This window comes from Salmonella sp. NW38 (assembly GCF_051807745.1).
Taxonomy (GTDB): Bacteria; Pseudomonadota; Gammaproteobacteria; order Enterobacterales; family Enterobacteriaceae; genus Salmonella; species Salmonella enterica.
Map to the genome: position 1 here is coordinate 57,672 of NZ_JAMMTO010000003.1, position 57,671 is coordinate 115,342.

Here is a 57,671-nt window from a genome sequence, read left to right on the forward strand (position 1 = left end):
GTAACCCCAGCGAGAAAATGCTGCCTTTATGGGTATTGACGCCCGCCGTTGCGCGAAACATCGCTGCTTCACAGGCCATCCCCAATGGACGCAGGCCCGCCAGAACCGACTCTGGCGGCAGGCGCGTGCAGCTGGCGCCATATTCCATAAAGCGCGGCAGCCAGTGTCGAATCGCCTCCGCGCTGCGGTGAAAATCCGCCAGCGCCATATCTTTGTGCGCGCCGCAGTTTAGTCGGTCTACCAGACCGGGTTTTGGCGATAAATTTACCTCGGTCAGCATGGCGCGCCAGGCCAAATCGGCCCAGGCGTCATACAGCGACTGAGGCTGAATGGAGGCGTTAGTCGGGTTGGCGGGAATCGGCATCATGCAGCAGCGCCTCCATATGAGTCAGTAAATCAGTCAGCGCGTGGGTTTTACCCCGCGCGCATTCAGCCGCGCTTTGCCCGCACAGCAGACAGCGGCGGGCGGGAAGCGCGAAATGGCGGCGGGAGAGTATTTCGCCTTCCGCCGTCAGGACATCGATATCCCACAGGCGCCCCAGTGGATAACGCTGTTCAAGCGCGATGGTCGCCTGTTTGAGCGCCTGAGCGGGCGCGTCAATCGCCAGCAGCCCTTCCGGCCCGCTGGCGGAAGCCAGTGCAGCCTGCTCCCGGATGGTCCAGCCATACTCTTCTGCCAGCGTGTGCAGGGCAGTCACGCCGTGATTAAAGATCCGGCGGGTTAACGCGCTGTCTTTTATCGGGCCTGGCGCCACCACGGTAAAGGAGACCAGCGGAGTGGCGTGGCGCGTTAGCCAGGCGCGCTGTCTTGCTTGTCTCTCATCCCGGCTGGCGAGCAGCTCAGGAATAGAAACGTCGTGACAGGTGGCGAGTTCAGGAAACAGGCGCATGGCTTATTCCTTCACCTGATGCACCACATCGATCACTGAACCGTCGCGATAACGCACGACAGCAATCACGCGGTCGGTGAATTCGATAGGGCGGGGCTGACCGGTAAGCAGTTGCGCGCGTTCGCGCAGCCACTCAATCGATACCACTTTCATTCCCGCGGCTTTCAGGCGTTCAGCCAGCTCCGGACGCGCTGGATTGACGGCGATACCGTGATCGGTGACCAGAATGTCAACGCTGGAGCCCGGTGTGACGCAGGTGGTGACGTTATCAACCAGCGTTGGGATGCGACCGCGCACCAGCGGCGCGACGATGATGGACAGCGCCGCCGCGACGGCGGTATCGCAGTGGCCGCCGGACGCGCCGCGTAGAACGCCGTCGGAGCCGGTCAGCACGTTAACATTGAAGTGGGTGTCTACTTCCAGCGCGCTCAGCACCACCACGTCCAGACGGTCGACGGAAGCGCCTTTAGAGCCCCAGTTGGCGTACTGGTTAGCGCTGATTTCGATATGGTTCGGGTTGCGGGCCAAAGATTGCGCAGCGTTACGATCGAAGCTCTGCACGTCAAGCAGTTTGCGGATTAAGCCCTTTTCATGCAGGTCGACCATGGTGGCGGTGATACCGCCCAGCGCGAAATTAGCCACAATGTTGCGGCTACGCATTTTGTCTTCCAGGAAGCGGGTGACCGCCAGCGATGCGCCGCCAGTGCCGGTTTGCAGGGAGAAACCTTCGTTGAAGTAGCCGGAGTGAGCAATGACTTCCGCCGCGCTGCGGGCGATCAGCAGTTCACGCGGATTAGTGGTCATGCGGGTCGCGCCAGCGCCGATTTTGTTTGCATCACCGACTTCTTCGATTTGCACGATCAGATCAACCTGATCCTGAGCGATGCTTGCCGGGTTATGCGGATACGGCAGCAGTTGCTCCGTCAGCATTACGACCTGTTTCGCGCTGTCGGCATCCACCATCGCGTAGCCCAGTGAACCGCAGCAGGCCTTGCCGGTATAACCGTTAGCATTACCGAATTCATCGCAGGAGGGCACGCCAAGAAACGCAACATCAATATTGAGTTCGCCGCTTTGTACCAGATGTACACGACCGCCGTGGGAGTGAATCTGAACCGGCTCAGCCAGCAGGCCGCGAGAAATTTCTTCCGCCAGTGGGCCGCGCAGGCCTGACGTGTAGATGCGGCTGACCACCCCGTTACGAATGTGTTCAACCAGCGGCGCGTGGCAGTCGCTCAGCGAGCTGGAGGCCAGGGTCAGGTTTTTGAAGCCCATCTTCGCGATGGTTTCCATCACCAGGTTAATCGTCAGATCGCCGCCGCGAAACGCGTGGTGAAAAGAGAGCGTCATGCCGTCGCGTAAACCGGAACGGCGGATGGCCTCTTCCAGGCTGGCGCACAGTTTGTGGTCGCGCGGTTTTTGCGCTTGTAGATCCAATTTTGCCGCACTTTGGTAAGCGCTCAGTTCGCTTTCAGCGTGGCGGCTCCAGGCGGCTACGCGATCCTGGCGTTGAGATTCATTTTTCTGCGTCATTGTTTTGCCTTATTCTTCGCGAATACCGGAAAGTTCTGCACGGGAGAGCACCAGACGGGCGCGTTCAATCACCGGACTGTCGACCATCTTGCCGTTAAGGGAAACGACGCCAAGACCTTCGCGGGCGGCGGCTTCTGCGGCTTCAACGACCAGACGCGCATGGGCGACCTCTTTACGCGTCGGCGCATAAAGGTTGTGCAGCAGCTCTATCTGGCGGGGGTTGATCAGTGACTTACCGTCAAAGCCCAACTGTTTAATGTGGGCGGCTTCTTGCAGGAAACCGGCTTCGTTGTTGGCGTCGGAATAGACGGTATCGAAGGCCTGAATGCCGGCGGAACGCGCAGCCTGTAAAATGGCGCAGCGGGCGAACAGCAGTTCGGTGCCTTCCGGAGAGCGTTCGGTGCGCAGGTTGCGAACATAGTCTTCCGCGCCCAGCGCAATCCCGATCAACCGTTCAGAGGCGTGGGCGATTTCTACCGCGCGGGTAATACCCAGCGGCGATTCCACGGCGGCTAACAGGCCGGTACTGCCCGGTTCGCGACCGCAGGCGTTTTCAATGCGCAGAATTTCGTTTTCGATATCAATGACGTCCTGCGCGGTGTCGGTTTTCGGTAAACGCACCACGTCCGCGCCGCCGCGCACGACCGCTTCCAGATCGCTGACGCCCCATTCGGAGTCCAGCGCATTCACGCGGACGATGGTTTCGACGTCACGGTAAAGCGGATGTTGCAGCGCGTGATATACCAGACGGCGCGCCGCGTCTTTTTCGCGTAATGCAACGGAGTCTTCCAGGTCAAACATCAGCGCGTCGGCCGGATAGATAAACGAATTGCTCACCATCGCCGCGTTGGCGCCCGGTACGAATAACATACTGCGGCGGGTGCGGGTTTTACGTTGTTGCAGAGAGGCGGAAATCATTGGCGATCCTCCCAGGGCAGAGCGGCAATACCGCTGGCGCGCGCCAGTAGCGTTTCCAGTCGGGCGCGCAAAATGCAGTCCAGAGCGCCTTTATCATCGACGTTCAGTTGTACGCCGCGCACGTCGTAGCGAGAAAGCACCTCCAGGATGGTGGCGCGAATGGCCTCGCCAAACTGTTTTTCAACGCTACTGCTGATTTGCAGGTCAATATCCTGCGTATCGAGCGGCGCAATGCGTATCATTACATCGCCGGACTCAAGCGTGCCTGCGACGGCTAGCTGGTTTATTTTCATTTTTCACCTGTTGCTAATACGGGGGACTTTTGACGGGCTGCCGCGCTGCCCGGATGGCGTTCGACCATGCCCTGCAAATAGCGCAGGGTGGCGTCGGGAACCAGCGGCGCGATAGCCGTGAGATCGTGTTTAACCAGCAGCTTGCGTACCCAGGAGGCGGATATCGGCGTCTCCTGGAAGCAAAGCCGCTCTATTTCCACCAGCGTAATGGGTGGGGCGGGAAGCGTTGGCGTCTCCAGCCAGAAACGCATATCAAGGTTATACTGGGCGGTAACGGTACAAAATGGTTCCGTACCGACAAAGCGGTGTGTGATGCCAAGCGCGGGCGCCAGATACTGGCGGAAAATCTTCAGGTCGATTTCGGTATAACAGTGATTAATAACGCTCTGCTCTTTAATGAAATAGCAGGGGAACGTCGCCCGAGAAATAATGTATTCGGAGCCGCGGTGAACGGTTAAGCGCGGGATATCGGTGGTCCCTTTAAGAACCAGATCGAGTCGGTCTTCATAGGGAAAGCGTGACGTATCTTCTTTGACCAGGAACAGATGCAGCCAGTCGCACTGCGCAGCCGCCTGTTGGATCAGATAGCGATGGCCGTTCGTGAAAGGATTGGCGTTCATCACAATACAGCCAATTTTCTTTCCCTCGTGACGTAATGTCGCCAGCGATTCCGCATACCGTTTCAACCGGGTCGCGCTATTTTCCATTAAGACCATCACGCCGGGGACGCTGGCTATCGTCGAAAAGCTGCACTGTTTAAACAGCGCTTCGTATTCCGTTTTGGTATAAATAAAAAGATGGGTGCAGTGCCGTTCCCAGGCGAGATTAATCAATTCCGTCGCTAGCGTTAACGCTAAGCCTTCGCCGCGTACTGATTCGCTAATGGCCACGCATTTAATGATATTTCCGGCAATACCGCCGCAGGCAATAAGACGGTCATCACGGCTGACGGTAATAAACACCTCTACAGTGGTATCGACGCTTAAATCATTCTCTTTGAGAAAGTGAGCGATCTCCGCCATTTTTTTATTTTCAGAGCGTTTTACCCGAGTGAATACATTATTGCCAAACATAGTAAGAAATATCCTGGTGATATGCTTGTTGCCACTTTTCTGTATATGTTGCGCTGTGTTGCAACTTGATAACTTTTTCTTTTCAGTCAGAGTAGGAGTATTTTTATGACGAGTTATTTATTTTTTCTCACTGACGTATACATCGTAAGGAGTATTTTGGTGGTAAATTTTGATTTATTTCACAAAGCGTTAGATGGTTTTTAAGTGTTTTATGGTTTTAAGTTTTTTAATTAATTTAATCGCCATTCCGGAGATGGGTTTTAGTTGTTTAATTGATTTAATGTGGGGAATCTGTAACGATTGGTTTTTATAGGCTTCAAGATGCTCAAAACATTTTTATTACATTTGCGATAAATCTGCAGAGAAATACCCATAAGGAACCTTAATGTCCTATCAGAAAAATAAAAAGCTGTTTCCTTTTTTTCGGCAACTCGCGTTTCCGTTACGTATTTTTCTGCTCATTCTGGTGGTTTCTGTTTTCATCGTGGCAGCGTTAGCACAATATTTGTCTGCCAGTTTCGAAGATTATCTGGCGTCCCATGTTCGTGATATGGCGATGAATCAGGCAAAAATTATTGCTTCTAACGACAGCATTATCGCCGCCGTAAAAAACCGGGACTATAAACGCCTGGCGATAATTGCGAATAAACTGCAGCGCGGGACGGATTTTGACTATGTGGTGATAGGCGATCGCCACTCGATCCGGCTTTACCATCCGAATCCGGAAAAAATCGGCTATCCCATGCAGTTTACGAAACCCGGCGCGTTGGAAAGAGGAGAAAGTTATTTCATTACCGGTAAGGGCTCAATAGGGATGGCGATGCGCGCCAAAACGCCTATCTTTGACAACGAAGGCAACGTGATCGGCGTTGTTTCAATTGGCTATCTGGTCAGTAAAATCGACTCCTGGCGGCTGGACTTCTTATTACCGATGGCGGGGGTTTTTGTCCTGTTGCTGTTGGTATTAATGCTGCTTTCCTGGTTTTTCGCCGCGCATATCCGCCGACAAATGCTGGGCATGGAGCCGAAACAGATTGCGCGCGTGGTACGCCAGCAGGAGGCGTTGTTTAGCTCGGTTTATGAAGGGCTGATCGCCGTTGATCCGGAGGGACATATCACCGCGATTAACCGCAATGCGAGAAAAATGTTGGGGCTGCCGTCGCCGGGGCGTCAGTGGCTGGGCAAGCTGATAGCGGAAGTCGTCAATCCGGCAGACTTTTTTACCTGCCAGATCGCAGAAAGACGCCAGGACGTGATGGCCAACTTCAATGGCCTGAGCGTCATCGCCAATCGTGAAGCTATCCGTTCCGGCGAGGAGTTGCTGGGCGCTATTATTAGTTTTCGCAGCAAAGATGAAATCGCGACGTTGAACGCGCAGCTAACCCAGATTAAACAGTATGTTGAGAGCCTGCGCACGCTACGCCATGAGCACCTGAACTGGATGTCGACTCTGAACGGCCTGCTGCAAATGAAGGAGTATGATCGGGTCAGAGAGATGGTGCAGGGTGAGTCGCAGGCGCAGCAGCAACTTATTGATAGTTTACGCGGCGCCTTCGCCGATCGTCAGGTGGCCGGTTTGCTGTTTGGCAAAGTTCAGCGCGCGCGTGAACTGGGGCTCAAGATGGTGATTGTTCCCGGCAGCCAGCTACATCAACTGCCGGAGGGGCTGGATAGCACGGAGTTCGCCGCCATCGTCGGGAATCTGCTGGATAACGCGTTTGAAGCGAGTTTGCGTACACAGGAAGGCGACAATACCATCGAACTTTTCCTGAGCGACGAGGGCGACGAGGTGGTGATAGAGGTCGCCGACCAGGGCTGCGGCGTTCCTGAAGCGCTGCGGGAAAAAATTTTTGAACAGGGCGTAAGTACCCGAACCGACGAACCCGGTGAGCATGGTATCGGGTTATATCTGATTGCAAGTTATGTGGGGCGCTGTGGCGGGGTCATTACGCTGGAAGACAATGATCCTTGTGGCACCTTATTTTCTTTATTCCTTCCGAAAGTGAAAAAAAACGATGACAGAACCATTAACCCTATTGATCGTTGAGGATGAAACGCTGCTGGCGGAGATGCACGCAGAATATATCCGCCATATTCCTGGCTTTAAGCAGATATGGCTGGCGGGCAATCTGGCGCAGGCGAGAATGATGATTGACCGGTTCAAACCTGGATTAATTCTGTTGGATAATTATCTGCCGGATGGGAAGGGGATTACGCTGCTGCATGAATTAATGCAGTCGCGCTATCCCGGCGGCGTCGTGTTTACGACCGCCGCCAGTGACATGGAGACGGTAGCGGAAGCGGTACGTAGCGGCGCGTTTGATTATCTGGTCAAACCTATTGCTTATGAACGTTTGGGACAGACGCTGACCCGCTATCAACAGCGCAGACGTATGCTGGCGAGCGCGGATAGCGCAAGCCAGAAGCAGATAGATGAAATGTTCAACGCCTATGCGCGCGGCGAACCGAAAGGGGATTTGCCGACCGGTATTGATGCCTTAACCCTTAATGCGGTGATGAAGCTGTTTGCCGATCCAACCGTACGCCATACGGCTGAAACGGTTGCGCAGGCCTTAACGATAAGCCGCACCACATCCCGACGTTACCTGGAATATTGCGCGAGTCAGCACCTGATTGTCGCAGAGATTATTCATGGCAAAGTGGGCAGGCCGCAGCGTATTTACCACGGCGGCTAAGCCTGGTTTAAGATGCCGGGGCGATGTTTTCCCTCGCCCCGGCTTACCGGCTATCAGCCGCCAGTAACGGCGGAAGAGGCGCCTGGCACCATAATTTCCGTGGCGATAATGACGATCAACAGACCGACGATGACCGGAACGGACGTGCGCTTCACCACTTCAAACGGTGATATTTTAGCCATCCCGGCGACAGCGACCACCACGCCGGAGACCGGCGAAATCGTGCGCCCCAGGTTTGAGGCTTGCAGCATTGGGATGGATAAATAGGCTGGGTTGATGCCGGAGGAGTGCGCCAGTTTAGGGATCATCTCAACAAAGGCGTAAAAAGGCGCATTGCCTGAACCGGTGGTCATCGCGGCCAGCATGGTTAAAATCACTAATACCAGCATCAGAATAATGCTGGCGGAGCCAAAAGAAGTGGCAATCGAGATCAGACTTTGGATAAAGCCAATGGTGCTCAGCCCCTGGGCGAAAACGCCCGCCGCGACCAGCAGCATCACGACGCCGGCAAACGCATCCGCCATGCCGCGATAAGCCACTTCCAGGCCGGAAAACACATTTTGCGTGTTGAAGCCGCGCACGAATTCCAGCACGGCGGCCAGCAGCATACAGATCACCAGGATGGTAATAATGTGCAACTGCGGCCCCCATTTACCGTCAAAAATCAGTACGCCGATAATGGGCGTGAACGGCAAAAGGGCATAAAACGCCGGGGCCGTGGTGGTAATCTCCGCAACGTCCAGCATCTCATGTGAAATGTTCTCTTTTTTATCCAGATAGCGTTGCCAGAAAAAGTGCGCAATCGCCATACCGATAATTGCGGCGATGGAAATCGGCAGCGTGGTTTTGAACGCGAAATCGATTAACGGCATCTCCGCCGCTTTTGCGGCTAAAACCACATCGCCAGACGTTGGCGAGAGGATGATGGCGGCCGGAGAGGCGCAAATAGCCGCCGCCGCGCCGCGGCTAATGCCGACGTTGACCATCACCGGGAAGAGAGTAGCCATGAGCAGTACGCCAAGCCCCGTCGCGGAAGAGACGGCCAGCGACATCAGGCAGGCGACAAAATAGGCGGCAATCATCAACAGGTAGGGCGAGTTTATGTACTGTAAAGGTTTCGACGCCAGCTTCACGACCATATCATTCGCGCCGATATGCGTCATATAAGCGGCAAAGCCGCACAGCATCATGATCATCATGCCAAGATCGCCGCCGCGACTCATGAGCAAAATTTTGATGTATTCAACAATATCTGTTGCGGTATAGCCGGTACTGGTTTCGCTGGCAGGTAATACCTTATGCCCCATCAGTGCGCTGATAATAAGCAGAACCAGACCGCCGACAAATAAAACGCCAGTGGCGGAATATCCCTTAATGATGTAGCGCGCTACACCCACAATAACGACGACTCCGATAAGGAGCTCTATAACTGTTAGCATTGTTTCCCCTGTCTTATCGACACCCAGAGTAAAAATAAGAACCACAAAAGTGGTATAAAAATGTACCGAATAAAGGATGGCGCCTTACTGATTAAAATCACGGCGCGGTTATTTTTTCATGTCATCGCTAAAGATGAAATATGCTTATACGAATTTTCTGTAGCGCTATAAGTATTAATTTATTGTTATTTTATTGTTTTGTTTGTTGTGCTTTGTTTTGTGTTTTTTGTGAAAACTTAGTAAGGAGAGCGCGACGGTTCTGAGTGCTAAATCAAACGCCGTTAACCCGATACTTTCTCAGATTATTCTCTGTTTATAGTTTGTTAAGATTTTATTCAGGTTAATGTTGTTATTATCACGGTCGAATTTTTGAACGGTATGGCTGTTGTGATGATTATCAGAAAGTATTTTCTTATTATTGCTCTCCTTGTTATGCCATGGCTGGCTATTCCTTCAGTCTCTGCGGCGGATAAAGGGTGGTTTAACACGTTTACCGATAACGTCGCAGAAACGTGGCGACAGCCTGAGCATTATGATTTGTATGTCCCCGCCATTACCTGGCATGCGCGCTTTGCCTACGATAAAGAGAAAACGGATCGCTATAACGAGCGGCCGTGGGGCGTTGGTTTTGGTCAGTCGCGCTGGGACGACAAAGGCAACTGGCATGGCCTCTATATGATGGCCTTTAAAGATTCATTTAACAAATGGGAACCCATAGGCGGTTATGGCTGGGAAAAAACCTGGCGACCGCTGGAAGACGATAATTTTCGTCTGGGACTGGGCTTTACCGCAGGCGTTACCGCGCGCGACAACTGGAATTATATTCCCATCCCTGTACTGTTGCCTTTAGCGTCGATAGGCTATGGTCCCGCTACCTTTCAGATGACCTACATTCCGGGTTCGTATAACAACGGAAACGTCTATTTCGCCTGGATGCGTTTCCAGTTTTGACGGGGAAGGGCATGCTTCAGTTGTGAATAAAAAAGCCTTAAAAAACAATAAGTAGACAGGGTTAGCTAAAAATTAACGCGATATTTATCACTTTTTCGCAAAGTTCGACTGGACAAAATGCATCACAATTGTTGTACTGGTATCCGACACAGCATTTGTGTCTATTTTTCATGTAAAGGTAATTTTGATGTCTAAGATTAAAGGTAACGTTAAGTGGTTTAATGAATCCAAAGGATTCGGTTTCATTACTCCGGAAGATGGCAGCAAAGACGTGTTCGTACACTTCTCTGCAATCCAGACCAATGGTTTTAAAACTCTGGCTGAAGGTCAGCGCGTAGAGTTCGAAATCACTAACGGTGCCAAAGGCCCTTCCGCTGCAAACGTAACTGCTCTGTAAGCATACGTCCGACAGCAAGATTTCAAAACCCGTCCTTTCGGCGGGTTTTTTTTTTGCGCTTAACGCGCCGCTGCGGCGGAAAATAGCCAGAATGCCAGCGCTGTCATGGCAAACGAACCCAACAGGTTAATCAGCACATTCAGCAGCGCCCAGCCAAAGCGCCCCTCTTGCAGCAAGAATACCACTTCAGCAGAAAAAGTAGAAAAGGTCGTCAGGCCGCCGCAAAAGCCGGTCGTAATGAGCACTTTCCACATCGGATCGATATGTGTCATGCGGTTAAACCAGGCGAACCCCATGCCGATAATAAACGCGCCAAGCAAATTTGCTGTTAGCGTACCGATGGGAATCGCCTGATGAAGCGGATTAAAACGCATACTTAGCATCCACCGGGCTACGCTCCCCGTTCCACCGCCGATAAAAACTGCTAAAAGAAGCTGTAACACTGCCGAATCCTTTATTTAATTGCTATACAGGAGGAGTGTAACGCCGAACACGCATAATTGGCGAGTCCTGACAGAGGTGTGGGAGGGGATATGTTCGTTGCAGCCGGGCAGTTTGTGGTGAGTTCTGTATGGGAAAAGAATGCGCAAGTTTGCGTTTCGTTAATGGCTCAGGCGGCGGGCCGCGGCGTATCGCTTCTGGTGCTGCCTGAGGGGATATTAGCGCGAGATGACATCGACCTTGACCTGCCGATTCGCGCCGCGCAGCCGCTGGATGGCGCGTTTATGACGCGGCTTCAGGAAGAAAGCGCTCATAATAATATGACGACGATATTCACTATCCTTGTCCCGTCAACGCCTGGACGGGCGGTTAATATGCTGGTGGCGCTACGGGCAGGTCACATTGTCGCGCGTTACGCGAAGCTGCATCTCTATGATGCGTTTTCGATGCAAGAATCCCAAAGTATTCCCAAAGTATTGATGCCGGAACCGCTATCGCGCCTGTGCTGGACGTGGAGGGGGTTAAGGTGGGGCTTATGACCTGTTATGACCTGCGCTTTCCTGACATGGCGTTAGCGCTGGCTTTACAGGGGGCTGACGTATTGGCGCTGCCGACGGGCTGGGTTCGCGGCCCGTTGAAAGAGCAGCAGTGGTCGACGCTGCTGGCGGCGAGAGCGCTGGATACCACCTGCTATATGATTGCGGCCGGGGAGTGTGGTAATCGTAATATTGGTCAAAGTCGTATTATCGATCCGTTGGGGGTAACGATAGCCGCAGCAGCCGATCGTCCGGCGCTGATCGTCGCGGAAATATTCAGAGAACGAATAGACCAGGTGCGGGAGCAACTTCCTCTTTTGCAGCAACGACGATTTGCGCCACCGCAATTATTATGATGTTTTTTTACGCAAAGCTTGATTCACCTTGTTACAGATTGCTATTGTGTGCGCGCGTCGAAAGACCGTTAATATTCTCAGGTTAATCCGGCGCGTTACGCAGCCTGTTTTTAGTGAAGAAGGTATCTATGGGTGAGATTAGTATTACCAAACTGCTGGTGGTTGCCGCACTGGTTGTTCTGCTGTTTGGTACCAAGAAGTTACGTACGCTGGGCGGAGACCTGGGCACGGCGATTAAAGGATTCAAGAAAGCAATGAACGATGAAGACGCGGGCGTTAAGAAAGACGTCGACGGTAGCGTTCAGGCTGAAAAACTCTCGCACAAAGAGTAATAGCGTGATGCGCTTGCTCCGCAGAGTAAAAAAACCGGCAAGTTGCCGGTTTTTTTTGCCTGAAATGTAAGCGTCTATTACACGATCATTTCACTTCCATGCCTTTGGCCTGGAGATCAGCATGGTACGAAGAACGTACAAAGGGGCCACAGGCGGCATGGGTAAAGCCCATCGCCAGGGCTTCCGCTTTCATCTCGTCAAACTCTTCCGGGCTGACATAACGCTGTACCGGCAGGTGATGGCGGCTTGGCTGTAGATACTGACCAAGCGTCAGCATGGTAACGCCGTGACGGCGTAAGTCGCGCATAACCTCAATGATTTCCGCATTGGTTTCGCCTAAGCCCACCATCAGACCCGATTTTGTCGGAATTTCCGGATGCGCTTCTTTGAAGCGTTCCAGTAATTTCAGCGACCAGTTGTAATCGGCGCCCGGACGAACCTGGCGGTAAATACGCGGCACGTTTTCCAGGTTGTGGTTAAACACATCCGGCGGCGTCGCGTTAAGGATATCCAGCGCGCGATCCATACGTCCACGGAAGTCTGGCACCAGGGTCTCTATTTTTATCTCCGGGCTTTTGGCACGGATAGCGGTGATGCAGTCAGCAAAATGCTGGGCGCCGCCGTCACGCAGATCGTCACGGTCGACAGAGGTGATGACCACATAGCGTAGCGCCATGTCGGCGATCGTTTGCGCCAGTTTCTGCGGCTCTTCCGCATCCGGCGCAACGGGGCGGCCATGGGCGACATCACAGAACGGACAGCGGCGAGTGCAAATGGCGCCAAGGATCATAAACGTAGCGGTACCGTGGTTGAAACATTCAGCCAGGTTTGGGCAAGACGCTTCCTCGCAGACAGAATGCAGGCCATTTTTGCGCATTGCGGCTTTGATGCCCTGGATACGGGTAGAATCCGCCGGAAGTTTTATTTTCATCCATTCCGGTTTACGTAGTAGAGCGTCGCGCTCTGTGACCACATTTTTAACCGGGATAAGAGCCATCTTATCGGCATCGCGGTATTTTACACCGCGTTCCATCACAATGGGTTTACTCATAGCGTGCGTGTTCCAGTTGCGAATAACGAAGGAAAGCGTTTCAATTCAAGGGAAAGTTGTATTTATCAACTATTTTTGAATTTGTGACACGCAGTATATCATTGATAAGGGCCATAAAGCAGCCTGACAGCCCGGCAAAATGTAAAATAGTTGTTGTTTTGTGCTGTTTGCCCATATCTTCCGTGACCTGAATGCAACATTTTTGTCAGAACGCCTCACGAATGATATCAATGACGTTCTCCAGCACCGGATCGCGCAGACTCAGTTTATTGTAATGCAGCGAGAACTCGACCTGTTCACTATTCACCGGCGCGTAGGGAAGGCGTTCAAGCGGCCAGCAACGGCTAAATAAGTCGTAGAAGCGGGCGGGCATCAGTCCCAGCAGATCGCTGCTGGCGATCAGCGAGGCAATGGTAAAAATATTGTAGCTGCTAAAACTGATTTGCTGATCGGGAAATGTCTCCTGCAGTCGCTGGCGCAGTAGGGAAAGATGTTGTCCCTCCAGCATCAGAAAGGTGTGATCCGCGCTGTTCAGTCTCTCTTCAGTAATGGCGTTCGCCAGACACGGGTGATGCTGGCGGCAGACAATCTCAAGCGTATCGCTAAACAGGACGTGATGCTGGATGCTCCGGTTGTTATAGCTATGGGTATTGATAATGAGATCGGTCTGAAACTGACTAAGCTGGCTTTCGGCATCGTCTACCGGAATGTTGCGCAGCAAAAGCTGAGGATAACGCGGCCTGATGGCCTGGTAAATAATCGGCATCACTAGCGCGCCGACCGAAGGCGTCGTGCCAATTGTAATGGTACGCTGCTTATCATAGCTGCCCGTAAGATCCAGGGCGCCAAGAATAGATTCCAGCCCCTGGCTGATGTATTCGTGCAGATGCGTAGCATACGTCGTGGGCGTTACGCCCTGGCCTTTGCGAATAAACAGCGGATCGGGAAATATAGTCCGTAATTTTTGAATGGACTGGCTGATGGCTGACGGCGTCAGGTTAAGAATTTTCGCTGCATTGACGATCCCTTTATGGACATATACGGCCTCAAAAATCGTCAACAGATTGAGGTCAATATTTCTCAGTGTTCTGAAAATTTGCGGTTTGTCTTGTAGGTGTTGATCGGCCGGTTGTCTTTCTGCCTGATTATTATCACTCACGCTCTGGCTCCGAATTCATTCGTATTATGAATAATAGATGAAATAGTATATTTTGCATTTATGAGTTGGTTTTAAAATTACTCTTATGAATGTATTTTTAGTCATTTCAATAAGATAAGTAACAGCAAGGCCGGGATTTTGCTCACGGAAAATTCCTCATCATGAGGACTGAAGAGGCCATGCCGCCTGGCGGCTACAGCAGGGATATAACGAAAATATAGAAAGCGGGGGGAGAAGTAAAGCATTCAAATCATATATGATTAATGACCCATAAATTTCTTGGGCCATTATATTTTACGCATTAAGCAGCAATATATTCATACGGTGGATTATTTAGCAGAGCTAAAATATTCGCCAGCAAGCGGGGCGCAATATTATCCGTGGTAGCGTCTTCCTTCCACTGCGTTATTTTAGCCATTTCCATGCCGGCATAACCACACGGGTTGATACGCAGGAAAGGAGAAAGATCCATGTTAACGTTTAGCGCTAAACCGTGGAATGAGCAGCCGCGACGGATACGTAAACCTAGCGAGCAGATTTTCTTTTCACCCACATAGACGCCCGGCGCATCGGCGCGCGGATGCGCCTCAATACCAATTTCAGCCAGCGTATTCACCACGGTCTGTTCAAGTAGGGTGACTAAATCACGCACGCCCAGTTTACGTCGTTTCAGGTTAAGTAAAACGTACATTACCTGTTGGCCCGGACCATGATAGGTCACCTGTCCTCCACGATCGCTCTGCACAACGGGAATATCGCCAGGCATCAATATATGTTCCGCTTTACCGGCCTGGCCCTGGGTAAACACCGGGTAATGCTCAACCAACCAGATTTCATCATGGCTGTTTTCATCGCGCATATCGGTAAAGTTATGCATGGCCTGAGAGATAGCTTCATAGGGCTGAAGGCCGAGCTGGCGGACAAGGATTTTATCCTGATACAAAACGGCATCTCCGTAGAGAATGAAAAAAGAGAGGAAAGTATATCACAGCGGGGGAGGCGGGGAGTTACCCGGATAAGACCGGGTAACCGTCTGGATGTATTACAATACCATTCGCACGATATCAATATTGCCCAGTTCTTCGTACAGCGTTTCAACCTGTTCAATATGGGTGGCATTAATGGTGATAGAGACCGAGTGGTAGTTGCCTTTGCTGCTCGGTTTTACCGTCGGAGAGTAATCACCAGGCGCATGGCGCTGTACCACTTCAACCACCTGATCAACCAGCTCAGGTAACGCCTGCCCCATTACTTTGTAAGTAAATGGCGTAGGGAATTCAAGCAGTTCGTTAAGTTTGGTTTTCATGTCAGCTCCGGCATTACGTAAAAAAATAACAACTCCCGCCACAGGGCGGGAGTTTTACTGATGCATAGTATATGGGGACGAAAATCACACTTTCAAGCGTTCAATTTTTATCCAAACCAGTGATGGAACATTAATTTAATGTAATCAATGATTTTACCGAAGAAGTTCCCTTCCGGGATCTCTTGCAGTACGACCAGCGGACGCTGCTCGATGGTTTTACCGTCCAGCTGGAAGTTGATGGTGCCGACCACCTGGTTTTTCTGCAGCGGCGCGTGCAGTTCTGCGGTATTCAGTACATAGCTCGCTTTCAAATCTTTCATGCGACCACGAGGGATCGTCAGGTAAACGTCTTTATCGACGCCCAGCGAGGCGCGATCGGTATTACCAAACCAGGCGGGTTCAGAGGCGAACTCTTTACCAGCCTTCAGCGGATTAACGGTTTCAAAGAAACGGAAGCCCCACGTCAGCAGTTTTTTGCTTTCTGTTTCACGGCCTTTATAGGTCCGTCCGCCCATCACGGCGGAAATCAATCGCATCTGGCCTTCGGTTGCGGAAGCGACCAGATTATAGCCCGCTTTGCTGGTATGGCCGGTTTTGATGCCGTCCACATTCAGGCTGTTATCCCACAGCAGACCGTTACGGTTTAACTGGCGAATGCCGTTAAAGGTGAACTCTTTTTCTTTATAAACGGCATATTCGTTAGGCACATCGCGAATTAACGCCTGACCAATCAGCGCCATATCGCGAGCTGAACTGTATTGTCCGTCGGCGTCCAGGCCGTGTACGGTCTGGAAGTGGGTATTTTTCAGCCCCAACGCGTTCACATAGCTATTCATCAGCCCGACGAAAGCATCCTGGCTACCGGCGGCGAAATCAGCCATTGCCACACAGGCGTCATTGCCGGATTGCAGATTGATGCCGCGTATCAACTGAGAGACCGGTACCTGCATTCCCGGCTTGAGGAACATCAGCGAGGAGCCTTTAAATACCGGATTGCCGGTGGCCCAGGCGTCATTACCGACGGTAACCAGGTCGGTTTCTTTAAATTTACCCGCTTTCATTGCCTGTCCGATGACGTAACTGGTCATCATCTTCGTCAGACTCGCCGGGTCGCGACGTTCGTCAGCGTTTTGTTCCGCCAGAACTTTACCGGAGTTGTAGTCGATCAGGATGTAGGATTCCGCATCGATCTGCGGAACACCCGGGATCATAGTTTTGATATTCAGGTCATCGGCATGTGCGGTTGAGATAAACGCGGCACAAAGCGCCGTGGTGAGCGCCATGCGCTGCATAAAACGAGCGGAAAAAGTGGTCTTCATGGTCTGAACTACGACGTCCGTGATGAAATTAAAAAAAGAGCCCTACTATAGCAAAAGCATAACTGGCAGGCATCTGACTTTCCGCGTGACTTTGTTAATGTCATTTACAGAAATTGACAGTACAGATACCTGCGATCGGTTACTGCGCGCTGGCGATAAAGGACTGTAATTGTGCTTCTGTTTGCAAACGTTGCTGTAACGCGCTGGCTTCGGCTTTACTGGCAAAAGGCCCCAGTTGAATACGCCAGACCGCGCCGTTTTGTATTACGCGTCCTGGTACGCTGAACTGCTGGCTTAAACGCTGTTGGTACTGCTGCGCGCGCGTTTGATCGCTGACGGCGCCGACCTGGACGACGAAACGACCGCTCGCCGCGGCGGCAGGCGCGCTCACCGGGGCAGATACCGGGGCTGCGGCGGCAGGCGCGCTCACCGGGGCAGATACCGGGGCTGCGGCGGCAGGCGCGCTCACCGGCGTCGCAGTCGCTGGAGCCGTCACTGGCGCGGAAACCGGCGCTGGCTGTGGCGCCGGCGTCGGTTCATTACTCTCCAGCACGCCAGGCGCCAGCGTGGTCGGCGCGCCGAGGAAGCCGCTGCTGCTCACTGGCGCACCGGTGGTATCGTCACTTTTCAACGTGGAATTACTGACCGGAAGAACGTCGCCTTGCGGTTGCGCAGGCGCTGAAGAGGCGCTTCCCATTCCGCCGCTTAAATCAGGGCGCGGGGGCAGAGCGTAGGTCTGTTTCGCCACCGTCGTACAGGCCATCCCCGGGCCGGAGAGCGAACCATCCGGCGCCACGATAATAGGGTCAATCCGTACTTTAGTATTATTCGAGGTATTCAGACGATCCGCCGCCGCGCGGGACAGGGAGATGACCCGATCGGTGCCATAGGGGCCGCGATCGTTAATACGCACGACGATCATGCGACCGTTGGCCAGGTTGGTGATTCGCGCATAGCTGGGGATAGGCAGTGTCGGATGGGCGGCGGTAAGCTGCATCGGATCGAACATCTCCCCGGAGGCGGTTAAATTACTGCCGGGTTCCGCATCATAAATAGCGGCCAGGCCAGCCTGGCTAAAGCGGGACGGGTCCTGAACGATTTTATAACTTTTACCGTCACGCTGATAATCCTGGTTTGCGGTCGGATTCAGAGGTTCATAACGCGGTTCCGCTCCGCTGATTTCCACAGTCGGACCATTACATACCGCAGGTTGCGGCGCGACGGTGGTTTGCTGCTGACCGCCGTCATTAGTACATGCCGCGAGTAGTACTATCCCTGCCGCGACGCAGATTACAGGCAACTGCTTACGCATTGCGCACCCCTTATACGCTTTTCGACAACATTTTTCTGTGGGTGTGGATCGACATCACAATCCCGAACCCGGCCATCAGCACAATCAGTGCGGAGCCCCCGTAGCTGACCAGGGGTAAAGGTACTCCAACCACAGGCAGAATACCGCTCACCATACCAATATTTACGAAGACATAAACGAATAATATTAACATTAATCCGCCAGCCATCACGCGACCAAATGTAGTTTGCGCTCTGGCGGCAATCCACAGACCGCGCATTATTAGCAAAATATAGAGCGCGAGCAGAATCAGGATGCCCACCAGACCGAGCTCTTCCGCCAGTACCGCGAAGATAAAGTCGGTATGGCGTTCGGGTAAAAACTCCAGCTGCGACTGGGTGCCGTGGAGCCAGCCTTTACCGCGCAGGCCGCCTGAGCCAATGGCGATTTTAGACTGAATAATATGATAGCCCGCGCCCAGCGGATCGGTCTCCGGATCAAGGAGCATCATGACGCGCTGGCGTTGGTAATCGTGCATCAGGAAAAACCACAAAATAGGAATAAATGCAGCGATCAATACAATGGCGACCCCAATTAAGCGCCAGCTCAGACCAGACAAAAATAGGACAAAGAGACCGGAAAGGGCGACCAAAATAGACGTCCCGAGGTCCGGCTGGGCGGCAACCAGCAGGGTAGGCATAAAGATTAATACCAGGGCGATGGCGGTATTTTTCAGCGAGGGCGGGCAGACGTCGCGGTTAATAAAGCGGGCGACCATCAGCGGCACGGCGATTTTGGCTATTTCCGAAGGCTGAAAGCGAACGATTCCCAGATCGAGCCAGCGCTGCGCGCCTTTGGATATTGCGCCGAAGGCATCAACGGCGACCAGCAAAATGATACAAATGATATAGAGATAGGGCGCCCAGCCTTCATATACGCGCGGCGGGATCTGCGCCATCACCACCATAACCACCAGCCCCATCGCAATCTGACCGATTTTACGCTCCATCATGCCGATGTCCTGGCCGCTGGCGCTCCAGATGACCAATGCGCTGTAAACCAGTAACGCCAGCAGAATGAGTAGCATCGTGGGATCGATATGAATTTTATCCCAGAAGGTTTTTTTGTTCGGATTATCCGTCATGATTATTGGTCCTCCGCCGCTGCAACCACCGGGTTTTCCGCAGGCAAATGGGTGTTGTTGTCGCCCAGCATGATGTGATCAAGGATTTGGCGCATGATCGTGCCTACTGCCGGGCCTGCGCCGCCGTTTTCAAGGATGATCGCGACGGCGACCTGGGGATTGTTATACGGCGCAAAGGCGGTCATTAATTTATGGTCGCGCAGGCGCTCGGCGATTTTATGCGCATTGTACGTTTCGTTGGCCTTCAGGCCAAAGACCTGCGCGGTGCCCGACTTCGCCGCGATTTTATAGGGCGCGCTGGCAAAATATTTATGCGCCGTGCCGTTAGGGCGGTTGGCGACGCCATACATGCCATCTTTCGCAATTTCCCAGTAGCCGGAGTGAATATCGCCCACCGGCGGCTCATGCGGCTGTACCCACGGCACCTGTTTACCGTTTTCCGCGGTGCTCATTAACAGGTGCGGGACTTTAACTACACCGTCGTTAATAAGGATCATCAGCGCCTTACTCATCTGAATCGGCGTTGCCGTCCAGTAACCCTGGCCGATGCCCACCGGAATCGTATCGCCCTGATACCACGGTTTTTTAAAGCGTTTCTGTTTCCACTCGCGGGTCGGCATATTACCAGAGCGCTCTTCTGCGAGATCAATTCCGGTATAGTGACCATAGCCGAACTTACCCATCCATTCTGACAGGCGATCGATCCCCATGTCATAGGCCACCTGATAGAAGAAGGTATCCGCCGACTCTTCAAGGGATTTGGTGATATTCAGATGCCCGTGGCCCCATTTTTTCCAGTCGCGATAACGTTTCTCAGACCCCGGCAACTGCCACCAGCCAGGGTCGAAAAGACTGGTGTTACGGGTGATGACGCCAGCGCTTAACGCCGATACGGCGACGTAAGGCTTAACGGTAGAAGCGGGTGGGTAGACACCCTGAGTCGCACGGTTCACTAATGGCGTGTTCGGGTCGTTAAGCAGCCCGGAGTAATCTTTGCTGGAGATGCCGTCCACGAAAAGGTTAGGGTCGTAACTTGGCATGGAGACCAGCGACAGCACGCCGCCGGTACGCGGATCGGTGACAATCACCGCCGCGCGACTGCCTGCCAGCAGCGTTTCAATATACTGCTGGAGCTTGAGATCCAGCGTCAGGTAGATATCGTGTCCGGCCTGCGGCGGCACCTCTTTGAGCTGGCGAATGACGCGGCCGCGGTTGTTGACTTCAACCTCTTCATAACCGGTTTGCCCATGCAGAATATCTTCATAGTAGCGCTCAATGCCCAGCTTGCCGATGTCATGGGTGGCGGCGTAGTTTGCCAGTTTGTTTTCTCTGTCGAGACGCTCGACGTCTTTATCATTGATTTTCGATACGTAGCCGATAACGTGGGTCAGCGCCGATCCGTATGGATAATAGCGGCGTTTATAGCCTTTGACTTCAACGCCCGGAAAACGGTACTGGTTGACGGCAAAGCGCGCGACCTGAACTTCCGTCAGGTTTGTTTTCACCGGAATAGAAGTAAAGCGATGGGATCGGGCGCGCTCTTTTTTAAAGGCGGCGATATCGTCGTCGTTTAAATCGACCACACTGCGTAGCGCATCCAGCGTTTGCTGAACGTTATCCACCTTTTCCGGCATCATTTCAATCTGATAGATAGTGCGGTTCAGCGCAAGGGGAATGCCGTTACGGTCGTAGATTATCCCGCGGCTTGGCGCAATTGGCACCAGCTTGATACGGTTTTCGTTCGAGCGGGTCTGGTAATCGGTAAAACGAAGGATTTGCAGATTATACAAATTGGCGATCAGTACGCCGGTCAGCAGCAAAATACCCAAAAAGGCGACCAGCGCCCGACGCACAAACAGTGCGGACTCAGCCGTATAGTCACGAAAAGAATTTTGTCGTTTCATCCGCTGCTTAATCTTCTCAAGACTTCACGATCACTCACGGTGATAAGGGTGGTTGGTTGTGATGCTCCACGCCCGGTACAAACTCTCCGCGACCAGAACCCGAACCAGCGGGTGAGGGAGCGTTAACGCCGAGAGCGACCAGCTCTGTTCCGCTGCCGCTTTGCAGGCGGGAGATAATCCTTCCGGGCCGCCAATCAGCAAGCTGACGTCGCGCCCGTCCTGTTTCCAGCGCTCCAGCTCATTGGCTAACTGCGGCGTATCCCACGGCTTGCCTGGAATATCCAGGGTAACAATGCGATTCTTACCGGCGGCGGCCAGCATCTGCTCGCCCTCTTTGTCGAGAATGCGTTTGATATCCGCGTTCTTGCCGCGTTTGCCCGCAGGGATTTCGATCAGCTCAAAGGGCATATCTTTCGGAAAACGACGCAGATATTCCGTAAATCCCGTTTGAACCCAGTCGGGCATCTTCGTGCCGACAGCGACAAGTTGCAGCTTCACGCATTAACTCCAGAGTTTTTCCAGTTCATACAGGCGGCGACTTTCTTCCTGCATGACATGCACAATCACATCGCCCAGATCGACGACAATCCAGTCAGCCGCATTTTCGCCTTCGACGCCCAACGGCAGCATACCGGCCGCGCGCGACGACTGCACCACGTGGTCGGCAATAGACATAACGTGACGGCTGGAGGTGCCGGTACAAATAATCATACAGTCGGTGATACTGGATTTACCCTGAACATCTAAGGCGATGATGTCCTGACCTTTCAGGTCATCAATTTTGTCGATAACAAAATCCTGGAGTGCTTTACCCTGCAAGTTTTCCCCCTGGGTGAATAATTGCGTTATAACGATAGAAAAAAGGCCAACAGGCTGGACCGGTAAGGCGTTGCGAGTTAACGCTAACCTTCCGGCGGGACGCCGTGTAGTATACCTGAATCAGCGGCGATACCGGGACTTATGTCGCCGGATCGGCGTTTAAAACCAGATTATCATCCCATCCCACGTCACAGAAAGCATCGCCATTTTTGTAAAACAATTTCTGCAAAGCTCTGCAAGGTGAAAAAAGCCTGGCTGCGGAGAATAACAGCCTGTCGGGGGCTGTCAATGGGCGAAACCACTGCGGCGAGAAAAAACGGAAAATTCATCACTCAGGCCGCCAGACGGCACGACTATTTAATACTTTCAGGGTGGCGAACCCTTCGCACAGGTCGATTGCGCTCCAGCATCCCTGTTCTACCCGGAAATGCCATAGCGAGGCGGCGGGCATCGCGAGCAGACGGGCAATCAACAGGCTGAGTACGCCCTGATGGCTGACGATCAGCAGGTTCTGGCAATCGCTAAACGCGTCGAGTCGCGAGATAAAGCGCTCTACGCGCCGGGTAAAAGCCTGAAAACCCTCGCCATTGGTCGGAACCGCATTCTGCCAGTCCGTACACCAGGCGGCATAGCTTTCGGCATCTTCATGGGTGAGGTCGCGGTGATGGCGCATTTCCCAGTCGCCGAAGTACATCTCATTAAGCTCAGGTAAGATGTGTTGCGGCACATCCCGGCCCTCCAGTACGAGCCGGGCGGTATGGCGCGCGCGCTCCAGCTCGCTGCATAACACCCGGTCAAATGGCGCGTGGCGCAATAAAGTATGTAGCGTTTTCGCCTGGCCAATCCCTTTTTCCGTTAACGGCGTGGGAGCATGTCCGCTATACAACCCGGCGACATTGGCCTCGGTTTCGCCATGACGCACCAGCCACAATCGCATGGTATTCCTCATGAGGTTAAATGCGCAAAACATGATAATGCCCCTGATTGCGCAACGTTTTTTTCACTAAAATAGCATTTTTTGGCCGGAGGCATAATGGCGTTATTCAACAGCGCGCATGGCGGTAATATTCGGGAAGCCGCGACGGTGTTGGGCATCTCGCCTGACCAGTTACTGGATTTTAGCGCAAACATTAATCCGCTGGGTATGCCTGTCAGCGTGAAACGCGCGCTTATCGACAATCTGGACTGCATTGAGCGCTACCCGGACGCCGATTATTTTCATTTGCACCAGGCGCTGGCGCGTCATCATCAGGTGCCGGCATCGTGGATACTGGCGGGAAATGGCGAGACGGAGTCAATCTTTACCGTGGCGAGCGGTCTTAAACCGCGTCGTGCAATGATTGTCACGCCAGGTTTCGCGGAGTATGGCCGGGCGCTGGCGCAAAGTGGCTGTGAAATTCGTCGTTGGTCTCTACGCGAAGCGGATGGCTGGCAGCTTACCGATGCCATTCTTGAGGCGTTGACGCCCGATCTGGACTGCCTGTTTCTGTGTACGCCCAATAATCCTACCGGCCTGCTGCCGGAGCGGCAGTTATTACAGACCATTGCCGATCGCTGCAAATCGCTGAACATTAACCTGATCCTGGATGAAGCGTTTATCGATTTTATTCCGCATGAGACGGGCTTTATTCCTGCTCTTAAAGATAATCCGTATATCTGGGTGCTGCGTTCGCTGACCAAATTTTATGCCATTCCCGGCCTGCGGTTGGGATATCTCGTCAACAGCGATGACGCGGCGGTGGCGCGGATGCGTCGCCAACAAATGCCGTGGTCGGTTAACGCGCTGGCGGCGCTTGCCGGTGAGGTAGCGTTACAGGATAGCGCCTGGCAACAGGCGACCTGGCATTGGTTACGGGAGGAGGGCGCCCGGTTTTATCAGGCGCTTTGTCAGCTCCCCCTGCTGACGGTCTATCCCGGGCGGGCAAACTATCTGTTGTTACGCTGTGAGCGAGAGGATATTGACCTGCAGCGACGGTTGCTGACGCAGCGGATTTTAATCCGTAGCTGCGCTAACTACCCGGGGCTGGACAGCCGCTATTATCGTGTGGCGATACGCAGCACTGCGCAAAACGAGCGTCTGCTGTCGGCGCTGCGCAATGTGCTTACTGGTATAACCCCTGCTGATTGATGTAGTTCAGCACGTTTTCCGGCAACAGATCGTCGCAGGATTCGCCTTTTTCCAGACGTTCGCGGATGAGGGTTGCGGAGATATTAAGCCAGGGCGTTTCCGCCAGGTAAATTTTACCGGCTGGCAACTGGTGCAGATCGTCCGGCGTATGGGTCAGATGCTGTTCCAGCCACTGCTGGTGTTGCGCCTGCGTCATTTCAAGGGGATAGCCCGGACGACGACAAACGATCAGGTGAGTGTTATCAAGGATGGTGTCGTAATCATGCCAGGTGGGGAAGTTAAGCAGCGAGTCCTGGCCGATAATAAACGCCAGCGGCGCTTCGGGACCCTGTTCTTCGCGCCATGCTTTCAGCGTTTGCGCAGTGTAAGAGGGCGCGTTTCGCTGTAGCTCGCGTTCATCCAGCGTAAAAAGCGGCTTATCGGCGATAGCCAGCTCCAGCATATATTTACGCTGCGCGCTGGAAGCTTCCGGCTGGGGGCGATGCGGCGGCACATTGTTAGGCATAATAATCACCCGCGATAAGCCGATCAGATTCGCCAGCGTTTCAACAGGTTTAAGATGTCCATAATGCACCGGATCAAAGGTGCCGCCGAATAAAGCCTGTAACGATTTCATATCACCCATCAATAAATACGTCTGCCAGCGCCTTATGGCAGAGCAGGAGCGACAGCCCTTCAAGATCTGCCCATACTGACTGACCATAATCCTGTTTGAGCGTAATTTCTGTACGCGTCAGTAACTGCACGGCCTGGCGAAGCTGTGCAGGATGGAGACGCTGCAACGCGTCGCCGATCATGGGGCGACGGTTTTGCCAGACCCGGTGTTTATCAAACAGCGCGCGTAACGGCGTATGCGCGGACTGACGTTTGAGATTTACCAGCAGCAGCAGCTCTCGCTGGAGGGTTCGCAGCAGAATGACCGGCTCGCTGCCTTCAAGGCGTAGCTGTTGCAGAATATGCAGCGCGCGTTTGCTTTTCCCCATCAGTAACGCATCCACCCAGTGGAAAGGGGTAAAGTGGGCGGCGTCATTGACGGCCTGCTCCACGCGAGGAAGCGTTAACTTACCGTCAGGCCAAAGCAGCGACAGCCGTTCCAGCGCCTGCGCCAGCGCCAACAGATTGCCCTCATAGCAATAGCACAGCAGTTGGTTCGCGGCGTCATCCAGTTGCAAATTCTGTGCTTTCGCTCTGGCGGCCACCCAGCGGGGAAGCTGCGCCTGCTCCGGCGTCTGACAACTGACCTGAACGCTACGGTCTGCCAGCGCGGTATACCAGGCGGCGTTTTCCTGCGCTTTGGTGAGCTTGTTTCCGCGTACTATTAATAACAGGTCGTCATGCAGCAGCTCGCTCAGCGTGGCGAGTTGCTCATTCATTGCCGCGTTAGGCCCGTTTTCCGGCAGTTGCAGCACCAGCGTTTGACGACTGGCGAACAGACTCATCGCCTGGCAGAGTGAGAAAAGCGATCCCCAGTCGGTACTGGGATCGAGAGTAAAAGCGTGGTGCTCTTCGAAGCCTTGCGACGCAGCCGCCAGACGAATAGCGTCCTGACTTTCCTGCAGCAGCAGCGGATCGTTGCCCAATAATAGATATGCCGCACGCAGCCCTTCGTTGAGCTGCGCGCGGAGTTGTTCAGGATACAACCTGATCATTAGTTACTCAGCGTAGTGGAGACGCGTGCTGGCGTAGAGGCGGGCGCCGCCGTCTCATTGTCGGCGGTAGCCTCCTCTTTCGTCGCCTGAATATCCGCCGCGCGGACGCTGGTCAGCTTACGAATCAGCTGTTCAGCGGCTTTGTCGTACATCTCCTGAACGATCATGGCCTGCTCGTTATCCTTCGCCAACGCCATCTGCGGGTTATCGAAGAACGAACGGTACACTTTCGTGCTGATAGGATAGATGTCATGGCCCGGAATCAATACCGAGGCATTGACGGTCATTACCATCTGATATTCCGCCGTCTGGCCATCCTGGAACACTGACGCCGTATCCTGCGAAATAGTCACCGTTCCAAGCCGCAGAGACGGAACGTCTTTGCGCGTTGTGTCTTTATCAAGCAGGTTTACGTTATTCAGCCGTAACTGATTACGTACCGCACGACTTAGCGGACCGTTCGGATCGCCTGAATCGAGGATCATCGTTTTCATTGAAGCCGGAACCTGCGTAGTGCTACGCAGATGCCAGCCGCATCCGGCGGTGACCAGCACCGCCAGAGATAACAACAGTGTTACCAGATATCGCACGCTTCCTCCCGCGCTTAGCCAACAACCAGATTGAGGAGTTTACCCGGAACGTAAATCACTTTACGCACGGTAACGCCATCAAGATATTTTGCCACCAGATGTTCCTGGCCTGCACGTTCACGCACCTGTTCTTCGGTGGCATCCACCGCAACGGTGATCTTACCGCGAACTTTACCGTTAACCTGCACGACAACCAGCGTGGTGTTTTCCACCATTGCCTGCTCGTCGGCAACCGGCCACGGCGCGTTGTCGATATCGCCTTCGCCGCCCAGTTCCTGCCACAAGGTAAAGCAGACGTGCGGGGTGAACGGGTTAAGCATACGCACGACGGCCTGCAGCGCTTCCTGAAGCAGTGCGCGGTCTTGTTCGCCTTCCTGCGGGGCTTTCGCCAGTTTGTTCATCAACTCCATGATCGCCGCAATGGCGGTGTTGAACGTCTGACGGCGGCCGATATCATCGGTCACTTTGGCAATGGTTTTATGCACATCGCGACGCAGCGCTTTTTGATCTTCGCTCAGCGCATCGACGTTCAGCGCCGCGACAGGACCTTTAGCGGTGTGTTCGTAAACCAGCTTCCAGACGCGTTTAATAAAGCGGTTTGCGCCTTCTACGCCGGACTCCTGCCATTCCAGAGTCATATCCGCCGGAGAAGCGAACATCATAAACAGGCGTACCGTGTCCGCGCCATAACGTTCAACCATTACCTGCGGGTCGATACCGTTATTTTTTGACTTGGACATTTTACTCATGCCAGTGTAGACCAGCTCATGACCCGCTGCGTCTTTTGCTTTGACGATGCGGCCTTTTTCATCGCGCTCGACGATAGCGTCAACTGGCGAAACCCAGTTACGTTCGCCGTTCTCGCCGACATAATAGAACGCATCCGCCAGTACCATGCCCTGGCACAGCAACTGTTTAGCCGGCTCGTCAGAGGTGACCATGCCCGCATCGCGCATCAGCTTATGGAAGAAGCGGAAGTAGAGCAGGTGCATGATGGCATGTTCAATACCGCCGATGTAGATGTCGACCGGCAGCCAGTAGTTTGCCGCTTTCGAATCCAGCATCCCTTCCTGATACTGCGGGCAGGTGTAACGCGCGTAGTACCATGACGATTCCATAAAGGTGTCGAAGGTGTCGGTTTCACGCAGCGCCGGCATACCGTTAACGGTGGTTTTCGCCCACTCAGGATCGGCCTTGATCGGGCTGGTGATGCCGTCCATGACGACGTCTTCCGGCAAAATAACCGGCAGTTGATCTTCCGGCGTCGGCAGCACGGTGCCGTCTTCCAGGGTGACCATTGGGATCGGCGCGCCCCAGTAACGCTGACGGGAAACGCCCCAGTCACGCAGACGGTAGTTCACTTTACGCTCGCCGACGCCTTTTTCCGCCAGTTTATCGGCAATGGCGTTAAACGCTGCTTCAAAGGCCAGGCCGTCAAACTCGCCGGAGTTAAACAGCACGCCTTTTTCGGTCAGCGCCTGTTCGGAAAGATCCGGCTCGGAACCGTCGGCGGCCAGAATCACCGGCTTGATGGTCAAACCGTATTTGGAGGCAAATTCGTAGTCGCGCTGATCGTGACCCGGAACGGCCATCACCGCGCCAGTGCCGTACTCCATCAGGACAAAGTTTGCCGCCCAGACCGGGATCTCTTCGCCAGTTAACGGATGAATCGCTTTATAGCCGGTGTCGACGCCTTTTTTCTCCATGGTCGCCATTTCGGCTTCGGCCACTTTGGTGTTACGGCATTCGTCGATGAACGCCGCCAGCTCGGCGTTGTTCGCCGCCGCTTTTTGCGCCAGCGGATGACCGGCGGCCACCGCCAGGTAAGTGGCGCCCATAAAGGTATCCGGACGGGTGGTATAGACGGTCAGGGTGTTATCGTAACCCTTCACATCGAAGGTGATTTCCACGCCTTCAGAGCGGCCAATCCAGTTGCGCTGCATCGTTTTTACGGTATCAGGCCAGTGGTCCAGCTTATCCAGATCGCGCAACAGCTCGTCTGCGTAAGCGGTGATTTTGATAAACCACTGTGGGATCTCTTTACGCTCAACTTTGGTGTCGCAGCGCCAGCAGCAGCCGTCGATCACCTGTTCGTTGGCGAGAACGGTCTGATCGTTCGGGCACCAGTTAACGGCAGAAGTCTTCTTGTACACCAGGCCTTTTTTATACAGCTCGGTGAAGAATTTCTGTTCCCAGCGGTAGTATTCCGGGGTGCAGGTCGCGATTTCACGGCTCCAGTCATAGCCAAAACCCAGCGTTTTGAGCTGGTTTTTCATGTACGCGATGTTGTCGTACGTCCACGGCGCCGGCGCGGTGTTGTTCTTCACCGCCGCGCCTTCCGCCGGCAGGCCGAAGGCGTCCCAGCCGATTGGCTGCAGCACGTTTTTGCCCAGCATACGCTGGTAGCGGGCAACCACGTCGCCGATGGTGTAGTTACGTACGTGGCCCATGTGTAGTCGGCCAGAAGGATAGGGAAGCATCGACAGGCAGTAATACTTCTCTTTGCTCTCGTCTTCGGTCACTTCAAATGTGCGCTTCTCATCCCAGTGAAGCTGTACTTTGGATTCTATCTCTTCCGGGCGGTATTGCTCTTGCATGGCAGCCAGTAGTCCTGTTTTCGATACAGCTACAAATGTAGCTTTAGAGGTGGTGTTTAGATCCGCATAGCATAGCCCAAACACGCACGTCAAAACAGGGGGTAGAACATTTGTCGCGCCAGGCGTTCATGAGGAGGTGACGCAAAATGCGACACGACTGAGGCAAATTACCGCAGTTCCTGTCACCGCCAGATCGGCCCATAAAAATAAAGTCATATAAACCATGCAGTTAAAAAATGGCACGCCTTTTGATTAGGGAAGACAGGACTAAAGCAAAGGAGTTAATCGTGAAAAAAAATGCAGTGGTGATTCACCCTCAGGATTGCGTCGCGACGGCTATTACGGCGCTCAAGGCCGGCGAAACCGCCACAATGTTCATTGGCGAACGCGAGATAAGCGTTGTGTTACATCAGGATGTGCCATTTGGCCACAAATTCGCCATCTGCGATGTGCCTTTTCATTGCGAAGTTTATAAATATGGCGAATCCATTGGCCGCGCCACTCAGGAAATAAAAAGTGGCGACTATGTGCACGTCCACAATGTGGAAAGCGAACGCGGACGTGGTGACTGGAAATAATATAAAACAAGGGAAAATGATTATGAGCAATGAGACTTTTTTGGGTTTCCGCCGCCCTGACGGCCGTTTTGGCATCCGTAATTATGTACTGATTTTACCTACCAGCGTTTGTGCGAATAAAGTCGCCCAGGATATTGCCCGGCAGGTAAAAGGCGCGACATGGGTGAATAACGATTTTGGCTGCTGCCAGGTGGCAGGCGATGCGCGTCTGACGGAAAAGACATTGATTAATGTGGCGAATAATCCCAACGTCGGCGCTATTGTGGTTGTGGGCTTAGGCTGTGAAGGCGCGGAGCCGCTGCGCATCGCAGAAGAGATTACCGCATTTGGCAAACCGACCTCCTGCATCACCATTCAGGAAGAGGGCGGCACGCTTAAATGTCAGGCCAGGGGGATTTCGCTGGCCCGCGACTATGCGCAACAACTCTCCATGCAAAAACCGCAGCAAGCACCGGTTAGCGAGCTGCTGCTGGCGATGGAGTGCGGCGGGTCAGATACGACATCGGGGCTGGCGTCTAACCCTTCCTGTGGGGTCGCCTCGGATAAGCTGATACGCTGCGGCGGAAGCTCAATTCTTTCTGAAACGACGGAATTTATTGGCGCCGAGCATGTGATGGCGAAACGCGCGGTGACGCCGGAGGTTGGTCAACAGCTCATTGATTTAGTGGTCGGCTGCGAGGTGCGAGCAAAAGCGCTGGGCGAGGATATTCGCGGGGGACAGCCGACGCCGGGCAATATTAAAGGCGGGTTGACTACCATTGAAGAAAAATCGTTAGGCTGTATGCATAAAGCGGGTCATGCGCCGCTACAGGGCGTACTGGAATATGCCGATAGACCAACGCATCCGGGCCTGTGGATTATGGATACCCCGGGGCAGGATATTGAATCTATTTCCGGCATGGTGGCGGGTGGAGCGCAGATCGTTATTTTTACTACCGGTCGCGGAACGCCTGCCGGTAACCCAATAGCGCCGGTAATAAAAATTACGGGTAATAAAGCAACGTGGGAAATGATGCAGGACAATATTGATATTGATGTGTCCGCCATTATGTCTGGCGAGGCTTCTATTACGCAAATGGGCGAGGAAATTTATCAGGAAATTTTACGCGTCGCGAATGGGAAAACGACTAAATCAGAAGATTTAGGTCATAACGAATTCTCTATTTATAAGATCGCGCCGACGTTCTGATACCAAATCGGGCAGCACCAGCTGTCCGGTTATCTCTTGGGAATAAGCTATGAAAATTAAAAAAACACTGGAACGTTTTCCTGGTGGTATGATGGTTGTACCGCTAATCATCGGCGCATTGTTTAAAACTTTTGCGCCGGAGGCGCTGGAAATAGGCGGTTTTGTCACCTCTATTTCGCATGGCGCAATGGCGATTTTAGGCATGTTTTTAGTCTGTATGGGCGCGGATATCCAGTTTAAAGCCGCGCCGAAAGCGCTGAAAAAAGGCGCTGCGATCACCTTTGCGAAATTTGCCAGCGGCGTGATTATTGGCATTCTGGTCGGAAAATTTTGCGGCCCGGATGGGTTATTAGGTCTGTCGGCTTTAGCGATTATTTCGGCGATGACCAACTCGAACAGTGGGTTATATGCCGCGTTGGTGGGGGAGTACGGCGATGAAACCGACGGCGGCGCGATTGCGGTAATATCGTTGAACGATGGTCCCTTTTTCACCATGCTGGCGTTAGGGTCGGCAGGCATGGTGTCGATACCCTTTATGAATCTGGTGGCGGTTATTATTCCTATTATCATTGGCATGATTTTGGGTAATCTGGATGAGGACATGCGCAAGTTTCTTAAACAGGGCAGCGTGGTAACGATTCCCTTTTTTGCCTTTGGGTTAGGATACGGTATTGATTTCGCAAGACTTATCACGGCAGGTTCTTCAGGCATTTTACTGGGACTCATGACGGTGGCGATTGGCGGATTTTTTAATATTTTCGCCGATCGTCTGACGGGAGGCAGCGGCGTGGCAGGTGCGGCGGTATCCACTACCTCTGGCAACGCCGTCGCGACGCCAGCGGCAATCGCGCTGCTCGATCCGCATTTTACCGACCTGGCGTCGACGGCGGCGGCGCAGGTGGCGGCCTCGACGATTATTACCGCTCTGTGCGCCCCCTTCCTGACCGTATGGATAAAAAAACGCTACGATCGTAAACTGAACCCAGCCGCCGCAGGCGGTTAGCGTTTCGGCGGAAAATAAATCACGACGGGCGGTCTCGCCCGTTCATAAACCAACAGGATGGTGAGTGATGAATAAGACGAAAGATATAGCCGCATCTCCTCTCTGTTTTGTCTCTCCTTACCCTCAACTGGCAAAGGCTGCCGAGGCGCTGGTCGCGCAGTTGGATTACGCCGTCACTATTCATCAAACGACGCTTAATCGTATCCTGTATGAGCTACCTTTATTAGAGTCCCGTGGGCACCAGGTACTGATTAGTCGTGGCGGCTGTGCGGAAATATTAAAAAAGCACAGTAAATTACCGGTAGTCGAAATTAAAATGTCCGGCTACGACATTCTTGATGCGCTTATCCCTTTTAAAGGACAAAAAGGCACTGTCGGTATTGTCGGCTTTTCCAGTGTGATCAAAGGATGCGCGCGCGTAGCGGAACAGTTAAATATTAACTATAAAATTTTTACCTTACAGGGAAATGATAAAGAAACGATTTCTTGCCTGAAGCGGCAATTAGCGTCCACGCCATTAGATTGCATTGTTGGCGATACCGTTTGTCAGGATTATTTTTCACCGCTGGGCTCGCAATTCCGTTTACTTGATTCCAGCCCCGCCTCAATAACCGAAGCTCTGGAAGAAGCCCGCTCATTATATCTGGCTTTTCGCAGCCAATTACTGGAGCGCCATCATCTGCAGCTGATTCTCGATCAGTTTGATAAAGCTGTTATCACGCTTGATGATACCGGCGCGTTACTGCATTACAATAAATATGCGAGCCAACTTTTTAAAGTTAACGCCTCCGGTGAAATTTATGACGCGTCTTTCCTGAAACAGGTATTGCACCAGGAGCGGCATACATTACGCGAGGGAAAAACCGTCAGCGCGAAAGTCGTCGATACGCCGCAAGGCGCGATGGTGGTTAATCTGTATCCGGTATTTGCGGCCAGACAGTTAAGCCGGGTAGTGTTGACGATGCAAACCGTCTCCAGTTTACAGGGGGCGGAACATCATGTTCGCCGCCAGGAACTGTCTCGCCGCGGCTTGAGCGCCCGCTATCATTTCGACGATCTGCTTACCGAAAACCCGGAAATGCTGCGTCGTCTGGCGATCATTAAAAATTATGCCGGTACGGACGCGACTATCTTAATTAATGGCGAAAGCGGGACGGGAAAAGAGGTGCTGGCGCAAAGTATTCATAATGCCAGCCAACGCGTCAACGGCCCGTTTGTCGCCATTAACTGCGGCGCGATGGCCCCTCAGATTCTGGAGAGCGAACTCTTTGGCTATGTCGCCGGCGCATTTACCGGCGCGTCGCCGAAAGGCAAAATAGGCCTGTTTGAATTAGCGCACCACGGTACCATTTTTTTGGATGAGATTAGCGAACTGGATAAACCGCTACAGACGCGCTTATTACGGGTATTGCAGGAGCGGCAGATTATGCGGCTGGGCTCAGACCAGATGATACCTGTTGATATTCGTGTGATTGCGGCGACCAATCAGACGTTAACGAAGCTCATTGCGGACGGGACATTTCGCGAAGATCTTTACTATCGGCTTAACGTATTAAAAGTGACCACCATCCCGTTACGCAAACGTCCGGAGGATATCAAAGCCATCGGCCTGTCGCTGCTTACCAGTTTCAGCCAGCATTATAAACGCCCGGCACTAACGTTAACCCCGGCGCTGTGGCAAGAGCTTCAGCGCTTCGCCTGGCCCGGAAACGTCAGGCAGTTAAGCAATATTATCGAACGGCTGGTGCTCTCTATTGATCACTCCCCGGCAACGCTGGATGAGGGCCGCCTCTTGTTGGACGATCTGGAAGAGGGGAGCCGACGCGAGCCAAGTACCTGCCACGACTGCCAGATGTTGGCTGGCGATTATAAAACGATTCGCCTGCGTATTTTGAGAAAATTATTAGAGGCGGAAAGGGATAATAAATCGTTAGTGGCGAAACGGTTAAATGTCGATCGTACCTCGCTGACGCGCTGGATACGTGAGTCGGCCTGACAAGAATTTACAGACTCTGTGGGCAGCCTTGCAAAGCGTAACGCAAATAACGTCTATTATTATAGGCAGTTAACGATCCAAGAGGTGAAGTGATGAACAAGGTTGCTCAATATTACCGTGAACTGGTGGCCTCATTAAGCGAGCGTTTACGCAATGGCGAGCGCGACATTGATGCGCTGGTGGAGCAGGCGCGCCAGCGCGTGATGCAAACAGGGGAGTTAACGCGAACCGAGGTGGACGAACTGACGCGCGCTGTCAGACGCGATCTGGAAGAGTTCGCCATGAGCTACGAAGAGAGCCAGGAAGATAGCGTCTTCTTGCGGGTGATTAAAGAGAGTCTCTGGCAGGAACTGGCGGATATTACCGACAAAACCCAGCTGGAATGGCGTGAGGTTTTTCAGGATCTCAATCACCACGGCGTGTATCACAGTGGCGAAGTGGTGGGATTGGGGAATCTGGTGTGCGAGAAGTGCCACTATCATCTGGCGGTTTACACGCCGGATGTGTTGCCGCGCTGCCCGAAATGCGGTCATGACCAGTTTCAGAGAAGACCGTTTGAGCCGTGAGTGGAAGAGCGCCGGTGCGTCTTATCCGGCCTACCAAAAATCGTTCACGTAGGCCGGATATGGCGAAGCTGCCATCCGGCAAATATTACGCGTAAAACTTCAGCCGTTCCGCTAGTAAATCGACAAATCCCTGGCGGTCTACATCGACCATCACCGTCGCATTCGGCTTATTCCCCGTCAGGAAATAATAATCCACCACCGTCATCCCCTGGGTGTATTTCCCCTGGGTTTCCACGCCAACCCAACGCTCAACGGTGGTGAAAATCTCGGGTTTCAGCAGCCAGGCGATGGTGCATGGGTCATGCAGCGGCGCGCCGACAAATCCCCATTTTTCGTCTTTGTGGTACTCCATAAAGAAGTCCAGCAGTTCGGCGACGATGGTGGAAATCGGGTTACCGATGGCGCGAAAGCGTTCGATATCGGCGGCGTGAATCTGTGCCTTATGCGTGACGTCCAGCCCGGTCATCACCACCGGAATGCCTGACTGGAAGACAATTTCTGCCGCTTCCGGGTCGACGTAAATATTAAATTCCGCAGCGGGCGTCCAGTTACCCAGCGTCATCGCGCCGCCCATGATCACAATGCGGGCGATTTTCGTATGCAGTTCCGGATGGCTATTCAGCAGCAGCGCCACGTTGGTCTGTGGGCCAGTGGAGACGATGGTGACTGGCTGTGAACTTTCACGCAGTGTTTTTGCCATCAGCTCAACGGCAGTGCCGCTTTGCGGGGCGAATGACGGCTCGGGCAGCGCCGGGCCGTCAAGACCGCTTTCGCCGTGAACGTTATCGGCGATAATCAGTTCGCGCATGAGAGGTTTCACCGCGCCGCCCGCCACCGGAATATCCGGGCGTTTGAGCAGCGTCAGCATCCGCAGCACGTTGCGCAGGGTCTTCTCCGGCGTCTGGTTACCGGCGGAAGAGGTGATCGCTTTCACTTCCAGTTCAGGGGAGGCGAGGGCGAGAACGAGGGCGATCGCGTCATCATGACCCGGATCGCAATCAATAATAATGGGCAGTGCCATAGCGGTTCCTTGTAAGTGGTACTTTGTGACAAGGGTAACGCCCGGCTGGATACGTTTCGAGAAGCGAAGCGGTAAAGCGTGAGATAGCGCGCACTCTGACGTGCGCGCCGGGAAGATTAGTGCAGGATTTTTGCAAGGAAGTCTTTTGCGCGATCGGAACTGGGGTTAGCGAAGAACTCCTCTTTTGGCGAATCTTCGACGATTTTACCTTCATCCATAAAGATCACCCGGTTAGCCACTTTACGGGCAAAGCCCATTTCGTGCGTCACCACCATCATGGTCATCCCTTCGTTCGCCAGTTCGACCATCACGTCCAGCACCTCGTTGATCATTTCCGGATCGAGCGCGGAAGTCGGTTCATCGAATAACATGGCAATGGGGTCCATACATAGCGCGCGGGCGATCGCGACGCGCTGCTGCTGACCGCCGGAAAGCTGCGCCGGGAACTTGTTGGCATGCGCAGACAGGCCAACGCGCTCCAGCAGCTTCAGGCCTTTATCGCGGGCGGCGGCCTTATCGCGTTTCAGTACTTTCACCTGCGCCAGCGTCAGGTTTTCGATGATCGACAGGTGGGGAAATAGCTCGAAGTGCTGGAATACCATGCCCACGCGGGAACGCAGTTTCGCCAGATCGGTTTTTTTGTCGTTCACAATAATGCCGTTAACGGTAATTTCGCCTTTTTGCACCGGTTCCAGACCGTTGACGGTCTTAATTAGCGTGGATTTACCGGAACCCGATGGCCCGCAGACTACCACCACTTCACCTTTTTTCACTTCTGTTGAACAATCGGTCAGCACCTGAAAGTGACCATACCATTTTGAAACATTTTTCAGGGTAATCATTAAACTGTCCTTTTCTTCAAATAGCTGACCAGCAACGACGCGCTCAGGCTGATAACAAAATAAACGGCGCCGGCGAACAGAATCATTTCGACCTGAGTACCGTCACGCTCGCCGATAGTCGACGCGGTGCGGAAGAAGTCCGCCAGGCTGAGTACATAAACTAAAGAGGTGTCCTGAAATAGCACGATGCCCTGCGTAAGCAACAGCGGCACCATCGCCCGAAACGCCTGCGGCAGAATAATGAGCTTCATCGATTGCCAGTGGGTCATCCCCAGCGCCAGCGCGGCGCTGGACTGCCCGCGGGAAATACTTTGAATACCGGCGCGAATAATCTCGGAATAGTAGGCCGCTTCAAACATGGAGAATGCCACCATCGCGGAGATCAGGCGGATATCGGTTTTCGGCGATAGTCCCAGCACGTTTTGCAAAAAGCCGGGGACAATCAGATAGAACCACAGCAAGACCATGACCAACGGGATGGAACGGAAAACGTTAACATACGCTTTAGCAAACCAGGCGATAGGGGCGAAGCTTGAGAGGCGCATGACGGCCAGAATGGTTCCCCAGACTATCCCCACGACAACGGCGGTGACGGTGATTTTCAGCGTGATGACCAACCCGGCCAGCAGGTAAGGCAGTGAGGGGATAATCGAACTCCAGTCAAATTCGTACATTATTTGCTCCCCACGTTGCCCGGCAGGCGGACTTTGCGTTCAACCAGGCTCATGACCAGCATGATAACGGCGTTAATCAGCACATAGGCCAGCGTAATGGCGGTGAAGGATTCCCAGGCGTGCGCCGAGTAATCCAACAGTTTGCCTGCCTGCGCCGCCATATCCACCAGGCCGATGGTTGAGGCAATAGCCGAGTTTTTCACCAGGTTCATCATCTCTGACGTCATTGGCGGCACGATAACGCGATAGGCATTCGGCAGCAGGACATAGCGATAAGCCTGCGGCAGCGTTAGCCCCATCGCCAGCGCCGCGTTCTTCTGCCCGCGAGGCAGAGACTGAATCGCGGCGCGCACCTGTTCGCAAACGCGGGCGGCGGTAAACAGTCCCAGACAGATCATTGAGGAGAGGAAAAACTGAATATTGGGATCGAGTTCCGCCTTAAACCACATGCCAAGATCTTCCGGCAACAGTTCAGGCACCACCAGGTACCAGGTGAAGAATTGCACGATCAGCGGCACGTTACGGAACAGTTCTACGTACAATGTGCCCAGTCCGGAGAGGAAACGGTTGGGAACGGTACGTAAAATGCCGAAAATAGATCCTACCAGGAAAGCGATAATCCAGGCGGTAATCGAAAGGGCTACGGTGACCTGAAAACCACTCCATAGCCAGCCGAGATAGGTGGTATTGCCGAAGGGGGCTTCCTGTAAAAAAATACCCCAGTTCCAGTCTATTGACATACATCTACTCCGAAAAAAAAGGGTAGCAGTGCTACCCTCGAAGATTGTTGCCCGGCGATTTGCGGTTTCAGGCCCGAGGGGGAACGACCATCAGGCTTATAGTCTGTCCGTGCTGAGCGACAATCGAGAGGACAGGAGTCCCGTCCCATTTAGTTTTAGTTAGTTAAGCGCTTTATCATTCGGTGCTTTGAACAGGGCTTTCATCTCGTCAGACAACTCGAAATTCATGTTCAGGTTTTTCGGTGGGATCGGATTTTTAAACCACTTATCAAACCACTTTTCCGCTTCGCCGGAGGTTTGCGCCTGAGCGATGGTATCGTCCATCAACTTTTTAAACTCAGGGTCGTTTTTACGCAGCATACAGCCGTAGGCTTCCTGGGACTGCGGTTTACCGACAATCTCCCAGTTATCCGGTTTCTTGGCTTTGGCGCGCTCGCCGGCCAGCAGCGCGTCATCCATCATAAAGGCGACGGCGCGACCGCTTTCCAGGGTGCGGAACGAGTCTCCGTGGTCTTTCGCGCTAATAATACGCATCCCCATCTTTTGCTCTTCGTTAAGCTTATGCAGCAGAATTTCAGAGGTCGTCCCGGAGGTGACGACGACCGCTTTGCCTTTCAGATCCGGGAAATCTTTAATATCGCCGCCTTTTTTAGTCAGCAGTCGCGTCCCGACGACGAAAATCGTATCGGAGAAGGCGGCCTGTTTCTGGCGCTCAAGGTTGTTAGTCGTTGAACCACATTCAAAATCGAAGGTTCCGTTTTGCAACAGCGGAATACGGTTTTGCGAGGTGATCGGAATCAGCTTCACCTGCAGATCCGGCTTGTTAAGTTTCTTTTTTACCGCTTCCACAATGGCGTTGGAGTAGTCCTGGGAATAGCCGACCACTTTCTGCTGGTTGTCGTAATAAGAAAAGGGCACAGAAGATTCGCGATGCCCGACGACGATCACGCCATTTTTAGCGATCTTGTCCAGGGTGCTACCAGCGGCAGGCGCGCCATCTTCTGCGTGCGCAAGGCCCGCAGACAGTCCCATGACCAGCATTGCTGTGGTTAGCTTACGTAATTGCATATCCAACTCCTTTATCATCTGCGCCGTCGACGCATTGATAGCTATTGTGATGTTGTTATTGCCTGCAACTTGCGCGTGCAGTGTTATGTGTGTTTGTTAACATTTAGTGTGGCTTGTTGTAAATATTTTGCTGCGATATTGTTTATTTTTGCGAAGTGCGCCGCACCGTTCAGAGGCAAAAATCCTACATTGCACCGTTCAGGTGCTACCAATGATCGATTTTGGTGCGACCAGGTTGCACAAGCAGCCAGAACAGGTTTGCCATGTTTAACAAAGCAATAGACGTGCCAGAATGGGGGAAAAAGGAGGATTTTCAGGCCGGATAAATGAAGCGCTATCCGGCCTGGGGAGATATTATTTCCGTCGTTGTCGCAGACTCATCACTACCGCGCCAAAAGCAAACAGCGCGGTCAGTACCCATAGCGGCCAGTTGCCGGTACGAGCATAGGGAGTTAACCCCGTGGTTGGCGTGACGTGGGTGGTCAGCACCTGGCGTGTGAACTGCGGAATCATCGCCTGGATTTCGCCCTGCGGGCCAATCACCGCCGTAATACCGTTATTAGTACTGCGCAGTAACGGACGCGCCAGCTCCAGCGAACGCATCCGCGCCATCTGGAAATGTTGCCACGGGCCAATGGACTTACCAAACCAGGCGTCGTTAGAAATCGTCAGCAGATAGTCGGTGTCCGGGCGGAAGTTATCCCGCACCTGTTCGCCAAGAATAATTTCATAACAGATTGCCGCCGTCAGCTTATAGTCGTGCGCATGTAACTGCGGCTGGATATAAGGGCCGCGGCTAAAGGAGGACATGGGCAGATCGAAGAACGGCGCCAGCGGACGCAGGATAGACTCCAGCGGAACGAATTCGCCAAAGGGCACAAGGTGATTTTTATTGTAGCGATTGGGCGAATCATAACTGTATGGATTATCTTTGCCCAACGTAATAATCGTATTGTAGGTGTCGTATCGATTCTGTTTATTGAGACGCGCATCGACAATACCGGTGATCAGCGTGCTATTTTTTTCGCGTAACATCTCGTCCAGCGAACGAAGGAAAGGCTGCTGATTGATTTCGAGATCCGGAATCGCCGACTCAGGCCAGATAATAATCTGTGATTTGCCTAACTCTGGGCGAGTTTCGTTGAGATAAATTTTTAGCGTATTCAGTAGCTGGTTTTCGTCCCACTTCAGCGACTGCGGGATATCGCCCTGCACCAGCGATACCTGGGTCGCTTTGGCCGGTTCCAGCGTAAACCACTGGATATAACGTAGCGGAAAGGGCAAAGCAAACAGAATCACGGCGACAGCCAGCGGACGCCAGTTCCGCGTCGCCAGTGCCAGCGCTAACAGGCCGCTGATCATCATCAGCAGAAAGTTGATCGCTTCGACGCCCATTACCGGCGCCAGGCCTTTTAGCGGGCCGTCGACCTGACTATAGCCAAATTGCAGCCAGGGGAAGCCGGTCAGCACCCAGCCGCGTAAAAATTCGGTGATTTGCCATATTGCAGGCGCGGCGATAGCGACGCGCAGCCAGTTGGTTTTTGGCCACAGGCGCGACAAAATCCCGGCAAACAGTCCGGTATACAGCGAGAGATAAGCTGCAAGCAGCACCACCAGAAAAACGTTAACCGGGCCCGGCATGCCGCCAAACTGCGCGATACTGACATAAACCCAGTTAATCCCGCTACCGAAAAGTCCGAGTCCCCAGCAATAGCCGATGGCGGCAGACTGGAGCGGGCGGCGATTAAACGTTAAGGCCTGCAGCCCGATAAGCGACACTATCGCTGCGGGCCAGACGTCATACGGAGAGAAAGCCAGTGTTCCGCAGGCGCCGAATAATAACGCCAGCAGCAGGCGAATACGCTGGCGTTCAATTAACGAGGCAAATGCCATTTTTAGTCCACTATTGCTGTTATTCGTCCAGTTTTGGCTGGGGCGAGTCATCCGGGATCCTGACATGCACCTGAATAATACGACGACTATCGGCCATCGCCACTTTGAACTGGTAACCATCAATGTCAATGGTTTCGCCGCGGGCCGGTAAATGGCCGAACGCCTGCATCACCAGCCCGCCGATGGTATCGACTTCTTCATCGCTGAAGTGGGTGCCGAAAGCGTCATTGAAGTCTTCAATCGACGCCAGCGCGCGAATCGTCCAGGTATGGCGGCTAAGCTGACGGAAGTCAATATCGTCTTCTTCGTCATACTCATCTTCAATTTCACCGACAATCAGTTCGAGGATGTCTTCGATAGTCACAAGGCCGGAAACGCCGCCAAACTCATCAATCACGATCGCCATATGGTAGCGCTGGGAGCGGAATTCCTTGAGCATACGGTCAACCCGTTTGCTCTCCGGTACGACAACCGCGGGGCGTAACACTTTGTCCATGCTGAAGGCTTCGGCATCGCTGCGCATAAACGGCAGCAAATCTTTGGCCATCAGAATCCCTTCAATGTGATCTTTATCTTCGCTGATCACCGGAAAACGCGAGTGGGCGGACTCGATGATAACATCGAGACATTCGTCCAGCGTCTGGTTGCGTTTCAGGGTAATCATCTGGGAGCGCGGGATCATAATATCGCGAACGCGCTGGTCGGCGATGTCCATTACGCCTTCGAGCATATCGCGCGTATCTTCATCGATAAGCTCGTTCTGCCCGGAATCACGGATCAGCGCCAGCAACTCATCACGGTTTTTAGGTTCCCCGTGGAAAAGCTGGCTGAGTAGCAGGGAAAAAAATCCCTTTTTACTGTTTACTGTGTCACTACTGTGTGAATTGTCGTCGCTCATGGCGTCGTATGGGTTCTCATGTTAGTTAATACAAAGCTCGTCATGCGCATACTCAGCTGTGACGGCATGTTTTGCCTGATGGCGCTACGCTTATCAGGGCTACAAAAGGCATGAATGTAGGCCGGATAAGGCGCAAGCGCCGCCATCCGGCAAGCTACTATTCTGCAATCTTCTCGGCAATGTACGGATCCTCATAGCCCATAGCAAGCATAATCTCCGTTTCGAGAGACTCCATCTCTTCCGCTTCGTCATCGTCGATATGATCGTAACCCAGCAAATGCAGGCTACCGTGCACGACCATGTGCGCCCAGTGCGCCTCCAGCGGCTTGCTCTGTTCCTGCGCTTCCTGCTCCACGACCTGACGGCAAATAATCAGATCGCCCAGTAGCGGCATTTCAATGCCGGGGGGCGCTTCAAACGGGAAGGAGAGAACATTAGTGGGTTTATCTTTCCCGCGGTACGTTAAATTAAGGTCGTGGCTTTCGGCCTCATCCACCAGACGGATTGTGACTTCCGCCTCTTCCTGAAACTGCGGAATAACGCCGTCCAGCCAGCGTTGAAACTGAGCTTCATCCGGAAGGCCCGCGTGGTTTTCACAGGCCAACTGTAAATCGAGGATCACCTGGCTCATTTCTGCTCCTGCTCCTGGGCTTCACGCTTACGCTCTGCCGCCAACGCCGCTTTGCGTTTTTGTTCTGCCTCTTCCCAGGCTTCATAGGCGTTAACAATGCGGGCAACGACCGGATGGCGCACCACGTCTTCGCTGTGGAAGAAGTTAAAGCTGATTTCATCGACTTCCGCCAGCACTTCAATAGCATGACGTAAGCCGGATTTGGTGTTGCGTGGCAGGTCAATTTGCGTCACGTCGCCGGTGATCACCGCTTTCGAGTTAAAGCCGATACGCGTCAGGAACATCTTCATCTGTTCGATAGTGGTGTTCTGGCTTTCATCCAGAATGATAAAGGCGTCGTTTAATGTGCGTCCGCGCATATAGGCCAGCGGCGCGACTTCAATCACATTGCGTTCAATCAGCTTCTCGACTTTTTCAAAGCCGAGCATTTCGAACAACGCGTCATACAGCGGACGCAGGTACGGGTCCACTTTCTGACTTAAATCGCCTGGCAGGAAGCCCAGTTTTTCGCCCGCTTCCACCGCCGGACGGGTCAGCAGAATACGGCGAATCTCCTGGCGCTCAAGGGCGTCTACCGCAGCGGCGACCGCAAGATAAGTTTTACCGGTACCCGCCGGGCCGACGCCAAAGGTAATATCGTGATCGAGAATATTGGCGATGTACTGCGCCTGGTTCGGGGTCCGCGGTTTAATCACGCCGCGCTTGGTTTTGATATTAATCGCTTTGCCATAGTCAGGCACGCTTTCCGCGCTCTGTTCCAGCACCCGCGCTTCTTTGATCGCCAGATGAATTTGTTCCGGTTCGATATCCTGAGTCTGGCCGCGCATCGGTGCGGTATCGACATACAGACTTCGCAAAATATCTGTCGCCGCGGTCACGCAAATCGGACGACCGGTCAGTTTAAAGTGATTGTCACGGCGGTTGATTTCAATACCGAGACGACGTTCGAGCTGTTTAATATTGTCATCAAACGGCCCGCAAAGGCTCAACAGACGGGCGTTGTCTGCGGGCTCAAGGGTAATTTCGCGAGTGTCTATATTCAAACTGTTCCTCTTGTATCTGTATCGCCGGACGCTGAACATTTACCGGCATCTAAGGAAATTATTCACGCCATAGGGAAAAGGCGCAAGCATTGCAATGAAGATGGGGATGGAGAGAGAAAATTGCAAGGCCCGTCGGGCGACAGGCCATGACCAGGAAGCCCGACAGGCGTAGCGCCATCGGGCATTATTGCCTTTCCTGCAGGATTAAGGCTGGTAGAATCCTACGCCCAGCTCATTTTCTTTACGGGTACGGGCAATGACGGACTCCGGCGTTTCGGCGACGCGCAGACCCATTTCATCTTCGGTACGCACCACTTTTCCGCGCAGGGAGTTCGGATAGACGTCAGTAATTTCCACATCGACAAACTTACCAATCATCTCCGGCGTGCCTTCAAAGTTCACCACCCGATTGTTTTCGGTACGGCCAGACAGTTCCATAATGTTTTTACGTGACGTGCCTTCCACCAGAATGCGCTGTGTCGTGCCGAGCATACGGCGGCTCCATGCCATCGCCTGCTGATTGATACGCTCTTGCAGAATATACAGACGCTGCTTTTTCTCTTCTTCCGGTACGTCATCAACCATATCGGCAGCCGGCGTTCCCGGACGCGCAGAGAAGATAAAGCTGTAGCTCATATCAAAGTTGACGTCAGCGATAAGCTTCATGGTTTTTTCGAAATCATCGGTAGTTTCGCCAGGGAAACCGACGATAAAGTCAGAGCTTATCTGAATGTCCGGCCGCGCCGCGCGCAGTTTACGGATGATTGCTTTATATTCCAGCGCAGTGTGGGTGCGCCCCATCAGATTCAACACGCGATCGGAACCGCTCTGTACCGGCAGATGCAGGAAACTGACCAGTTCCGGCGTATCGCGGTACACCTCGATAATATCGTCGGTGAACTCAATCGGATGGCTGGTGGTAAAGCGAATACGGTCAATGCCGTCGATGGCGGCGACCAGACGCAGCAGATCGGCAAAGGTGCCGGTAGTGCCGTCGTAGTTTTCTCCGCGCCAGGCGTTAACGTTCTGGCCCAGCAGGTTGACCTCACGCACGCCCTGCGCCGCTAACTGGGCGATTTCGAACAGGATATCGTCTGAGGGACGGCTGACTTCTTCACCGCGGGTATACGGCACCACGCAGTAAGTACAATATTTATTGCAGCCTTCCATGATAGAAACGAAAGCGGTCGGGCCTTCTGCGCGCGGTTCCGGCAAACGGTCGAACTTCTCGATTTCCGGGAAGCTGATATCGACCACCGGGCTGCGGTCGCCACGCACGGAGTTAATCATCTCCGGTAGGCGGTGTAAGGTTTGCGGGCCAAAAATAATGTCGACGTAATGGGCGCGTTGACGAATGTGCTCGCCTTCCTGGGAAGCCACGCAGCCGCCGACGCCGATAATCAGATCGGGATTTTTCTCTTTTAACAGTCTCCAGCGACCTAACTGATGGAAGACTTTTTCCTGAGCCTTCTCGCGGATTGAGCAGGTATTCAACAGCAGCACATCCGCCTCTTCCGCCACGTCGGTCAGTTGATAGCCGTGGGTGGCGTCCAGCAGATCGGCCATCTTCGATGAATCGTACTCGTTCATCTGACAGCCCCAGGTTTTAATATGGAGTTTTTTAGTCATCGACTTGCTCTTGCGAAATAGTGGCTGAAAAGCAGGGCGCATAGTGTAATGCTTTGGCGCGGTTGTGACCAGTATGACTGACGTCAGCCCTAATGGGTAAAAAATCCTGTAAACTTGTCTAAAACGTAACAGGATGAATGACCATGACAAATCAACCAACGGAAATTGCCATTGTCGGCGGGGGAATGGTCGGCGGCGCGCTGGCGCTGGGTCTGGCGCAGCAAGGGTTTACGGTGATGGTAATAGAACATGCCGCGCCTGCGCCGTTTGTGGCTAACAGCCAGCCTGACGTGCGGATTTCGGCCATTAGCGCGGCATCCGTGGCGCTGCTCAAGGGACTGGGCGTTTGGGAGGCGGTGCAGGGGATGCGTAGCCATCCTTATCGGCGACTGGAGACCTGGGAGTGGGAAAACGCCCATGTGGTGTTCGACGCCGCTGAACTCAAGCTGCCGCTGTTAGGCTATATGGTGGAGAACAATGTCCTGCAACAGGCGCTATGGCAGGCGCTGGAAGCGCACCCCGGCGTGACGCTGCGCGTTCCGGCTTCACTGTCGGCATTGCACCGCCGCCACGATGGTTATGCGCTGGAACTGGCCGACGGCGAATGGGTAACGCCGAAGTTAGTGATTGGCGCCGACGGCGCGAATTCGCAGGTTCGGCAAATGGCGGGAATTGGCATTCATGCCTGGCAATATGCGCAGTCGTGTATGCTTATCACCGTCAAGTGTGAAAATGCGCCAGGCGACAGCACCTGGCAGCAGTTTACGCCGACGGGGCCGCGCGCCTTTTTGCCGCTGTTCGACGATTGGGCGTCGCTGGTGTGGTATGACGCTCCGGCACGTATTCGCCAGCTACAGAGTTTATCGATGACGCAATTGCAGGTGGAAATTAACCAGCATTTTCCGGCGCGTCTGGGGGGGGTGATGCCGGTCGCGGCGGGCGCGTTTCCGCTAACCCGTCGTCACGCGTTGCAGTATGTACAACCGGGGCTGGCCCTGGTAGGCGACGCGGCGCATACCATTCATCCGCTGGCCGGGCAGGGCGTCAACCTGGGGTATCGGGATGTTGATGCGTTGATTGATGTGCTGGCGAGTGCCCGTAGCTATGGCGAGTCCTGGGCCAGCCATTCGGTGTTGAAACGCTATCAGACGCGGCGCATGGCAGATAATTTTATGATGCAAAGTGGAATGGATCTGTTTTATGCCGGGTTCAGCAATGAATTGCCGCCGCTGCGTATTTTACGCAATATGGGGCTGATGGCGGCGCAGCGCGCAGGCGTACTAAAACGTCAGGCGCTGAAGTATGCGTTGGGGTTGTAGTTTGTGTTATGCCGGGTGGCGGTAATACCTTACCCGGTCTGTATTCGCCCGTAGGCCTGATAAGCGTAGCGCCATCAGGCAGTCCGAATTGCCAGAAAAGCAAAAAGCTCGCCGAAGCGAGCTTTTTAAAGGTGGCTGGGGTACGAGGATTCGAACCTCGGAATGCCGGAATCAGAATCCGGTGCCTTACCGCTTGGCGATACCCCAATTGTCGTACTTCTTGCGCTCATTAGCAGAGCGTCTTTAAAACTGGCTGGGGTACGAGGATTCGAACCTCGGAATGCCGGAATCAGAATCCGGTGCCTTACCGCTTGGCGATACCCCAACAAATTATTTTCGAACCGGTCGAATACCTCGACGCGTTCTGAATATGGTGGCTACGACGGGACTCGAACCTGTGACCCCATCATTATGAGTGATGTGCTCTAACCAACTGAGCTACGTAGCCAGATGATTTCTTCGATGGCTGGGGTACCTGGATTCGAACCAGGGAATGCCGGTATCAAAAACCGGTGCCTTACCGCTTGGCGATACCCCAATACCGTCGCGGTGAACCGCAAACTCGAAGAAATATGGCTGGGGTACCTGGATTCGAACCAGGGAATGCCGGTATCAAAAACCGGTGCCTTACCGCTTGGCGATACCCCATCCGTACAACGCTTATCGGTGAATGGTGCGGGAGGCGAGACTTGAACTCGCACACCTTGCGGCGCCAGAACCTAAATCTGGTGCGTCTACCAATTTCGCCACTCCCGCAAAAAAGATGGTGGCTACGACGGGATTCGAACCTGTGACCCCATCATTATGAGTGATGTGCTCTAACCAACTGAGCTACGTAGCCATCTTTTTTTCGCGTTACCTTATCGGCGTTGCGGGGCGCATTATGCGTATTGAGCCTTGAAGCGTCAACCTCTTTTTCATCGAAAAACGTCGGAAAGTGTCTGTTTGGTTAGGTTGCGAACAGCGTGGCGCAATATTCGGCAATTATTGGGTATTAATCGTTTTTCCGAAAGTGGTTTGCTATAAAAAAAGAGCCCCTAAGGGCTCTTTCGTCATCGTTAATTTACTGGTACGCCGACTGATGCACGCCGACCGCGCGGCCTGATGGGTCATCCATCGTTTTGAATGCTTCATCCCACTCAATGGCTTTGGCGGAAGAACAGGCGACGGACGGGCCGCCGGGTACGCATTCCGCCGCGCTTGGCACCGGGAACAGCTCTTCAAAAATTTCCCGGTACAAGTACGCTTCTTTAGACGACGGCGTGTTGTATGGAAAGCGGAAGCGGGCGGTTTCCAGTTGTTGATCGGAAATCTGTTTCGCCGCCACCTCTTTTAGCGTATCGATCCAGCTGTAGCCTACGCCGTCAGAGAACTGCTCTTTCTGACGCCACGCGACGCTTGCTGGCAGATAAGACTCGAAGCACTCGCGCAGCACGTGTTTTTCCATCTTGCCGTTGCCGCACATTTTATCCTGTGGGTTGATACGCATCGCCACGTCGAGGAATTTTTTATCCAGGAACGGTACGCGCGCTTCCACGCCCCAGGCGGACATCGCTTTGTTGGCGCGGGCGCAGTCATACATATGCAGCGCCTGTAGCTTACGGACCGTCTCTTCATGTAACTCTTTGGCGTTCGGCGCTTTATGGAAGTACAGGTAGCCGCCAAACACCTCATCGGAGCCTTCGCCGGAGAGCACCATTTTGATGCCCATCGCTTTGATCTTACGCGACATCAGATACATTGGCGTTGAGGCGCGGATAGTGGTCACGTCATAGGTTTCAATGTGATAAATAACATCACGAATGGCATCAAGACCTTCCTGCACGGTGAAGTGAATTTCATGATGCACGGTGCCGAGGTGGTTAGCCACTTCCTGGGCCGCCTTCAGGTCAGGCGAACCTTCCAGACCGACTGCAAAAGAGTGCAACTGTGGCCACCAGGCTTCGGAGCGCTCCTGATCTTCGACTCGACGGGCGGCGAATTTTTTGGTGATAGCCGAGATAATCGACGAGTCCAGACCGCCGGAGAGCAGCACGCCGTAAGGGACGTCGGACATCAGGTGGCTTTTCACGGATTCTTCCAGCGCCTGACGCAGCGCGTTTTTGTCGGTGACGTTGTCTTTTACCGCATCGTAATCGAACCAGTCGCGCTGATAGTACTGACGAATTTCGCCGTCTTTGCTCCACAGGTAGCTGCCCGCCGGGAACTCTTTAATGGTGCGGCAGACCGGGGTCAGCGCTTTCATTTCTGACGCTACGTAGAAGTTGCCGAATTCGTCATAGCCCATGTAGAGCGGAATAATACCGATATGGTCACGACCAATCAGATAAGCGTCTTTTTCGCTGTCATACAGGGCGAAGGCGAACATCCCCTGTAAATCGTCAAGGAAATCCGGCCCTTTTTCCTGATATAGCGCGAGGATAACTTCGCAGTCGGAGCCTGTCTGGAACGCGTAACGATCGCCATACTCCGCGCGTAACGTCTGATGGTTATAAATTTCACCGTTCACCGCCAGTACGTGGGTTTTTCTGGCGTTATACAGGGGCTGGGCGCCGGCGTTAACATCAACAATCGACAAGCGTTCATGTGCGAGAATCGCGTTATCGCAAGCGTAGATGCCGGACCAGTCCGGGCCGCGATGGCGCATCAAGCGTGACAGTTCAAGGGCTTTTTTACGCAGTTCCGCTGCATCTGTTTTGATATCGAATACGCCGAAAATAGAACACATAGCCTTCTCCGTTAATCTGTTGCATCGTACTTTTTGTGTTTGCTTGACTAAAAAATGCCGCAAAGGCGTGGAAGGCGCAAGGGGATTACGGTCTGAAAAATGAAAAATGCAATCGTCATTGTTGATTAGTGAAAAATGATTACATATTGCGTGGATTTATTGATGGATCTTCAGTTTTATCGTGGATTAATTGAATTATGTTTTTCCTGATGGCGTTTCGCTTATCAGACCTACAATGTTGTTCGAACCGTAGGCCTGAAAGCTATGCGTCATCAGGCAGGGGACAGGTTTAGATAACGTCGATCTCGGCGACGGAAGGGTAAATCCAGCTTGGGCGGAACGGCATACTGTCAATATCATTGATTGTTGATACGCCTGAAAGCACCAGAATGGTCTCCAGACCGGCCTGGAATCCTGCCAGAATGTCGGTGCGCAGGTTGTCGCCGACGATAACGGTCTCTTCCGAGTGCGCCTGCATTTTGTTTAACGCCGCGCGGATGATCCACGGGCTGGGTTTGCCGACATAAAACGGCTTCCGGCCGGAAATTTTTTCAATGCCTGCGCACAGCGCGCCGCAGGCCGGATAAAAGCCGCGACCGTGGGTATCCGGGTTGGTGGCGATAAAGCGCGCGCCATTGGCGACGAAAAATGCCGCTTTATGCATCATGTCCCAGTTGTAGGAGCGGGTCTCTCCAACGATGACAAAATCAGGGTTCACATCGGTAATGGTAAAACCCGCTTTATAGAGCTCGTGAATAAGCGCGCCTTCGCCCACGACATACGCTTTCTTACCTTCCTGACGGCGCAGAAAATCGGCTGTCGCCATTGCTGAAGTATAAAACACGCTGTCCGGCACGTTAACGCCAGCGGTAGCAAAACGGTTCGCCAGATCCTGGCCGGTTTGCGACGGGTAATTGGTCAGCAGCACCAGCGGCAGACCTTTTTCCAGAATCCCCGTCAGAAATTCCGCCGCACCGGGTACGGCTACGTTGTCGTGCATCAGCACGCCGTCGATATCGCAGATTACATTCTTGATGGTCATGAACTACCCAGGGAATTTGTGAATAATCCGATACTATAAGAGCGCATCAACTTTCCAGCAAACGTTGCAGCAATGTTCCGTTGAGCATGGCGCGTTTAACTAAGGCAAAAGCGCCGATAGCAGAACGGTGATCCAGCGTGGAGCGTACCACCGGCAAATTTTTGCGAAATGCCTTTAACGCCTGCGTATTGATACAGCTTTCGATAGCGGGCAACAGGACTTTATCGGCTTCAATGATCTCGCCAGCAATGACGATTTTTTGCGGATTAAACAGGTTGATAGCAATGGCGATCGTTTTGCCCAAATGGCGACCAACATGCTCAATGACTTCCGAGGCCAGGCTGTCGCCCCGGTTTGCCGCCTTACAGATGGTTTTAATCGTGCAGTCGTCAAGCGGAACACGGCTTTGATACCCTTGTTTAAGTAAATTCAGCACCCGTTGTTCAATCGCCGCATTGGCGGCAATGGTTTCCAGACAGCCGAAATTACCGCAGTGGCAGCGCTCGCCCAACGGCTCCACCTGAATATGCCCAATTTCGCCGACGTTGCCGTTACGGCCAATGAAGATGCGCCCGTTGGAGATAATCCCGGCGCCTGTACCACGATGGACGCGCACCAGAATCGAGTCCTCGCAATCCTGACTGGCGCCGAAGTAGTGTTCCGCCAGCGCCAGGCTACGGATATCGTGTCCCACGAAACAGGTAACGTGAAACCGTTTTTCCAGCGCTTCGACCAGTCCCCAGTTTTCAACCTGAATGTGCGGCATGTAACGAATCACGCCGCTTTCCGGATCGACAAGCCCTGGCAGGATGACCGAGATAGCGATCAATTCACGAATTTTACGCTGACAGCTATCAATAAAGACGGCGATGGTGTTGAGCAGCGCATGTTCCAGCGTCTCCTGGGTGCGCTCCGGCAGCGGATAATGCTCCTCAGCGACCACTTTACTGCTCAGATCGTAGAGCGTTAAAGTGGTGTCATGACGGCCCAGGCGAACGCCAATGGCGTGGAAGTTACGGGTTTCCGTGACGATAGAGATAGCGCGGCGGCCTCCGGTAGAGGCCTGCTGATCGACTTCTTTGATCAGCCCGCGTTCAATGAGTTGACGCGTAATTTTCGTTACGCTGGCGGGAGCAAGCTGGCTTTGCTCGGCAATTTGTATGCGCGAGATAGGACCATGCTGGTCAATCAGGCGGTAAACGGCCGCGCTGTTAAGCTGTTTTACGAGATCAACGTTACCTATCTGAGCTTGTCCGCCTGGTGTCATATTCTCACTTACTCAAGTCAACGACCTCGTCACCATTAACGATGGTCTTGATAATTTTAAAATCGTGGGTGAACGCGGTCAGGTTGGCGACTTTACCCGGCGCAATGCTACCGAGATGTTTATCAACGCCGATAGCGCGTGCCGGATAGAGCGTTGCCATGCGCAGCACTTCATCCAGCGCGATGCCGCAATGCGCGACCAGGTTACGTACGCCTTCAATCATGGTTAAGGACGAACCGCTCAACGTACCGTTTTCATCCACACACAGTCCATTGCGGTAGTATATTGTTTTACCTGCGAAAATGAACTGCTCAATATTGGCCCCCGCCGGTGCGGTGGCGTCTGTCACCAGACAAAGTTTGTCGCCTTTCAGGCGTTTGGCATTGCGAATGTTGGCGTAGTCGACATGCAGACCATCGGCGATAACGCCGCAATAAATATCCGCTTCGTCCAGAACAGCGCCAGCAAGGCCCGGCTCACGCCCTGTAATGTACGGCATCGCGTTAAACAGGTGAGTCGCAAAGGTAATCCCGGCGCGGAAGCCCGCTTTTGCCTCTTTTAACGTCGCGTTGGAGTGGCCTGCGGAAACCACAATGCCCGCATTCGCCAGTTTAGCGATTACGTCAGCAGGCACCATTTCCGGCGCGAGTGTAACTTTGGTGATGACGTCGGCATTATCGCACAAGAAATCGACCAGCGCAGCGTCTGGTTTACGCACGAAATCAGGATTATGGGTGCCTTTTTTTACCAGATTAAGCCAGGGGCCTTCCAGGTGGAGACCCAGCGCCTGGTGCGGATGTTTTTCCAGGTATTCGCGCATGACGCGAATGCCCTGTTTCATCAATTCATCGCTGGTAGTGATAAGCGTTGGCAGAAAGTTAGTACAGCCCGATTTTTCATTGGCTTTCTGCATAATTTCCAGCGTTTCAACGCTGACGGCTTCTGCGGTATCGTTAAACTGCACGCCGCCGCAGCCGTTTAACTGCACATCAATAAAACCGGGGGAGAGAATGGCCCCATTCAATGAGCGTTGTTCTATTCCCGGCGGCAGTTCGGCCATCGGACAAACGCGGTCAATCAGGCCATTAGCGACAACAAGCGCATGGTCATCAAGAATTTCGTGACCGGTAAAGATCCGGCCCTGGGTTAAAGCATACATTCTGACCCCCGATATCAAAAATTTACCGCCCCGCATTGACTGGCGGGGCGGAGACAACATTACAGACCTTTAATATTTTCTGCTTCTAATTCATTGAAATATTTCAATGTTTTAACTTTAAGTTCCATTGTGGACGGCTCATCGCATACCACAACCGCTTTCGGATGGAGTTGCAGGCAGCTAATAGTCCACATGTGGTTGACGTTGCCTTCAACCGCCGCCTGCAGCGCCTGGGCTTTCTGATGGCCCAGCACCAGAATCATCACTTCTTCCGCATCCAGCAGCGTGCCCACGCCTACCGTCAGCGCGTATTTCGGCACCTGGTTTACGTCGCCGTCAAAGAAGCGGGAGTTCGCTACGCGAGTATCATGGGTTAACGTTTTGATACGGGTACGGGAAGCCAGGGAAGATGCCGGTTCGTTAAAGGCGATGTGACCGTCGTTGCCGACGCCGCCCATAAACAGATGGATTTTACCGTAAGAACGAATTTTTTCTTCATATTGACGGCATTCTGCATCGATATCCGGTGCGTTACCGTTGAGAAGATTGATGTTTTCTGCTGGAATATCAACGTGATCGAAAAAGTTACGATGCATAAAGCTGTGGTAGCTTTCCGGGTGCTCTTTCGGCAGGCCAACATATTCGTCCATATTAAAGGTGACCACATGCTTAAAGCTGACCTCGCCCGCTTTGTGCATCTCAACCAGCGCTTTGTACGCTGTTAGCGGCGTGCCGCCGGTAGGCAGTCCAAGGACAAACGGACGATCGGCGGTCGGTTTGAACGCATTAATACGGTTAACGATATGGCGAGCGGCCCATTTGCCAACCTGTTCTGCGGTACTCAGGGGGATCAGTCTCATTCTTCACCTCAATAATCAATGTCAAAATTTGGCGGATCGTATTAAGCGTAACCTGGATATCCAGGGTTCGTGTTCAATCCGTCCTGATTTTTTGAATCATAAAATAAGTTTTCCGTGTTAGCCAGTGGATGGTGGGGGTGATTACGATATTTAGTGATTATAATCACAAAAAACACCCGTTTAATTTGCGAGGCGAATTAATTTTCCACACACTCTGTAGAAGATGATCTCACCGTTCGATTACAGAACATCACGTTTTTAACGTTTGCAACACAATAAAAAACGGCTTCAAAGAAGCCATATCGGCGTCTCGTAGGGGGAATAAGATGAATATTTTAGGTTTTTTCCAGCGGCTGGGTAGGGCGTTGCAGCTCCCTATCGCCGTGTTGCCGGTGGCAGCGTTGTTGCTGCGATTCGGCCAACCAGATTTGCTGAATATGCCGTTTATCGCGCAAGCGGGCGGGTCTATTTTCGATAACCTGGCGCTGGTCTTCGCTATCGGCGTGGCATCCAGTTGGTCTAAAGATAGCGCGGGCGCGGCAGCGCTGGCGGGAGCCGTGGGTTACTTCGTCATGACCAAAGCGATGGTGACGATTAACCCGGAAATCAACATGGGCGTGCTGGCGGGGATTATTACCGGTCTGGTCGGCGGCGCGGTTTATAATCGCTGGTCTGGTATCAAACTGCCTGATTTTCTCAGTTTCTTCGGTGGAAAACGTTTTGTGCCGATCGCAACGGGCTTTTTCTGTCTGGTGCTGGCCGCTATTTTCGGTTACGTCTGGCCGCCGGTACAGCATGGCATCCATGCGGGCGGTGAATGGATCGTTTCCGCAGGCGCGCTGGGTTCCGGTATCTTTGGCTTCATCAACCGTCTGCTGATCCCAACCGGTCTGCATCAGGTACTGAACACCATCGCCTGGTTCCAGATTGGTGAATTCACCAATGCCGCAGGCACTGTATTCCACGGCGACATCAACCGCTTCTATGCTGGCGACGGCACGGCGGGGATGTTTATGTCCGGCTTCTTCCCGATCATGATGTTTGGTCTGCCGGGCGCCGCTCTGGCGATGTATTTCGCCGCGCCGAAAGAACGTCGTCCGATGGTGGGCGGTATGCTGCTGTCTGTCGCGATCACCGCGTTTCTGACCGGCGTAACCGAGCCGCTGGAATTCCTGTTTATGTTCCTGGCGCCGCTGCTGTACCTCCTGCATGCCATTTTGACCGGTATCAGCCTGTTCGTCGCGACGCTGCTGGGTATCCATGCAGGCTTCTCTTTCTCGGCAGGCGCGATCGACTATGTTCTGATGTATAACCTGCCAGCGGCCAGCAATAACGTCTGGATGTTGCTGGTGATGGGCGTTGTATTCTTTATCATCTACTTCCTGCTGTTCAGCGCGGTTATTCGTATGTTTAACCTGAAAACGCCGGGCCGCGAAGATAAAGTTGATGAGATGGTAACGGAAGAAGCCAACAGCAACACCGAAGAAGGGTTAACGCAACTGGCGACCAGCTATATTGCTGCGGTTGGCGGTACGGACAACCTGAAAGCGATCGATGCGTGTATTACCCGTCTGCGCCTGACCGTGAATGACTCTGCTCGTGTCAACGATGCGGCCTGCAAACGCCTCGGCGCTTCCGGCGTGGTGAAACTGAACAAACAGACCATTCAGGTTATTGTCGGCGCGAAAGCGGAATCGATTGGCGATGAAATGAAGAAAGTGGTGGCGCGGGGGCCGGTCGCGGCAGCGTCTGCTGATGCGGCTCACGTTGCAACACCTGCTCCGGCGGCCAAACCCCAGGCGGTGCCGAATGCGGTGACTATCGCTGAACTGGTCTCTCCGATCACCGGTGAGGTAGTGGCGCTGGATCAGGTACCGGATGAAGCTTTCGCCAGCAAAGCGGTCGGCGACGGCGTAGCAGTGAAACCCACCGATAAAACCGTGGTTTCTCCGGCCGCGGGTACTATCGTGAAAATCTTCAACACTAACCACGCGTTCTGTCTGGAAACCGAAAAAGGCGCGGAGATCGTTGTCCATATGGGTATCGATACCGTCGCTCTGAACGGTCAGGGCTTCAAGCGTCTGGTAGAAGAGGGGGCGGAAGTCACGGCGGGTCAGCCGGTTCTGGAACTGGATCTGGACTTCCTGAATGCCAATGCGCGTTCCATGATAAGCCCGGTTGTTTGTAGCAACAGCGATGACTTCAGCGCTCTGGTCATCAAAGCGGATGGTCACGTGGTAGCGGGTCAAACGCCACTGTACGAGATCAAGAGCAAATAATCGCTTCCTGGCCGGATAAGGCGTAAGACGTCATCCGGCGATATCACAGAAAACATAAGCGGCAGAGGGGAACCTTCGCCGCTTTTTTTTACCGCAATTAGCCCCAATATTTTCTGCAAAGCCACTTTTTAAGTAACTAAAGGTTGTCAGTCTGTCCGGCTTATAAGATCATATGCCGTTATACGTTGTTTACGCTTTGAGGAATCCACGATGAGTGAGGCTGAAGCCCGCCCGACTAACTTTATTCGTCAGATTATTGATGAAGATCTGGCGAGTGGTAAACATACCACTGTCCATACCCGTTTTCCGCCGGAGCCGAATGGCTATCTGCACATCGGCCACGCGAAATCTATCTGCCTGAACTTTGGCATCGCGCAAGATTATCAGGGCCAGTGCAACCTGCGTTTCGATGACACCAACCCGGTAAAAGAAGATATCGAGTACGTTGATTCGATCAAAAACGACGTCGAGTGGTTAGGCTTTCACTGGTCTGGCGATATTCGCTACTCCTCCGATTACTTTGACCAACTGCACGCCTATGCGGTCGAGCTGATCAATAAAGGCCTGGCCTACGTTGATGAGCTGACGCCGGAGCAGATCCGCGAATACCGCGGTACGCTGACCGCGCCGGGTAAAAACAGCCCGTTCCGCGATCGCAGCGTGGAAGAAAACCTCGCGCTATTTGAAAAAATGCGTACCGGCGGTTTTGAAGAGGGTAAAGCCTGTCTGCGCGCTAAAATCGACATGGCGTCGCCGTTTATCGTGATGCGCGATCCGGTGCTGTATCGCATTAAATTCGCCGAGCATCATCAGACCGGCACGAAGTGGTGCATCTACCCGATGTACGACTTTACTCACTGCATCAGCGATGCGCTGGAAGGTATTACTCATTCTCTGTGTACGCTGGAGTTCCAGGACAACCGTCGTCTGTACGACTGGGTACTGGACAACATCACCATTCCGGTTCACCCGCGCCAGTACGAATTCTCGCGGCTGAATCTGGAATACACCGTGATGTCCAAGCGTAAGCTGAACCTGCTGGTGACCGACAAACACGTCGAAGGTTGGGACGATCCGCGTATGCCGACTATTTCCGGTCTGCGCCGTCGCGGCTATACCGCGGCTTCTATTCGTGAGTTCTGCAAACGCATCGGCGTCACCAAGCAGGACAACACCATTGAGATGGCGTCGCTGGAATCCTGCATTCGCGAAGATCTGAACGAAAACGCGCCGCGCGCAATGGCGGTAATCGATCCGGTAAAACTGGTTATCGAAAACTACCCGCAGGGTGAGAGCGAAATGGTTACCATGCCTAACCATCCGAATAAACCGGAGATGGGCAGCCGTGAAGTGCCGTTTAGCGGTGAGATCTGGATCGATCGCGCAGATTTCCGCGAAGAAGCGAACAAGCAGTACAAGCGTCTGGTGATGGGCAAAGAAGTGCGTCTGCGTAATGCCTACGTCATTAAAGCGGAGCGCGTAGAGAAGGATGCCGAAGGGAATATCACCACCATCTTCTGTACCTATGATGCCGATACGCTGAGTAAAGATCCGGCTGACGGGCGTAAAGTGAAAGGCGTAATCCACTGGGTTAGCGCAGCACATGCGCTGCCGATTGAAATTCGTCTCTACGACCGTCTGTTCAGCGTGCCGAATCCAGGCGCCGCGGAGGACTTCCTGTCCGTTATCAACCCCGAATCATTAGTGATTAAGCAGGGTTATGGCGAGCCGTCACTGAAAGCGGCGGTAGCAGGGAAAGCTTTCCAGTTTGAACGTGAAGGCTACTTCTGCCTCGACAGCCGCTATGCAACGGCCGATAAGCTGGTCTTTAACCGCACTGTGGGCCTGCGTGATACCTGGGCGAAAGCGGGCGAATAAGCACTGCGCCAACAGGCGAATGCTGTAAAAATACCTTGTCAACGCCGCGTTCTGCGGCGTTTTTTCTCTGCATTTCCAAGAGCCTATCCCATTAGGGCTATTTTACTTGCCATTTTGGACCTGGGCAGTGCTCGCCAAAACGCGTTAGCGTTTTGAACGCCGCTAGCGGCGGCCCGAAGGGCGAGCGTAGCGAGTCAAACCTCACGTACTACGTGTACGCTCCGGTTTTTGCGCGCTGTCCGTGTCCAAACTGGCTGCGCCAATAACGCCTGGTGGGATAGGCTCTAAGTCGATCCTCTTTTTTGCGAGGCGAATTAATTATTCTCTGAAAATTATTGATCTGATAAATGATTATTAATCTAAATGTTATAAGCGTCAGGTCAACAGGAGACAATTATTTTCATGCCTATGGAAAACAAGTCAATTTTCTTTCTGGCGGTCTGCTTCCCCCACCAGCAGTTGAATGTAACAGAAAGCAATTAAATATGTGCGGTTGCTCATATTATTACATACTGGTTACAGAAAGAGATTGATAATTCGCATCGCGAAAAATAGT

52 protein-coding genes, 7 tRNA genes and 1 pseudogene (1 of these 60 only partly in view) are annotated in these 57,671 nt (G+C 53.2%); 15 read left to right on the top strand and 45 right to left on the bottom strand.

Annotation, left to right across the window (positions count from 1 at the left end; genetic code table 11):
• The 6 genes in view from citG to citC are tightly spaced (at most 9 nt apart) and all read right to left on the bottom strand, a layout consistent with a single transcriptional unit that may run on beyond the window.
• Window positions 1–367, bottom strand: the start of a protein-coding gene (gene citG / locus NA624_RS06500; RefSeq protein ID WP_000982652.1) for a triphosphoribosyl-dephospho-CoA synthase CitG. It extends 530 nt beyond the left edge of the window; 367 of the gene's 897 nt are visible here — the first part of the coding sequence; its start codon is at window positions 365–367; its stop codon lies beyond the left edge, outside the window.
• Complete coding sequence (gene citX, locus NA624_RS06505) at window positions 339–890, bottom strand: citrate lyase holo-[acyl-carrier protein] synthase (protein ID WP_001236064.1); 552 nt, start codon at window positions 888–890, stop codon at window positions 339–341. The genes citG and citX overlap by 29 nt, the downstream gene beginning before the upstream one ends.
• A gap of 3 nt (window positions 891–893) precedes the next feature.
• Entirely contained in the window at window positions 894–2,423 is a 1,530-nt protein-coding gene (gene citF / locus NA624_RS06510; RefSeq protein WP_000192323.1) for a citrate lyase subunit alpha, read from the bottom strand.
• A 9-nt stretch (window positions 2,424–2,432) separates the two neighbouring features.
• Window positions 2,433–3,341, bottom strand: a complete 909-nt coding sequence (locus NA624_RS06515) for an aldolase/citrate lyase family protein (RefSeq protein WP_000622353.1) — start codon at window positions 3,339–3,341, stop codon at window positions 2,433–2,435.
• Window positions 3,338–3,634: a citrate lyase acyl carrier protein gene (gene citD, locus NA624_RS06520; protein ID WP_000700685.1), complete on the bottom strand. Its 297-nt coding sequence runs from the start codon at window positions 3,632–3,634 to the stop codon at window positions 3,338–3,340. The genes NA624_RS06515 and citD overlap by 4 nt, the downstream gene beginning before the upstream one ends.
• Window positions 3,631–4,707 carry a [citrate (pro-3S)-lyase] ligase gene (gene citC / locus NA624_RS06525; RefSeq protein WP_000467874.1) on the bottom strand — a complete coding sequence of 359 codons (1,077 nt, stop codon included), beginning with the start codon at window positions 4,705–4,707 and terminating at the stop codon, window positions 3,631–3,633. Before citC ends, citD begins: the two co-directional genes overlap by 4 nt.
• 385 nt (window positions 4,708–5,092) lie before the next feature.
• Between citC and dpiB the strand changes: the two genes are divergently transcribed.
• Complete coding sequence (dpiB, locus tag NA624_RS06530; protein ID WP_000121807.1) at window positions 5,093–6,754, top strand: sensor histidine kinase DpiB; 1,662 nt, start codon at window positions 5,093–5,095, stop codon at window positions 6,752–6,754.
• Window positions 6,723–7,403: a two-component response regulator DpiA gene (dpiA, locus tag NA624_RS06535; RefSeq protein WP_000138778.1), complete on the top strand. Its 681-nt coding sequence runs from the start codon at window positions 6,723–6,725 to the stop codon at window positions 7,401–7,403. Before dpiB ends, dpiA begins: the two co-directional genes overlap by 32 nt.
• 53 nt (window positions 7,404–7,456) lie before the next feature.
• Here dpiA and dcuC read toward each other — a convergent pair whose 3' ends face one another.
• A complete protein-coding gene (gene dcuC / locus NA624_RS06540) occupies window positions 7,457–8,842 on the bottom strand; it encodes an anaerobic C4-dicarboxylate transporter DcuC (RefSeq protein ID WP_000958619.1) in 1,386 nt (461 codons plus the stop codon).
• 378 nt (window positions 8,843–9,220) lie between these two features.
• Here dcuC and pagP point away from each other — a divergent pair, with 378 nt between their 5' ends.
• Window positions 9,221–9,793, top strand: a complete 573-nt coding sequence (gene pagP / locus NA624_RS06545; RefSeq protein WP_001623090.1) for a lipid IV(A) palmitoyltransferase PagP — start codon at window positions 9,221–9,223, stop codon at window positions 9,791–9,793.
• 187 nt (window positions 9,794–9,980) lie between these two features.
• Window positions 9,981–10,190, top strand: a complete 210-nt coding sequence (gene cspE / locus NA624_RS06550) for a transcription antiterminator/RNA stability regulator CspE (RefSeq protein WP_000034826.1) — start codon at window positions 9,981–9,983, stop codon at window positions 10,188–10,190.
• A gap of 59 nt (window positions 10,191–10,249) precedes the next feature.
• Here the strand turns inward: cspE and crcB are convergent, their stop codons facing one another.
• Window positions 10,250–10,633 carry a fluoride efflux transporter CrcB gene (crcB, locus tag NA624_RS06555; protein ID WP_000939753.1) on the bottom strand — a complete coding sequence of 128 codons (384 nt, stop codon included), beginning with the start codon at window positions 10,631–10,633 and terminating at the stop codon, window positions 10,250–10,252.
• A 90-nt stretch (window positions 10,634–10,723) separates the two neighbouring features.
• On the opposite strand from crcB, the pseudogene NA624_RS06560 reads away from it, so the two are divergent.
• Window positions 10,724–11,523, top strand: a pseudogene (locus NA624_RS06560) (deaminated glutathione amidase).
• A gap of 128 nt (window positions 11,524–11,651) precedes the next feature.
• A complete protein-coding gene (gene tatE, locus NA624_RS06565) occupies window positions 11,652–11,855 on the top strand; it encodes a twin-arginine translocase subunit TatE (protein WP_000503938.1) in 204 nt (67 codons plus the stop codon).
• Between the two features lie 85 nt (window positions 11,856–11,940).
• Here the strand turns inward: tatE and lipA are convergent, their stop codons facing one another.
• The 11 genes from lipA to NA624_RS06620 form a co-directional block, all read right to left on the bottom strand.
• Window positions 11,941–12,906, bottom strand: a complete 966-nt coding sequence (lipA, locus tag NA624_RS06570; protein ID WP_000042640.1) for a lipoyl synthase — start codon at window positions 12,904–12,906, stop codon at window positions 11,941–11,943.
• A 205-nt stretch (window positions 12,907–13,111) separates the two neighbouring features.
• Window positions 13,112–14,065, bottom strand: a complete 954-nt coding sequence (locus NA624_RS06575) for a YbeF family transcriptional regulator (RefSeq protein WP_001282816.1) — start codon at window positions 14,063–14,065, stop codon at window positions 13,112–13,114.
• A gap of 301 nt (window positions 14,066–14,366) precedes the next feature.
• Window positions 14,367–15,008 (bottom strand): lipoyl(octanoyl) transferase LipB, encoded by a 642-nt coding sequence (lipB, locus tag NA624_RS06580; protein ID WP_000284009.1) that lies wholly within the window; start codon window positions 15,006–15,008, stop codon window positions 14,367–14,369.
• A 99-nt stretch (window positions 15,009–15,107) separates the two neighbouring features.
• Window positions 15,108–15,371, bottom strand: a complete 264-nt coding sequence (gene ybeD, locus NA624_RS06585) for a DUF493 family protein YbeD (RefSeq protein ID WP_000850547.1) — start codon at window positions 15,369–15,371, stop codon at window positions 15,108–15,110.
• Between the two features lie 107 nt (window positions 15,372–15,478).
• Entirely contained in the window at window positions 15,479–16,690 is a 1,212-nt protein-coding gene (dacA, locus tag NA624_RS06590; RefSeq protein WP_000858711.1) for a D-alanyl-D-alanine carboxypeptidase DacA, read from the bottom strand.
• Window positions 16,691–16,829: 139 nt separating this feature from the next.
• Window positions 16,830–18,002 carry an endolytic peptidoglycan transglycosylase RlpA gene (gene rlpA, locus NA624_RS06595; RefSeq protein WP_001231301.1) on the bottom strand — a complete coding sequence of 391 codons (1,173 nt, stop codon included), beginning with the start codon at window positions 18,000–18,002 and terminating at the stop codon, window positions 16,830–16,832.
• A 10-nt stretch (window positions 18,003–18,012) separates the two neighbouring features.
• Window positions 18,013–19,125 (bottom strand): peptidoglycan glycosyltransferase MrdB, encoded by a 1,113-nt coding sequence (mrdB, locus tag NA624_RS06600; RefSeq protein WP_000131713.1) that lies wholly within the window; start codon window positions 19,123–19,125, stop codon window positions 18,013–18,015.
• Window positions 19,126–19,127: 2 nt separating this feature from the next.
• Window positions 19,128–21,029 (bottom strand): peptidoglycan DD-transpeptidase MrdA, encoded by a 1,902-nt coding sequence (gene mrdA / locus NA624_RS06605; RefSeq protein WP_000828700.1) that lies wholly within the window; start codon window positions 21,027–21,029, stop codon window positions 19,128–19,130.
• A 30-nt stretch (window positions 21,030–21,059) separates the two neighbouring features.
• A complete protein-coding gene (gene rlmH, locus NA624_RS06610) occupies window positions 21,060–21,527 on the bottom strand; it encodes a 23S rRNA (pseudouridine(1915)-N(3))-methyltransferase RlmH (RefSeq protein ID WP_000776107.1) in 468 nt (155 codons plus the stop codon).
• A gap of 3 nt (window positions 21,528–21,530) precedes the next feature.
• On the bottom strand, window positions 21,531–21,848 hold the full coding sequence (gene rsfS, locus NA624_RS06615) for a ribosome silencing factor (RefSeq protein ID WP_001161670.1): 318 nt from the start codon (window positions 21,846–21,848) through the stop codon (window positions 21,531–21,533).
• 328 nt (window positions 21,849–22,176) lie between these two features.
• A complete protein-coding gene (locus NA624_RS06620) occupies window positions 22,177–22,785 on the bottom strand; it encodes an adenosylcobalamin/alpha-ribazole phosphatase (protein ID WP_001241923.1) in 609 nt (202 codons plus the stop codon).
• Window positions 22,786–22,881: 96 nt separating this feature from the next.
• Between NA624_RS06620 and cobD the strand changes: the two genes are divergently transcribed.
• Window positions 22,882–23,976: a threonine-phosphate decarboxylase CobD gene (cobD, locus tag NA624_RS06625; RefSeq protein WP_001173262.1), complete on the top strand. Its 1,095-nt coding sequence runs from the start codon at window positions 22,882–22,884 to the stop codon at window positions 23,974–23,976.
• On the opposite strand, the gene nadD is transcribed toward cobD, so the two are convergent.
• From nadD to leuS, 4 genes are read right to left on the bottom strand one after another with little or no spacing between them, the layout of a single operon-like run.
• A complete protein-coding gene (nadD, locus tag NA624_RS06630; RefSeq protein WP_023137128.1) occupies window positions 23,951–24,592 on the bottom strand; it encodes a nicotinate-nucleotide adenylyltransferase in 642 nt (213 codons plus the stop codon). The genes cobD and nadD overlap by 26 nt on opposite strands.
• A 1-nt stretch (window position 24,593) precedes the next feature.
• Window positions 24,594–25,625, bottom strand: a complete 1,032-nt coding sequence (gene holA / locus NA624_RS06635; protein WP_000620491.1) for a DNA polymerase III subunit delta — start codon at window positions 25,623–25,625, stop codon at window positions 24,594–24,596.
• Entirely contained in the window at window positions 25,625–26,215 is a 591-nt protein-coding gene (lptE, locus tag NA624_RS06640) for an LPS assembly lipoprotein LptE (RefSeq protein ID WP_001269950.1), read from the bottom strand. The genes holA and lptE overlap by 1 nt, the downstream gene beginning before the upstream one ends.
• Window positions 26,216–26,229: 14 nt before the next feature.
• Window positions 26,230–28,812, bottom strand: a complete 2,583-nt coding sequence (leuS, locus tag NA624_RS06645; RefSeq protein WP_001157916.1) for a leucine--tRNA ligase — start codon at window positions 28,810–28,812, stop codon at window positions 26,230–26,232.
• A gap of 236 nt (window positions 28,813–29,048) precedes the next feature.
• Here leuS and NA624_RS06650 point away from each other — a divergent pair, with 236 nt between their 5' ends.
• From NA624_RS06650 to NA624_RS06670, 5 genes are all read left to right on the top strand, one after another.
• Complete coding sequence (locus NA624_RS06650; RefSeq protein WP_077905342.1) at window positions 29,049–29,390, top strand: UxaA family hydrolase; 342 nt, start codon at window positions 29,049–29,051, stop codon at window positions 29,388–29,390.
• Between the two features lie 16 nt (window positions 29,391–29,406).
• Window positions 29,407–30,579, top strand: coding sequence for a UxaA family hydrolase (locus NA624_RS06655; protein ID WP_001562318.1), 1,173 nt, complete (start codon window positions 29,407–29,409; stop codon window positions 30,577–30,579).
• Window positions 30,580–30,628: 49 nt separating this feature from the next.
• Complete coding sequence (locus NA624_RS06660) at window positions 30,629–31,582, top strand: 2-keto-3-deoxygluconate permease (RefSeq protein WP_000694477.1); 954 nt, start codon at window positions 30,629–30,631, stop codon at window positions 31,580–31,582.
• Window positions 31,583–31,649: 67 nt separating this feature from the next.
• Window positions 31,650–33,578 carry a sigma-54 interaction domain-containing protein gene (locus NA624_RS06665; RefSeq protein WP_001044195.1) on the top strand — a complete coding sequence of 643 codons (1,929 nt, stop codon included), beginning with the start codon at window positions 31,650–31,652 and terminating at the stop codon, window positions 33,576–33,578.
• A gap of 92 nt (window positions 33,579–33,670) precedes the next feature.
• Window positions 33,671–34,144, top strand: a complete 474-nt coding sequence (locus NA624_RS06670) for a zinc ribbon-containing protein (RefSeq protein WP_001044886.1) — start codon at window positions 33,671–33,673, stop codon at window positions 34,142–34,144.
• 85 nt (window positions 34,145–34,229) lie between these two features.
• Here NA624_RS06670 and rihA read toward each other — a convergent pair whose 3' ends face one another.
• The 10 genes from rihA to miaB form a co-directional block, all read right to left on the bottom strand.
• Window positions 34,230–35,165 (bottom strand): pyrimidine-specific ribonucleoside hydrolase RihA, encoded by a 936-nt coding sequence (rihA, locus tag NA624_RS06675; RefSeq protein WP_001207436.1) that lies wholly within the window; start codon window positions 35,163–35,165, stop codon window positions 34,230–34,232.
• Window positions 35,166–35,281: 116 nt separating this feature from the next.
• Window positions 35,282–36,007 carry a glutamate/aspartate ABC transporter ATP-binding protein GltL gene (gene gltL, locus NA624_RS06680; RefSeq protein ID WP_000631369.1) on the bottom strand — a complete coding sequence of 242 codons (726 nt, stop codon included), beginning with the start codon at window positions 36,005–36,007 and terminating at the stop codon, window positions 35,282–35,284.
• Window positions 36,007–36,681: a glutamate/aspartate ABC transporter permease GltK gene (gene gltK / locus NA624_RS06685; protein ID WP_000272799.1), complete on the bottom strand. Its 675-nt coding sequence runs from the start codon at window positions 36,679–36,681 to the stop codon at window positions 36,007–36,009. The genes gltL and gltK overlap by 1 nt, the downstream gene beginning before the upstream one ends.
• The gene (gltJ, locus tag NA624_RS06690) at window positions 36,681–37,421 is read right to left on the bottom strand and encodes a glutamate/aspartate ABC transporter permease GltJ (protein WP_000020930.1); all 741 of its coding nucleotides are present in this window, start codon (window positions 37,419–37,421) and stop codon (window positions 36,681–36,683) included. Before gltJ ends, gltK begins: the two co-directional genes overlap by 1 nt.
• Before the next feature lie 159 nt (window positions 37,422–37,580).
• Window positions 37,581–38,489: an amino acid ABC transporter substrate-binding protein gene (locus NA624_RS06695; RefSeq protein WP_001518176.1), complete on the bottom strand. Its 909-nt coding sequence runs from the start codon at window positions 38,487–38,489 to the stop codon at window positions 37,581–37,583.
• A 354-nt stretch (window positions 38,490–38,843) separates the two neighbouring features.
• Window positions 38,844–40,382 carry an apolipoprotein N-acyltransferase gene (gene lnt / locus NA624_RS06700; RefSeq protein ID WP_001550099.1) on the bottom strand — a complete coding sequence of 513 codons (1,539 nt, stop codon included), beginning with the start codon at window positions 40,380–40,382 and terminating at the stop codon, window positions 38,844–38,846.
• Between the two features lie 19 nt (window positions 40,383–40,401).
• A complete protein-coding gene (corC, locus tag NA624_RS06705) occupies window positions 40,402–41,280 on the bottom strand; it encodes a CNNM family magnesium/cobalt transport protein CorC (protein WP_001278612.1) in 879 nt (292 codons plus the stop codon).
• 157 nt (window positions 41,281–41,437) lie between these two features.
• Window positions 41,438–41,911 carry an rRNA maturation RNase YbeY gene (gene ybeY / locus NA624_RS06710; RefSeq protein WP_000084477.1) on the bottom strand — a complete coding sequence of 158 codons (474 nt, stop codon included), beginning with the start codon at window positions 41,909–41,911 and terminating at the stop codon, window positions 41,438–41,440.
• The gene (locus tag NA624_RS06715) at window positions 41,908–42,954 is read right to left on the bottom strand and encodes a PhoH family protein (RefSeq protein WP_001018045.1); all 1,047 of its coding nucleotides are present in this window, start codon (window positions 42,952–42,954) and stop codon (window positions 41,908–41,910) included. The genes ybeY and NA624_RS06715 overlap by 4 nt, the downstream gene beginning before the upstream one ends.
• A 204-nt stretch (window positions 42,955–43,158) precedes the next feature.
• A complete protein-coding gene (gene miaB, locus NA624_RS06720) occupies window positions 43,159–44,583 on the bottom strand; it encodes a tRNA (N6-isopentenyl adenosine(37)-C2)-methylthiotransferase MiaB (RefSeq protein ID WP_001519200.1) in 1,425 nt (474 codons plus the stop codon).
• 143 nt (window positions 44,584–44,726) lie between these two features.
• Between miaB and ubiF the strand changes: the two genes are divergently transcribed.
• Window positions 44,727–45,902, top strand: a complete 1,176-nt coding sequence (gene ubiF, locus NA624_RS06725) for a 3-demethoxyubiquinol 3-hydroxylase (RefSeq protein WP_000184644.1) — start codon at window positions 44,727–44,729, stop codon at window positions 45,900–45,902.
• 132 nt (window positions 45,903–46,034) lie between these two features.
• Here ubiF and NA624_RS06730 read toward each other — a convergent pair.
• From NA624_RS06730 to nagB, 12 genes are all read right to left on the bottom strand, one after another.
• Window positions 46,035–46,109: transfer RNA gene (locus tag NA624_RS06730), tRNA-Gln, on the bottom strand.
• 43 nt (window positions 46,110–46,152) lie between these two features.
• Window positions 46,153–46,227, bottom strand: a tRNA-Gln gene (locus NA624_RS06735).
• A 46-nt stretch (window positions 46,228–46,273) separates the two neighbouring features.
• Window positions 46,274–46,350, bottom strand: a tRNA-Met gene (locus tag NA624_RS06740).
• 15 nt (window positions 46,351–46,365) lie between these two features.
• A tRNA-Gln gene (locus NA624_RS06745) sits at window positions 46,366–46,440 on the bottom strand.
• A 35-nt stretch (window positions 46,441–46,475) separates the two neighbouring features.
• Window positions 46,476–46,550 (bottom strand) — tRNA-Gln (locus NA624_RS06750).
• Between the two features lie 23 nt (window positions 46,551–46,573).
• Window positions 46,574–46,658: transfer RNA gene (locus NA624_RS06755), tRNA-Leu, on the bottom strand.
• Window positions 46,659–46,666: 8 nt separating this feature from the next.
• Window positions 46,667–46,743, bottom strand: a tRNA-Met gene (locus tag NA624_RS06760).
• A gap of 222 nt (window positions 46,744–46,965) precedes the next feature.
• Entirely contained in the window at window positions 46,966–48,630 is a 1,665-nt protein-coding gene (gene asnB, locus NA624_RS06765; protein ID WP_000337032.1) for an asparagine synthase B, read from the bottom strand.
• A 289-nt stretch (window positions 48,631–48,919) separates the two neighbouring features.
• Entirely contained in the window at window positions 48,920–49,672 is a 753-nt protein-coding gene (gene nagD, locus NA624_RS06770; RefSeq protein ID WP_000153143.1) for a ribonucleotide monophosphatase NagD, read from the bottom strand.
• 46 nt (window positions 49,673–49,718) lie between these two features.
• Window positions 49,719–50,939: a DNA-binding transcriptional regulator NagC gene (gene nagC / locus NA624_RS06775; RefSeq protein WP_000187578.1), complete on the bottom strand. Its 1,221-nt coding sequence runs from the start codon at window positions 50,937–50,939 to the stop codon at window positions 49,719–49,721.
• Window positions 50,940–50,943: 4 nt separating this feature from the next.
• Window positions 50,944–52,098 (bottom strand): N-acetylglucosamine-6-phosphate deacetylase, encoded by a 1,155-nt coding sequence (gene nagA, locus NA624_RS06780; RefSeq protein ID WP_000271186.1) that lies wholly within the window; start codon window positions 52,096–52,098, stop codon window positions 50,944–50,946.
• A 59-nt stretch (window positions 52,099–52,157) separates the two neighbouring features.
• Window positions 52,158–52,958 carry a glucosamine-6-phosphate deaminase gene (gene nagB, locus NA624_RS06785; protein ID WP_001237059.1) on the bottom strand — a complete coding sequence of 267 codons (801 nt, stop codon included), beginning with the start codon at window positions 52,956–52,958 and terminating at the stop codon, window positions 52,158–52,160.
• Between the two features lie 326 nt (window positions 52,959–53,284).
• Here nagB and nagE point away from each other — a divergent pair, with 326 nt between their 5' ends.
• Both nagE and glnS read left to right on the top strand, forming a co-directional pair.
• Entirely contained in the window at window positions 53,285–55,237 is a 1,953-nt protein-coding gene (gene nagE, locus NA624_RS06790; RefSeq protein WP_001023069.1) for a PTS N-acetyl glucosamine transporter subunit IIABC, read from the top strand.
• 210 nt (window positions 55,238–55,447) lie between these two features.
• Window positions 55,448–57,115, top strand: a complete 1,668-nt coding sequence (gene glnS, locus NA624_RS06795; RefSeq protein ID WP_001287186.1) for a glutamine--tRNA ligase — start codon at window positions 55,448–55,450, stop codon at window positions 57,113–57,115.
• Window positions 57,116–57,671 lie beyond the last annotated feature (556 nt).

Coding starts and splice junctions, on each gene's coding strand:
- citX (WP_001236064.1), bottom strand. CDS start 890: ATGCGCCTGTTTCCTGAACTCGCCACCTGTCACGACGTTTCTATTCCT.
- citF (WP_000192323.1), bottom strand. CDS start 2,423: ATGACGCAGAAAAATGAATCTCAACGCCAGGATCGCGTAGCCGCCTGG.
- NA624_RS06515 (WP_000622353.1), bottom strand. CDS start 3,341: ATGATTTCCGCCTCTCTGCAACAACGTAAAACCCGCACCCGCCGCAGT.
- citD (WP_000700685.1), bottom strand. CDS start 3,634: ATGAAAATAAACCAGCTAGCCGTCGCAGGCACGCTTGAGTCCGGCGAT.
- citC (WP_000467874.1), bottom strand. CDS start 4,707: ATGTTTGGCAATAATGTATTCACTCGGGTAAAACGCTCTGAAAATAAA.
- dpiB (WP_000121807.1), top strand. CDS start 5,093: ATGTCCTATCAGAAAAATAAAAAGCTGTTTCCTTTTTTTCGGCAACTC.
- dpiA (WP_000138778.1), top strand. CDS start 6,723: ATGACAGAACCATTAACCCTATTGATCGTTGAGGATGAAACGCTGCTG.
- dcuC (WP_000958619.1), bottom strand. CDS start 8,842: ATGCTAACAGTTATAGAGCTCCTTATCGGAGTCGTCGTTATTGTGGGT.
- pagP (WP_001623090.1), top strand. CDS start 9,221: ATGGCTGTTGTGATGATTATCAGAAAGTATTTTCTTATTATTGCTCTC.
- cspE (WP_000034826.1), top strand. CDS start 9,981: ATGTCTAAGATTAAAGGTAACGTTAAGTGGTTTAATGAATCCAAAGGA.
- tatE (WP_000503938.1), top strand. CDS start 11,652: ATGGGTGAGATTAGTATTACCAAACTGCTGGTGGTTGCCGCACTGGTT.
- lipA (WP_000042640.1), bottom strand. CDS start 12,906: ATGAGTAAACCCATTGTGATGGAACGCGGTGTAAAATACCGCGATGCC.
- ybeD (WP_000850547.1), bottom strand. CDS start 15,371: ATGAAAACCAAACTTAACGAACTGCTTGAATTCCCTACGCCATTTACT.
- dacA (WP_000858711.1), bottom strand. CDS start 16,690: ATGAAGACCACTTTTTCCGCTCGTTTTATGCAGCGCATGGCGCTCACC.
- rlpA (WP_001231301.1), bottom strand. CDS start 18,002: ATGCGTAAGCAGTTGCCTGTAATCTGCGTCGCGGCAGGGATAGTACTA.
- mrdB (WP_000131713.1), bottom strand. CDS start 19,125: ATGACGGATAATCCGAACAAAAAAACCTTCTGGGATAAAATTCATATC.
- mrdA (WP_000828700.1), bottom strand. CDS start 21,029: ATGAAACGACAAAATTCTTTTCGTGACTATACGGCTGAGTCCGCACTG.
- NA624_RS06620 (WP_001241923.1), bottom strand. CDS start 22,785: ATGCGATTGTGGCTGGTGCGTCATGGCGAAACCGAGGCCAATGTCGCC.
- cobD (WP_001173262.1), top strand. CDS start 22,882: ATGGCGTTATTCAACAGCGCGCATGGCGGTAATATTCGGGAAGCCGCG.
- nadD (WP_023137128.1), bottom strand. CDS start 24,592: ATGAAATCGTTACAGGCTTTATTCGGCGGCACCTTTGATCCGGTGCAT.
- holA (WP_000620491.1), bottom strand. CDS start 25,625: ATGATCAGGTTGTATCCTGAACAACTCCGCGCGCAGCTCAACGAAGGG.
- leuS (WP_001157916.1), bottom strand. CDS start 28,812: ATGCAAGAGCAATACCGCCCGGAAGAGATAGAATCCAAAGTACAGCTT.
- NA624_RS06650 (WP_077905342.1), top strand. CDS start 29,049: ATGGCACGCCTTTTGATTAGGGAAGACAGGACTAAAGCAAAGGAGTTA.
- NA624_RS06655 (WP_001562318.1), top strand. CDS start 29,407: ATGATTATGAGCAATGAGACTTTTTTGGGTTTCCGCCGCCCTGACGGC.
- NA624_RS06660 (WP_000694477.1), top strand. CDS start 30,629: ATGAAAATTAAAAAAACACTGGAACGTTTTCCTGGTGGTATGATGGTT.
- NA624_RS06665 (WP_001044195.1), top strand. CDS start 31,650: ATGAATAAGACGAAAGATATAGCCGCATCTCCTCTCTGTTTTGTCTCT.
- NA624_RS06670 (WP_001044886.1), top strand. CDS start 33,671: ATGAACAAGGTTGCTCAATATTACCGTGAACTGGTGGCCTCATTAAGC.
- rihA (WP_001207436.1), bottom strand. CDS start 35,165: ATGGCACTGCCCATTATTATTGATTGCGATCCGGGTCATGATGACGCG.
- gltL (WP_000631369.1), bottom strand. CDS start 36,007: ATGATTACCCTGAAAAATGTTTCAAAATGGTATGGTCACTTTCAGGTG.
- gltK (WP_000272799.1), bottom strand. CDS start 36,681: ATGTACGAATTTGACTGGAGTTCGATTATCCCCTCACTGCCTTACCTG.
- gltJ (WP_000020930.1), bottom strand. CDS start 37,421: ATGTCAATAGACTGGAACTGGGGTATTTTTTTACAGGAAGCCCCCTTC.
- NA624_RS06695 (WP_001518176.1), bottom strand. CDS start 38,489: ATGCAATTACGTAAGCTAACCACAGCAATGCTGGTCATGGGACTGTCT.
- lnt (WP_001550099.1), bottom strand. CDS start 40,382: ATGGCATTTGCCTCGTTAATTGAACGCCAGCGTATTCGCCTGCTGCTG.
- corC (WP_001278612.1), bottom strand. CDS start 41,280: ATGAGCGACGACAATTCACACAGTAGTGACACAGTAAACAGTAAAAAG.
- ybeY (WP_000084477.1), bottom strand. CDS start 41,911: ATGAGCCAGGTGATCCTCGATTTACAGTTGGCCTGTGAAAACCACGCG.
- miaB (WP_001519200.1), bottom strand. CDS start 44,583: ATGACTAAAAAACTCCATATTAAAACCTGGGGCTGTCAGATGAACGAG.
- ubiF (WP_000184644.1), top strand. CDS start 44,727: ATGACAAATCAACCAACGGAAATTGCCATTGTCGGCGGGGGAATGGTC.
- asnB (WP_000337032.1), bottom strand. CDS start 48,630: ATGTGTTCTATTTTCGGCGTATTCGATATCAAAACAGATGCAGCGGAA.
- nagD (WP_000153143.1), bottom strand. CDS start 49,672: ATGACCATCAAGAATGTAATCTGCGATATCGACGGCGTGCTGATGCAC.
- nagC (WP_000187578.1), bottom strand. CDS start 50,939: ATGACACCAGGCGGACAAGCTCAGATAGGTAACGTTGATCTCGTAAAA.
- nagA (WP_000271186.1), bottom strand. CDS start 52,098: ATGTATGCTTTAACCCAGGGCCGGATCTTTACCGGTCACGAAATTCTT.
- nagB (WP_001237059.1), bottom strand. CDS start 52,958: ATGAGACTGATCCCCCTGAGTACCGCAGAACAGGTTGGCAAATGGGCC.
- nagE (WP_001023069.1), top strand. CDS start 53,285: ATGAATATTTTAGGTTTTTTCCAGCGGCTGGGTAGGGCGTTGCAGCTC.
- glnS (WP_001287186.1), top strand. CDS start 55,448: ATGAGTGAGGCTGAAGCCCGCCCGACTAACTTTATTCGTCAGATTATT.